Origin of the sequence: Pseudomonas sp. UM16 (assembly GCF_050312595.1) — a bacterium.
Classification (GTDB): domain Bacteria; phylum Pseudomonadota; class Gammaproteobacteria; order Pseudomonadales; family Pseudomonadaceae; genus Aquipseudomonas.
The window spans coordinates 1-56,805 of record NZ_JBNPJT010000018.1 but is presented as its reverse complement, the minus strand read 5'-3'; the positions used below and the strand labels follow the sequence as shown (position 1 = coordinate 56,805).

General features: G+C 59.6%; 53 protein-coding genes and 1 pseudogene (1 of these 54 only partly in view). 29 read left to right on the top strand and 25 right to left on the bottom strand.

Annotation, left to right across the window (positions count from 1 at the left end):
• A protein-coding gene (locus ACQRAX_RS20570; protein WP_412039600.1) for a DUF2589 domain-containing protein crosses the window boundary here: on the top strand, window positions 1-97 show its end. It extends 509 nt beyond the left edge of the window; 97 of the gene's 606 nt are visible here — the last part of the coding sequence; the start codon falls outside the window, past its left edge; it ends in the stop codon at window positions 95-97.
• Window positions 98-215: 118 nt separating this feature from the next.
• Entirely contained in the window at window positions 216-749 is a 534-nt protein-coding gene (locus ACQRAX_RS20565) for a DUF2589 domain-containing protein (RefSeq protein WP_412039654.1), read from the top strand.
• 6 nt (window positions 750-755) lie between these two features.
• Here the strand turns inward: ACQRAX_RS20565 and ACQRAX_RS20560 are convergent, their stop codons facing one another.
• The 3 genes from ACQRAX_RS20560 to ACQRAX_RS20550 are packed head-to-tail and all read right to left on the bottom strand — an operon-like array spanning window position 756 to window position 6,886.
• Window positions 756-4,430, bottom strand: coding sequence for a translocation/assembly module TamB domain-containing protein (locus ACQRAX_RS20560; RefSeq protein ID WP_412039601.1), 3,675 nt, complete (start codon window positions 4,428-4,430; stop codon window positions 756-758).
• Window positions 4,427-6,169 carry an autotransporter assembly complex protein TamA gene (locus ACQRAX_RS20555; protein WP_412039602.1) on the bottom strand — a complete coding sequence of 581 codons (1,743 nt, stop codon included), beginning with the start codon at window positions 6,167-6,169 and terminating at the stop codon, window positions 4,427-4,429. The genes ACQRAX_RS20560 and ACQRAX_RS20555 overlap by 4 nt, the downstream gene beginning before the upstream one ends.
• A gap of 57 nt (window positions 6,170-6,226) precedes the next feature.
• Entirely contained in the window at window positions 6,227-6,886 is a 660-nt protein-coding gene (locus ACQRAX_RS20550) for a GNAT family N-acetyltransferase (RefSeq protein ID WP_412039603.1), read from the bottom strand.
• 162 nt (window positions 6,887-7,048) lie between these two features.
• Here ACQRAX_RS20550 and xthA point away from each other — a divergent pair, with 162 nt between their 5' ends.
• The 3 genes from xthA to ACQRAX_RS20535 all read left to right on the top strand — a co-directional run bounded on the left by xthA (window position 7,049) and on the right by ACQRAX_RS20535 (window position 10,483).
• Window positions 7,049-7,861: an exodeoxyribonuclease III gene (xthA, locus tag ACQRAX_RS20545; protein WP_412039604.1), complete on the top strand. Its 813-nt coding sequence runs from the start codon at window positions 7,049-7,051 to the stop codon at window positions 7,859-7,861.
• A gap of 122 nt (window positions 7,862-7,983) precedes the next feature.
• Window positions 7,984-9,306: a substrate-binding domain-containing protein gene (locus tag ACQRAX_RS20540; protein ID WP_412039605.1), complete on the top strand. Its 1,323-nt coding sequence runs from the start codon at window positions 7,984-7,986 to the stop codon at window positions 9,304-9,306.
• A gap of 169 nt (window positions 9,307-9,475) precedes the next feature.
• Window positions 9,476-10,483, top strand: coding sequence for a TerC family protein (locus tag ACQRAX_RS20535; RefSeq protein ID WP_412039606.1), 1,008 nt, complete (start codon window positions 9,476-9,478; stop codon window positions 10,481-10,483).
• 42 nt (window positions 10,484-10,525) lie between these two features.
• On the opposite strand, the gene ACQRAX_RS20530 is transcribed toward ACQRAX_RS20535, so the two are convergent.
• Window positions 10,526-11,755, bottom strand: a complete 1,230-nt coding sequence (locus tag ACQRAX_RS20530; protein ID WP_412039607.1) for an acyl-CoA dehydrogenase — start codon at window positions 11,753-11,755, stop codon at window positions 10,526-10,528.
• Window positions 11,756-11,894: 139 nt separating this feature from the next.
• Between ACQRAX_RS20530 and ACQRAX_RS20525 the strand changes: the two genes are divergently transcribed.
• The 3 genes from ACQRAX_RS20525 (at window position 11,895) to ACQRAX_RS20515 (ending at window position 14,245) form a co-directional block, all read left to right on the top strand.
• Window positions 11,895-12,833 carry a LysR family transcriptional regulator gene (locus ACQRAX_RS20525; RefSeq protein ID WP_412039608.1) on the top strand — a complete coding sequence of 313 codons (939 nt, stop codon included), beginning with the start codon at window positions 11,895-11,897 and terminating at the stop codon, window positions 12,831-12,833.
• A gap of 92 nt (window positions 12,834-12,925) precedes the next feature.
• Complete coding sequence (locus ACQRAX_RS20520) at window positions 12,926-13,327, top strand: MerR family transcriptional regulator (RefSeq protein WP_412039609.1); 402 nt, start codon at window positions 12,926-12,928, stop codon at window positions 13,325-13,327.
• Window positions 13,328-13,345: 18 nt separating this feature from the next.
• Window positions 13,346-14,245 (top strand): hydroxymethylglutaryl-CoA lyase, encoded by a 900-nt coding sequence (locus tag ACQRAX_RS20515; protein WP_412039610.1) that lies wholly within the window; start codon window positions 13,346-13,348, stop codon window positions 14,243-14,245.
• A gap of 536 nt (window positions 14,246-14,781) precedes the next feature.
• Here ACQRAX_RS20515 and ACQRAX_RS20510 read toward each other — a convergent pair.
• Window positions 14,782-15,306, bottom strand: coding sequence for an MgtC/SapB family protein (locus ACQRAX_RS20510; protein ID WP_412039611.1), 525 nt, complete (start codon window positions 15,304-15,306; stop codon window positions 14,782-14,784).
• Window positions 15,307-15,451: 145 nt separating this feature from the next.
• Here ACQRAX_RS20510 and ACQRAX_RS20505 point away from each other — a divergent pair, with 145 nt between their 5' ends.
• From ACQRAX_RS20505 to mapR, 3 genes are all read left to right on the top strand, one after another.
• A complete protein-coding gene (locus tag ACQRAX_RS20505) occupies window positions 15,452-15,691 on the top strand; it encodes a DUF3203 family protein (RefSeq protein WP_412039612.1) in 240 nt (79 codons plus the stop codon).
• 121 nt (window positions 15,692-15,812) lie between these two features.
• Window positions 15,813-17,225 (top strand): cytochrome c oxidase accessory protein CcoG, encoded by a 1,413-nt coding sequence (ccoG, locus tag ACQRAX_RS20500; RefSeq protein ID WP_412039613.1) that lies wholly within the window; start codon window positions 15,813-15,815, stop codon window positions 17,223-17,225.
• A 41-nt stretch (window positions 17,226-17,266) separates the two neighbouring features.
• Entirely contained in the window at window positions 17,267-18,676 is a 1,410-nt protein-coding gene (gene mapR / locus ACQRAX_RS20495) for a GntR family transcriptional regulator MpaR (protein WP_412039614.1), read from the top strand.
• Here mapR and ACQRAX_RS20490 read toward each other — a convergent pair.
• Entirely contained in the window at window positions 18,673-19,419 is a 747-nt protein-coding gene (locus ACQRAX_RS20490; protein WP_412039615.1) for an SDR family oxidoreductase, read from the bottom strand. The two genes, mapR and ACQRAX_RS20490, sit on opposite strands and share 4 nt — an antisense overlap.
• Before the next feature lie 92 nt (window positions 19,420-19,511).
• On the bottom strand, window positions 19,512-20,165 hold the full coding sequence (locus ACQRAX_RS20485; protein WP_412039616.1) for a hypothetical protein: 654 nt from the start codon (window positions 20,163-20,165) through the stop codon (window positions 19,512-19,514).
• A 172-nt stretch (window positions 20,166-20,337) separates the two neighbouring features.
• Between ACQRAX_RS20485 and ACQRAX_RS20480 the strand changes: the two genes are divergently transcribed.
• Genes ACQRAX_RS20480 through ACQRAX_RS20460 form a run of 5 tightly spaced genes read left to right on the top strand, consistent with a single transcriptional unit; the run spans window position 20,338 to window position 24,929 of the window.
• Entirely contained in the window at window positions 20,338-22,047 is a 1,710-nt protein-coding gene (locus ACQRAX_RS20480) for a copper resistance system multicopper oxidase (RefSeq protein WP_412039617.1), read from the top strand.
• Complete coding sequence (locus ACQRAX_RS20475; RefSeq protein WP_412039618.1) at window positions 22,040-22,981, top strand: copper resistance protein B; 942 nt, start codon at window positions 22,040-22,042, stop codon at window positions 22,979-22,981. The genes ACQRAX_RS20480 and ACQRAX_RS20475 overlap by 8 nt, the downstream gene beginning before the upstream one ends.
• A 14-nt stretch (window positions 22,982-22,995) precedes the next feature.
• Window positions 22,996-23,424 carry a DUF411 domain-containing protein gene (locus tag ACQRAX_RS20470; protein ID WP_038612884.1) on the top strand — a complete coding sequence of 143 codons (429 nt, stop codon included), beginning with the start codon at window positions 22,996-22,998 and terminating at the stop codon, window positions 23,422-23,424.
• Window positions 23,425-23,434: 10 nt separating this feature from the next.
• Window positions 23,435-23,869: a YqaA family protein gene (locus ACQRAX_RS20465; protein ID WP_412039619.1), complete on the top strand. Its 435-nt coding sequence runs from the start codon at window positions 23,435-23,437 to the stop codon at window positions 23,867-23,869.
• Window positions 23,870-23,927: 58 nt separating this feature from the next.
• Window positions 23,928-24,929, top strand: a complete 1,002-nt coding sequence (locus ACQRAX_RS20460; RefSeq protein WP_412039620.1) for an alpha/beta fold hydrolase — start codon at window positions 23,928-23,930, stop codon at window positions 24,927-24,929.
• On the opposite strand, the gene ACQRAX_RS20455 is transcribed toward ACQRAX_RS20460, so the two are convergent.
• The 6 genes from ACQRAX_RS20455 to ACQRAX_RS20430 form a co-directional block, all read right to left on the bottom strand.
• Window positions 24,926-25,507, bottom strand: a complete 582-nt coding sequence (locus tag ACQRAX_RS20455; protein ID WP_412039621.1) for a DinB family protein — start codon at window positions 25,505-25,507, stop codon at window positions 24,926-24,928. The genes ACQRAX_RS20460 and ACQRAX_RS20455 overlap by 4 nt on opposite strands.
• 11 nt (window positions 25,508-25,518) lie before the next feature.
• Window positions 25,519-26,637: a cell division protein ZapE gene (gene zapE / locus ACQRAX_RS20450; RefSeq protein WP_412039622.1), complete on the bottom strand. Its 1,119-nt coding sequence runs from the start codon at window positions 26,635-26,637 to the stop codon at window positions 25,519-25,521.
• Between the two features lie 59 nt (window positions 26,638-26,696).
• Entirely contained in the window at window positions 26,697-27,845 is a 1,149-nt protein-coding gene (locus ACQRAX_RS20445) for a PQQ-dependent sugar dehydrogenase (protein ID WP_412039623.1), read from the bottom strand.
• 31 nt (window positions 27,846-27,876) lie between these two features.
• Window positions 27,877-28,191: a hypothetical protein gene (locus tag ACQRAX_RS20440; protein ID WP_412039624.1), complete on the bottom strand. Its 315-nt coding sequence runs from the start codon at window positions 28,189-28,191 to the stop codon at window positions 27,877-27,879.
• Between the two features lie 110 nt (window positions 28,192-28,301).
• Window positions 28,302-29,264: an agmatinase gene (gene speB, locus ACQRAX_RS20435; RefSeq protein ID WP_412039625.1), complete on the bottom strand. Its 963-nt coding sequence runs from the start codon at window positions 29,262-29,264 to the stop codon at window positions 28,302-28,304.
• A gap of 21 nt (window positions 29,265-29,285) precedes the next feature.
• Window positions 29,286-30,365, bottom strand: a complete 1,080-nt coding sequence (locus ACQRAX_RS20430) for an extracellular solute-binding protein (protein ID WP_412039626.1) — start codon at window positions 30,363-30,365, stop codon at window positions 29,286-29,288.
• A 100-nt stretch (window positions 30,366-30,465) separates the two neighbouring features.
• Here ACQRAX_RS20430 and ACQRAX_RS20425 point away from each other — a divergent pair, with 100 nt between their 5' ends.
• The gene (locus ACQRAX_RS20425) at window positions 30,466-31,353 is read left to right on the top strand and encodes a LysR family transcriptional regulator (protein WP_412039627.1); all 888 of its coding nucleotides are present in this window, start codon (window positions 30,466-30,468) and stop codon (window positions 31,351-31,353) included.
• A gap of 1 nt (window position 31,354) precedes the next feature.
• Here ACQRAX_RS20425 and ACQRAX_RS20420 read toward each other — a convergent pair whose 3' ends face one another.
• From ACQRAX_RS20420 to ACQRAX_RS20405, 4 genes and pseudogenes are all read right to left on the bottom strand, one after another.
• A complete protein-coding gene (locus tag ACQRAX_RS20420; protein WP_412039655.1) occupies window positions 31,355-33,775 on the bottom strand; it encodes a TonB-dependent siderophore receptor in 2,421 nt (806 codons plus the stop codon).
• Between the two features lie 158 nt (window positions 33,776-33,933).
• A complete protein-coding gene (locus ACQRAX_RS20415) occupies window positions 33,934-34,812 on the bottom strand; it encodes a FecR family protein (RefSeq protein WP_412039628.1) in 879 nt (292 codons plus the stop codon).
• 7 nt (window positions 34,813-34,819) lie between these two features.
• Window positions 34,820-35,323: pseudogene (locus tag ACQRAX_RS20410) on the bottom strand (RNA polymerase sigma factor); the annotation flags it as partial.
• 141 nt (window positions 35,324-35,464) lie between these two features.
• Entirely contained in the window at window positions 35,465-35,719 is a 255-nt protein-coding gene (locus ACQRAX_RS20405; RefSeq protein ID WP_412039629.1) for a hypothetical protein, read from the bottom strand.
• Between the two features lie 131 nt (window positions 35,720-35,850).
• Between ACQRAX_RS20405 and ACQRAX_RS20400 the strand changes: the two genes are divergently transcribed.
• Window positions 35,851-36,171, top strand: a complete 321-nt coding sequence (locus ACQRAX_RS20400) for a DUF883 family protein (RefSeq protein WP_412039630.1) — start codon at window positions 35,851-35,853, stop codon at window positions 36,169-36,171.
• 68 nt (window positions 36,172-36,239) lie between these two features.
• On the opposite strand, the gene ACQRAX_RS20395 is transcribed toward ACQRAX_RS20400, so the two are convergent.
• Window positions 36,240-36,869 (bottom strand): response regulator transcription factor, encoded by a 630-nt coding sequence (locus tag ACQRAX_RS20395; RefSeq protein WP_412039631.1) that lies wholly within the window; start codon window positions 36,867-36,869, stop codon window positions 36,240-36,242.
• The gene (locus tag ACQRAX_RS20390; RefSeq protein WP_412039632.1) at window positions 36,869-38,668 is read right to left on the bottom strand and encodes a PAS domain-containing sensor histidine kinase; all 1,800 of its coding nucleotides are present in this window, start codon (window positions 38,666-38,668) and stop codon (window positions 36,869-36,871) included. The genes ACQRAX_RS20395 and ACQRAX_RS20390 overlap by 1 nt, the downstream gene beginning before the upstream one ends.
• 204 nt (window positions 38,669-38,872) lie before the next feature.
• On the opposite strand from ACQRAX_RS20390, the gene ACQRAX_RS20385 reads away from it, so the two are divergent.
• From ACQRAX_RS20385 to ACQRAX_RS20375, 3 genes are all read left to right on the top strand, one after another.
• On the top strand, window positions 38,873-40,495 hold the full coding sequence (locus tag ACQRAX_RS20385; RefSeq protein WP_412039633.1) for an acyl-CoA synthetase: 1,623 nt from the start codon (window positions 38,873-38,875) through the stop codon (window positions 40,493-40,495).
• 23 nt (window positions 40,496-40,518) lie between these two features.
• Window positions 40,519-42,288, top strand: coding sequence for an acyl-CoA dehydrogenase C-terminal domain-containing protein (locus ACQRAX_RS20380; protein WP_412039634.1), 1,770 nt, complete (start codon window positions 40,519-40,521; stop codon window positions 42,286-42,288).
• Window positions 42,289-42,476: 188 nt separating this feature from the next.
• Window positions 42,477-43,484, top strand: a complete 1,008-nt coding sequence (locus ACQRAX_RS20375) for a FecR family protein (RefSeq protein ID WP_412039635.1) — start codon at window positions 42,477-42,479, stop codon at window positions 43,482-43,484.
• 20 nt (window positions 43,485-43,504) lie between these two features.
• Here ACQRAX_RS20375 and ACQRAX_RS20370 read toward each other — a convergent pair whose 3' ends face one another.
• A complete protein-coding gene (locus tag ACQRAX_RS20370; RefSeq protein ID WP_412039636.1) occupies window positions 43,505-44,824 on the bottom strand; it encodes a Na+/H+ antiporter family protein in 1,320 nt (439 codons plus the stop codon).
• A 260-nt stretch (window positions 44,825-45,084) separates the two neighbouring features.
• Here ACQRAX_RS20370 and ACQRAX_RS20365 point away from each other — a divergent pair, with 260 nt between their 5' ends.
• The 5 genes from ACQRAX_RS20365 (at window position 45,085) to ACQRAX_RS20345 (ending at window position 51,149) form a co-directional block, all read left to right on the top strand.
• Complete coding sequence (locus tag ACQRAX_RS20365) at window positions 45,085-47,232, top strand: methyl-accepting chemotaxis protein (RefSeq protein ID WP_412039637.1); 2,148 nt, start codon at window positions 45,085-45,087, stop codon at window positions 47,230-47,232.
• Window positions 47,233-47,340: 108 nt separating this feature from the next.
• A complete protein-coding gene (locus ACQRAX_RS20360; protein WP_412039638.1) occupies window positions 47,341-48,351 on the top strand; it encodes an ABC transporter substrate-binding protein in 1,011 nt (336 codons plus the stop codon).
• On the top strand, window positions 48,348-49,214 hold the full coding sequence (locus ACQRAX_RS20355) for an ABC transporter permease (protein WP_412039639.1): 867 nt from the start codon (window positions 48,348-48,350) through the stop codon (window positions 49,212-49,214). The genes ACQRAX_RS20360 and ACQRAX_RS20355 overlap by 4 nt, the downstream gene beginning before the upstream one ends.
• A 42-nt stretch (window positions 49,215-49,256) precedes the next feature.
• Window positions 49,257-50,123, top strand: coding sequence for a LysR family transcriptional regulator (locus ACQRAX_RS20350; protein ID WP_412039656.1), 867 nt, complete (start codon window positions 49,257-49,259; stop codon window positions 50,121-50,123).
• A 108-nt stretch (window positions 50,124-50,231) separates the two neighbouring features.
• Entirely contained in the window at window positions 50,232-51,149 is a 918-nt protein-coding gene (locus tag ACQRAX_RS20345; RefSeq protein WP_412039640.1) for an AEC family transporter, read from the top strand.
• Window positions 51,150-51,186: 37 nt separating this feature from the next.
• Here the strand turns inward: ACQRAX_RS20345 and ACQRAX_RS20340 are convergent, their stop codons facing one another.
• The 5 genes from ACQRAX_RS20340 to ACQRAX_RS20320 form a co-directional block, all read right to left on the bottom strand.
• Window positions 51,187-52,287 (bottom strand): polyamine ABC transporter substrate-binding protein, encoded by a 1,101-nt coding sequence (locus ACQRAX_RS20340; RefSeq protein WP_412039641.1) that lies wholly within the window; start codon window positions 52,285-52,287, stop codon window positions 51,187-51,189.
• 108 nt (window positions 52,288-52,395) lie between these two features.
• A complete protein-coding gene (locus ACQRAX_RS20335) occupies window positions 52,396-53,712 on the bottom strand; it encodes a sensor histidine kinase (protein WP_412039642.1) in 1,317 nt (438 codons plus the stop codon).
• Complete coding sequence (locus ACQRAX_RS20330) at window positions 53,709-54,377, bottom strand: response regulator transcription factor (RefSeq protein ID WP_412039643.1); 669 nt, start codon at window positions 54,375-54,377, stop codon at window positions 53,709-53,711. Before ACQRAX_RS20330 ends, ACQRAX_RS20335 begins: the two co-directional genes overlap by 4 nt.
• Entirely contained in the window at window positions 54,377-54,691 is a 315-nt protein-coding gene (locus ACQRAX_RS20325) for a PepSY domain-containing protein (protein ID WP_412039644.1), read from the bottom strand. The genes ACQRAX_RS20330 and ACQRAX_RS20325 overlap by 1 nt, the downstream gene beginning before the upstream one ends.
• A complete protein-coding gene (locus ACQRAX_RS20320) occupies window positions 54,691-54,999 on the bottom strand; it encodes a PepSY domain-containing protein (RefSeq protein WP_412039645.1) in 309 nt (102 codons plus the stop codon). Before ACQRAX_RS20320 ends, ACQRAX_RS20325 begins: the two co-directional genes overlap by 1 nt.
• Before the next feature lie 159 nt (window positions 55,000-55,158).
• Between ACQRAX_RS20320 and ACQRAX_RS20315 the strand changes: the two genes are divergently transcribed.
• From ACQRAX_RS20315 to ACQRAX_RS20305, 3 genes are all read left to right on the top strand, one after another.
• Window positions 55,159-56,238 carry a patatin-like phospholipase family protein gene (locus ACQRAX_RS20315; protein WP_412039646.1) on the top strand — a complete coding sequence of 360 codons (1,080 nt, stop codon included), beginning with the start codon at window positions 55,159-55,161 and terminating at the stop codon, window positions 56,236-56,238.
• 52 nt (window positions 56,239-56,290) lie between these two features.
• On the top strand, window positions 56,291-56,647 hold the full coding sequence (queD, locus tag ACQRAX_RS20310) for a 6-carboxytetrahydropterin synthase QueD (protein WP_010226613.1): 357 nt from the start codon (window positions 56,291-56,293) through the stop codon (window positions 56,645-56,647).
• The coding region (locus ACQRAX_RS20305) for a hypothetical protein (RefSeq protein ID WP_427867754.1) at window positions 56,607-56,805 on the top strand (199 nt) is incomplete at its 3' end. The genes queD and ACQRAX_RS20305, both read left to right, overlap by 41 nt.

Here is a 56,805-nt window from a genome sequence, read left to right as displayed (position 1 = left end):
CAAGCCCGTGGTCATGGCCGATGCCAGCGCCCAGAACCTTGATGCTATACCTGCATCGGCATTGCCAATGCCTGACCAGCCAGCAGCACAACCTTAAATATCAGCTTGTTTGAACCTCGCTGTTAACGACCTTGGCCTCTCCTTCGCGGGAGGCCACTTGCTAGACATACCAGGAGTGCGAACGTTTGGATGATCTCTCCTCGAAAAACCCCCCCATTACCGCCAGCGATCTTTGTGACATTACCCGTGGGCTGCAAGAAGCCGCTGCCGCGACCAACAATCTAATTGCCCAGCAGTACATCAAACTCTTCGATCAATTCTTCGACTATGACGCCGAAGCGCTGGGCACGCCGATGAAAGCCAAGATGGTTGAAGTGGCGATGGACGATCAACACAAAATGCATGTGCCGCTGATTGCCCTGGTTTCGCCGAGGGGGCTGGCACTGGAGCGCATGCAGGTTGACCTGTCAGTGCGGATCCAGAATACCGAGACCACTGACGCCAGCGAGAATCTCCAGCGCGAGCGTTTCTTTGTCACAGTAGGGGGCCAGACCAAGCGTAATGGCGACGCTCGTGATCCCGATGAAGTGCAGATCCGCATGCAATTCCAAGCGTGCGAGCCGCCCGAAGCGCTTAACCGTCTGATTGAGGAGTACACCAACCTGATCAGCCCACAACGCCTGCGAAAACCCGTCAAACCCACGGACGACAGCAACGAATTCATCGATGCTGCGACCGTGCGCCTATAGCGACTATCAGAAATCGCGCTTGTAGAAAATATCCAGGGAGCTGGCCAGGCCACTGGCCGCTTCCAGGTAAACCTTCTTGCTCAACTTGTAACGCAACGCAACGGTATTGACCGGCTCGAATACGCCTACACCGTAACGCAAGCTCAAGCGCTCAGTGAGATTGCCGCTGGCCACCACACTGGTATCGTTGCCACTGCCTTGGGTATCCAGCTGGAAGTCATCAATCCCCAAGCTTGAGGCCAGACTGCCGGTAACTCCGGCACTACTCGCCAGACCCAGGCCAAGGGCCGCTTGGGCAAGCATGTTGTTGTCTTCACCGGTCGTGCCCAAAGGCCGTCCCAATACCAGGTAAGAGAGCGCCTGCTCCTGACTCATGGCCGGTTCCGAAAACACCTGCGTGGTGGGCTGTTCGGCACTGCCACTGAGGCGGATACCGGCAATCACGTCGTCGGTCTGACGAATCGCTTCGATATCCAGGTAAGGCTGGTCAATTGGCCCGGCGAACAACAGGCGCGCACGCCGGATAGTCAGGCGCTGGCCGTAAGCACGGTAACGGCCATCGGCCAGGCTCAACTCACCACGGGTGTCGAGATTGTCACCAATGTGTACATGGCCAAGCAGGTTGGCCGTCAGACCGAAGCCACTGAACGAAAGCCTGTCCTGACCGACCTCAACGTCGATGTCCATGGCTACTGCCATGGGGGGCTTACCCTCTTCGGTTTGGTGACCGACGATCACGGTGTCATCTGACACTTTGACCGTCGAAGGTGGCAACTCACGCACGATGATCTTGCCTTTGGGCACCAACACCTTACCCGCTACCGCCAGCTTGTCACCGGCCAGGCTGATCTTCAGATTCGGCGCCACCTCCAGGTCCGCATAGGGTTCAACGGTGACGGGCAAACGTTGCCCCTGCAACTGCAAGTCAACCGCCAATGCCTGACCCCAGCCGATCTGCCCATGCAGGCTGCCCTGACCGGCTTCACCACTTTTCCAGGCTCCGTTGACCTGCACCTGCTCACCGGCAATCAACGCCTGGAGATTCAGATCTTTCAGGCTGATCGGTAATTCTGCGCCAGCGACTTCTGCACCGCTCAGGTTCAAGCTGCCGCTGACCTGCGGCGCCAACAAAGTGCCCGACAACTGCCCGCTGCCGTTAAGTTGCCCCGCCAGACGCTCGACCATTGGCGCAAAGGGACGGGCGATAGCGATATCCAGCCCGGTCAGACGGAAACTACCGCTCAGTGGCTTGTTATTGGCGACCGGATCGAGCCGGGTGACCAGCACCAGTTCGCCCAGGCGTTGGCCACGGAAATCCAGCCGGGTATCGACCCGGCGTGGCGCCAGGGTGCTTTCCAGGCGTAGGGTCTGGTAAGGGAAATCCAGCCACTGGTCTTTCTCACGCAAGCGCAGGGTGCCTGCGCTGGCATCGACAACGATGGTGCCTTTGGGGCCACTGGCAGGTAGATCCAGATTGATGTCCGCATTGAGCAAGCCCTGCCAGGCGAAGTCTTTGGGTAACCACTGGGCCAGACTTTGCAGCGGGAATTGCTTGAGGTGATAGCGCAAGCGCGGTTCTGGTGCCAGGCGCTGATCTTCACCGCACAGGCTGGCTTGCCCCGAGCGCCAGCAATGGGCACCGAAATCCACCTGCCCAGAGACCAGCCGTTGCAGTTTCGCCGGCGCTTGTAACCGCCAGTCCTGACCGCCTGCCTGGATCTGGCCGCTGGCCAGGCGGCCACGCCAGTTACCTTTGTCCAACTGGCCATCCAAACCCAGATCGAGCTTGAGCTTCGGTCCATCCAGTCCTAGCTCCAGCTGCTGCTGGCGGATATCGCCACGGCCCTTGGCGCTGAGTACGCCCAGGCTGGTATCGCCCAGGCGAATGCCGCCGGCCTGCAGCTCGATGACTGCACGCTGGGCACTGTCCAGCTTGGCGTCCAACGTCAGACGTTGGAGGTGGTTGTCCGCTTGAGCCAGTTGCTGACCTTGCAGGATCAAAGCGCCTTGGGGTGCCTGTAAGGTGCCAGCAACCTCTAGTTTGCCCTTGAGTTGCCCCTGCAATTGCGGCCACAGCTGACCAAGACGTGGCAGGTTAATGTCCAGTTGCCCGGCCAAACGTTGCTGCAGACTGCCGCTGCCGTTGATGTGGTTGTCGCCCAGGCGGATATCCAGGGTACCAAGGGTCCAGTTCTGTCCAGCGCCTTGCGCGACAGCCTTGAGCACCGCGGTCTGCCCGCGCAAGCGCCCTTTCAGGTCAAGATCGGCGTCCAGGCTCAGTTCGCCATTTTTCATCTGGCCCTTGCTACGCAGTGGGCCGGCCAGCGTACCGGGCAACTCGGCTAGCCAGTACGCCGGGTTCAGCGCCGACAGCTCCAGCGCCGCATCCCAGGCCAGTGCGTCGGCAAACTGCACACTGACGTTACCGGCGAGCTTGCCTTGTCCGGCAGTCAGCGCCAATTGTGCCAAGGAGATCTGTTGCAGGTCGCCCTTGAACGGGCTACTCAGGCTGAATGCACCCGCTGGCCCATCAAGGTCGCCCTTGAACTCGCCTTGATAACTGCCATCGAGGTACTGCACCTGGCCGTTGAATCGACGCAAAGTCACCTGCGGTGCTTGCTCCAGCGGATACAGGCGCAGCCAGGGAAAGTCCAACCAGTCGATGGTCGCCACAGCGCTCAGGCCGTTTTGCCAGTCTGCGCTAGCGGTAAGTTTAAGGTGCTGATCCGCGCTGGCAGTGAGGTCCAGGGTGCTCAGTTGAGCGCCCTTGGCATCGACTTTACCCTGCAGGCTCAACGCCACAGGCCCTTGTTCAGCCGGTAGACTGGCGGAACCGAGCAACTGGTAGCCGTTTTGCAGATTGCCCTTGGCGCTCAGTTCAAGGGTGTTCAACTGCACGGTGTCGGGCAGCGCGGAACCGGGCTTGAACGACGCGGCACTGATCTGCAGGGTGGCTGGAAACTGCTCGGCCAGCGCTTGCAGTTCACCATTGAGCCTGGCATTCAGGTAGCCGCTGCTGTCAGCGCTGAGTGTCAGGGTTTTCTGTAGTTCACCGTTGACCTGCAATGCCACCTGCCAGTCTTGTCCATCGACCTTGGGCAACTGCAACTGGCCTTGAACCTTCAGCGGCCAGTCGCCCTCGGGCTGCAGCAATCCTTGCAAGCTCAAGTGCAGGTCATCACGCTGCAGCTGCAGGCTGTCGATCTGCAAACCCGCAACGCTCCAATGGGCTTTCAGGTGCAACTGACTCAATTGTTCATTGCCATCCAAGCGCAGGTGAGCAATACGTACTTCACCCAATTCAATCGTCAGCGGCAATTTCAGCGCCGGCAACTGCAGCGGCCCACTGTCGGGCTTCGGCTCGCCTGGCGCGAAGGCCAGATTGACCTGATCAGCCTCCAGGCGATCGATGCACAGGGTCATGCGCAACAGGCAATGCGGCGACCAATCGAACACCGGTGCGACCAGTTCGACCCGATCGGCACCCTGTTCCCACCGCACACGTTCAGCCTGCCACCGACCGGCCAGGCGCCCTTGAAAGCCATCAAGTTGCAAACCTGGCACCAGCCCCAGCGCCCAGCGACTGCCCGCCTGGGTGCCGAGCAGCAGGCCCAGTGCAAGCACCAGCAACAACAGCAGGGCGAGCGCCGCGAGGAGGATATTTCTGAACACGCGACTCACAGTTCCGGCCCCATGGAGAAGTGCAGACGAAAGCCACCGTCGTCATCCAGCGCATGGGCCAGATCCAGACGCAACGGCCCGACCGGAGAGACCCAGCGCACACCGATACCGACACCGGTCTTGAGGCTGGGAAACTCCAGATTGTTGAATGAATTACCCTGGTCGACAAAGGTCGCCACGCGCCACTTGTCCATCACCTCGTACTGGTATTCGGCACTGCCGGCCACCAGGTAGCGGCCACCGATACGATCGCCATCTGAGTTTTCCGGCGACAGGCTCTGGTAGTCGTACCCGCGCACGCTCTGGTCGCCACCGGCAAAGAAACGCAGCGACGGTGGTATCGAACTCTGGTAGTCGTTGGTGGCACTGCCACCAACCTGCACCCGGCCGAGAAAACGGTGTTTCTGGCCCAGGGTGGTCAAGCCCTTGAGCACCACATTGGCATGCAACAGGTTAGTGTCGGACACCAGCCCTTCCTTGGCTGCCTGTACATCGAACTGGAGGCGATAGCCGTTGTGTGGATCGATGCGGTTGTCGCTGCGCAGATAGGAATAGCTGACGCCAGGCATCAGCAGATTGCTCAGGCCCGAGTCATCACCCAGGCGATACTCTTCGCGCTGGTACTTGAGCGACAGCACACGCTGCCAGCCACTGGGCAGCTTGCTGTGCCATTCCGGACCGACGGTGAGTAGTTTACTCAAGGTGTCGGTACCGGCAATTTCTTCGTTCTGGTAGCCACCGGCAAAGCGAAATTTGTCGGTCAGAGGAGGATCAAGGGGAATGTCGTAAAACAGCCCGACGTTCTGTCGGGGTGCCGACAACTCAGTTTCCCAACCATAACTATGGCCTTGCGGATTGACCCAGTGACGGGTCCAGTTGGCCTTGCCACGCGGCCCGACGTCAGTCGAAAAGCCCAAGCCCAGGCCCATGGTTCGTGGCTTGCGAGTCTGCAGTTGGACCGCCACCGGAATGCTCTGCTCGACCGCAGCGGTGGGCGCAGCATCAACGCGCACGCCCTCGAAGTAGCCACTCGATTGCAGGGCATTATTGAGCTCGGCAATCAGTTCTGAGTCATACGGCGTGTCGGCCTTGAATGGCACCATTCGCTGCAGCAACGTCTCATCGAACGGTGTGTCGCCGGCAAAATTGACTTTACCCAGACGATAGCGCGGGCCACTTTCATAGATCAGTTCGATATCGGCCACGCCTGCCTGGGGGTCGACGGCCAGGCGCTGACGAATGAAACGCCCGCTGAAGAACCCGTAGCGCGCAGCCTGGTTCTGAATCAGGCGTTTGGCGTCTTCGTACTCGCCATGATTGAGTACTTCACCGGAGCGCAGGGCCTTACTGTTGGGCAGGCGAAACGCCTTGAGCTCACTGGCCGGGCCCTCGATGCGAAGGGTGACATCACGCAGGTGCACGGGCTCGCCCGGTTCGATAGTGAGAATCAGCTGTGGCTCTTTGTCGGCTTTGGCCGGTGCTTTAACCTCAGTGTCGATCTGCGCCTGGTAGTAACCCAGCGCCTGGGCAGCTTTGCGCGCCTGCTCGACAGCGCCGCGGCTGAAGCGCAGCAGCGCCTCTTCATCGCGTTTACCAAGGCTGCCGATATAGCCTTCGACATTGGCCTTGAGTTCGTTATTGGCAGGTTTGATCCGTACCACCAGCTCGCTCTGCGCAAACACGCCAACGCTGGTAAAACACAGAATCAAACCGCAGGTGAATCGTCCTGAATACGTCATAGGCGCGGATGCTACCAGAGCTTGGCGCCAGCATGGAGCCCGAGGCGCTCCTGCCTGCTACGCAGGCAGGGCCGATGCAGGTTGCGATGACTGGGGATTAGGATGAAAGAACACGTGCTCGCGAACTGTTCCTACAGCAATTTCTCCAATTTCCTGGTAGCCCTGGCGCTGATAAAACGCCAGATAGTGCTCGTTTCCAGTGTCCAGCACCACGCCTTGAGAATGTTCGTCTTCGGCGCACCAGTCATGCACCGCTTGCAACAGCAGCTCACCATAATGTTTGCCCTGGAACTGCGGATGAATTCCCAGCAACGGCAATACATGCACAGCATCACCCGGCAGGCAAGCCATCAGCGCCGCCTGGTAATCCAGATAACGTCGGGTGCAGCGAAAACCGGTGCTCAGTACCATGCGCATGCGCCAGGCCCAACTCTCGGTGATTCCCAGGCGTCGCTGCGGGGGTGCAATCAGGGCAATGCCGACCAGGCGGTCGTCGACCAGCAAACCCAACGCCGGCAACTCCTGGAGAAAGTGTTGTTTGACCAGCTCGCGTACCGTGGCGCGAATGCGTTGGTCATACCCAGGACGCTGGGCCTCGAACAAAAACGCATAGGTCGGGTCATGGCGATAGGCGTGATACAACAGCGAACGCGCCTCACGGCTATAACCACCATCAAGCAGGCGGATCTGAGCCGGGACAGCAGTCGATTCGGTCATGCTGACAAACCTCCACAAATGGGCATTCATTGCCTTTGAAGCGGACGTTGCCCCGATGTTCACTTCGAGCACCACGTTAGCAGCCTATGCAGTGGCGCGCCACGCTGGCCGCTGGCGTCGATGTCGGCTAGGATCCTTGGTTTTACCAGGATTGTGTTTGCCATGAAGATCGTCTCGTTCAACATTAATGGCCTGCGCGCCCGGCCCCATCAGTTGGCGGCGTTGATCGACAAGCACCAGCCGGACGTCATCGGCCTGCAGGAAACCAAGGTCAGCGACGAGCAGTTTCCATTGGCCGAGGTTCAGGCACTGGGTTATCACGTAAACTTTCATGGCCAGAAGGGTCACTACGGCGTCGCCCTGCTCTCGCGCCAGGCACCGCAAAGCCTGCACAAAGGTTTTGCCAGCGATGAAGAAGATGCCCAGCGTCGCTTTATCTGGGGTACCTTCGCCGATGCTGACGGCACCCCGATCACCATCATGAACGGCTACTTCCCTCAGGGTGAAAGCCGCGATCACCCCACCAAGTTTCCGGCCAAGCAGCGCTTCTACAGTGACCTGCAGGCCCTGCTGGAAACCCAGTTCAAAAACGATCACCCAATGGTAGTGATGGGCGATGTGAACATTTCGCCCGAAGACTGTGACATTGGCATCGGCGCTGACAATGCCAAGCGTTGGCTCAAAACCGGTAAGTGCAGCTTCTTGCCCGAAGAGCGTGAGTGGATGGCACGCCTGAAAAACTGGGGCCTGGTCGACAGTTTCCGCCACCTGCATCCTGAAGTCGCCGACCGCTTCAGCTGGTTCGACTACCGCAGTCGCGGTTTCGAGGACGAGCCCAAGCGTGGTCTGCGCATTGACCTGATCATGACCTCCCAAGGCTTACTGCCGCGGATCAAGGCTGCGGGCGTCGATTATGACCTGCGCGCGATGGAAAAGCCTTCGGACCATGCACCGATCTGGCTGGAACTGGCTTAAGGGCTGGGTGGGTTGTAGCCGCTGCCGCCAGGCTGCGGCTACACGCGATCACGCTGTCATCCTACGGTCATTCAACCGTCTTAATCTGCGGCACATCCTTTGCCTGAAGAGTGCCTGTCGGCATGTTCCGCCACCTCAGCCTGCTCCTGCTTTGCCTACTCCCCCTCCTCGCGCCTGCCGCCACGCAAGCACCGGCGCAGTTGCGTATTCAGGGCTCCAATACCATTGGTGCCGCCTTGGCGCCAGCGCTGGTCAAAGGCCTGCTGGAAGCACAAGGTGCCCGCGAGATACGGATTGAAGCGCAGGCAACCACCAACGAAGTTCAGGTCCGTGCACTTGATCAGCAAGGCAAGTCGATCCGCATCGACATCGCCGCCCATGGTTCCAGCACCGGCTTCACCGCCCTCAAGAACGGCCAGACGGACCTGGCGGCAGCGTCAAGGCCGATCAAAGCAAGTGAATTGGCCGAACTACAGCCTTTGGGTGACCTCAACAGTGCCGCAGCCGAACAGATCATCGGCCTGGATGGCGTGGCCGTGATTGTTCATCCCGACAACCCGCTGCCCCAATTGAGCACCGCGCAACTGGCGCAGATCTTTGCCGGACAAATCACCACCTGGGAGGGGTTGGGCCTCGGCAATGGGCCTATCCATCTGTACGCTCGAGACGACCGCTCGGGTACATTCGAAATCTTCAAGGCACTGGTGCTCGATGGCAGCGGTCAGACACTGGCCGGCAGCGCGAAACGCTTCGAATCCGGCGAACAGTTGGCCAAAGAAGTACTGAATGATCGCCAGGCCATCGGCTTCAGCAGCTTGGCCTCGGTGCATGGCGCCAAGGTGCTGGCGATTGCCGACGGTGATTCTCGCCCTATGCCGCCGAGCCCAGCCCTGGTGGCCAGTGAAGACTACCCGCTGTCGCGGCGCCTGTACTTGTATCTGTCGCCCACTCAAGCCACACCCTGGGCTCGAGCACTGGTGGAGTTTGCCCAAAGCGCAAAAGGTCAGACCATCGTCACCGCCAACGGTTTTGTCGGTCAGCAAGTACATGCCATCAAAATACCCCCGGCCGAAGACATGCCTCAGCCGTATCGGACACTGGTGCGCAACGCGCAACGCTTATCAGTGAATTTCCGGTTCCAGGAAGGTAGTGCCAACCTGGACAGCAAAGCCTTACGCGATGTACAGCGAGTGGTCGACTACCTGCGCCAGCACAACAAGCTGCACCAGCAAGTCGTGCTGGTGGGATTCGGCGATGCTAAGCACGATTCCGAGCGAGCCGCTTTGCTTTCACGCCTGCGCGCCATGGCCGTGCGCCGGGAGCTGATCAAAGAAGGCGTCACCTTGCGTGAAGTGATTGGCCTAGGCGACGAACTGCCCGTAGCGACCAACACCGCCGAAGAAGGCCGCATCCGCAATCGACGGGTGGAAGTCTGGGTCTACTAGTCCCTGGGCGGAGGCTTACGCAACCATTTGTTACACCCCCAATTGGGCTACCGCCACCATCGGGTCTAGGCTTTTAGGTGTGACGCCGGGCCCCTCTGACGGCTGCCAAGCCGCCATGTCGGAGTCACTGTTGCCGCTGTTGGCAACGACGACAATCAAGGAGGGGCGCATGGCGGCTCTACAGGCATTTCTCAACAATGACGTTCTCGGCACCAGCACCTGGTTCTGGCTGGCATTCATTGGCATTGTCCTGACTCTGCTGGTACTGGACCTGGGTGTACTGCACCGCAAGGCCCATGAGATCGAAATGCGCGAAAGCCTCCTGCTGTACGCAGGCTATTTCAGTGTTGGCGTGCTATTTGGCGGCTGGGTCTGGCTGGAGTTAGGCGCACAACCTGCCTTGGAGTTCTACACCGGCTTTCTGGTCGAACAGTCGTTGTCGATGGATAACGTGTTCGTCATGGCGATGATCTTCAGTTACTTCGCCATCCCTCGTCTGTACCAGCATCGTGTACTGTTTTGGGGCATCCTCGGCGTCGTGGTGTTGCGCGCGATCATGATCGGCGTGGGCAGCGCACTGGTTCAGGAGTTTGCCTGGATTCTCTATGTGTTCGGCGCCTTCTTGCTGATCACCGGGGTGAAAATGCTGTTTTCCCGCGAAGAAGCCCATCCGGACCTGGCCAACAATCGGGTACTGAAGTTTGTGCGCAGCCATTTGCGCGTCACCGATGACCTGCATGGGCCGCGCTTTTTTGTCCGGCTCAAAGCTGCCGGGCAACACAAGGCGGTGCTTTATGCGACGCCACTGTTCCTGGCCCTGGTGCTGATTGAACTGGCCGATCTGGTGTTTGCCGTCGACAGCGTGCCGGCCATCTTCGCCATTACCCAGGATCCGTTCATTGTCTACACCTCGAACATCTTCGCGATCCTTGGCCTGCGCGCACTGTATTTCGCCCTGGCGGCGCTGATGCACCGTTTTGTCTACCTCAAGTACGCGTTGGCGCTGGTGCTGATCTTCATCGGCGGCAAAATCTTCTATCACGGTTTCATCGGCGCGGTACCGGCGCTGCTGTCGCTGGCGGTGACAGTGGGACTGTTGAGTGGTGGCGTGCTGTTGTCACTGTTGAAGACCCGTGACCAGCCCCGGCATCCGGCCAATTCCGGCAGCCACAAATGAAACAGGTCCGCTACCGCGGGCCTGTAATCAATACCGCGCAGATCAATGCTCGCTGCGCAGCATCTCTTTGGGCACGTACTTGCCAATCTCATACTTGCCGATGGCCGCACGGTGCACTTCATCCGGACCATCGGCCAGGCGCAAGGTACGCTGCATGGCGTACATGTAGGCCAGCGGGAAATCACCACTGACGCCGGCACCGCCATGGATCTGAATAGCCCGGTCAATGACCTTCAACGCCACATTCGGCGCTACTACCTTGATCTGCGCGATCTCACTGCGCGCCACCTTGTTGCCTACGGTGTCCATCATGTAAGCCGCTTTGAGCGTCAGCAATCGCGCCATATCGATTTCCATGCGCGAGTCGGCAATCTTGTCGACGTTTCCACCCAGGCGCGCCAGCGGCCGGCCAAACGCGGTGCGCTCCACCGAACGTTTGCACATCAGTTCCAGGGCCCGTTCGGCCATGCCGATCGAGCGCATGCAGTGGTGGATACGCCCAGGGCCCAGTCGCCCCTGAGCAATTTCAAAACCACGGCCCTCGCCCAGCAACACGTTTTCGTAAGGCACCCGTACATTCTCGAACAGCACTTCGGCATGGCCATGGGGAGCATCGTCGTAGCCAAAGACCGGTAGAGGGCGGAGGATTTTTACCCCCGGGGTATCGGTCGGCACCAGAATCATCGAATGCTGCTGATGCCGTGGACCTTCCGGATTGCTCAAGCCCATGAAGATCATGATCTTGCAACGCGGATCACAAGCCCCGGAAGTCCACCACTTGCGGCCATTGATCACCCACTCGTCGCCCACGCGCTCCGCACGCGCGGCCATGTTGGTGGCGTCGGAAGAGGCTACATCAGGCTCGGTCATGGCAAAGGCCGAACGGATTTCACCGCGCAACAGCGGCTCCAACCACTGGCGTTTCTGCGCCTCGCTGCCATAGCGCACCAGTACTTCCATGTTGCCGGTGTCCGGTGCCGAGCAGTTGAACGGCTCCGGCCCGAGCAGCGAACGGCCCATGATCTCTGCCAACGGCGCATATTCCAGGTTGGTCAGCCCTGCGCCGAGCTCCGACTCTGGCAGGAACAGGTTCCACAGTCCTTCGGCCTTGGCCTTGGCCTTGAGTTCTTCCATGATCGCCGTCGGCTGCCAACGGTCACCTTCAGCGACCTGACGTTCGAACACCGCTTCGGCGGGATAGACATACGCATCCATGAACGCGGTGACACGTTCACGCAGTGCCTGGACCTTAGGTGAATAGGCGAAATCCATGAGCAGTACCTTCAGTGGAAAGGGGATCTGATGAAGAGCCTAGATCAGCGAGCAAAATCCACCTAGTCTATTCTCGGCGTGTATAAACATTCATAACCAATATATGATTCACCGATAACACCAACAAAGAGCAGCGCCCATGAACCTGAGCAAGGTCGACCTGAATCTGTTCATCGTCTTCGATGCGATCTACACCGAAGCCAACCTGACCCGTGCCGGGCAGATCGTCGGTATTACCCAGCCTGCGGTATCCAACGCCCTGGCTCGGCTGCGCGAAACCTTCAACGACCCACTGTTCGTTCGCACCGCACAAGGCATGGTGCCCACGCCCATGGCGCAGAACATCATCGGCCCGGTACGCAACGCTCTGTCGCTGTTGCGTGTGTCGGTGCAGGAAAGCCGGATCTTCAACCCGCTGCAGGCGAACAAGACGTTTCGCATCAGCATGACCGACCTCACCGAAGCGGTGATCCTGCCGCCGTTGTTCCAACACCTGCGCCGCCTGGCCCCGGCGGTGATCATCGAAAGTTTTTTGTGCAAGCGCCGTGAAACCACCAAGGAACTGGCTGCCGGGCGCCTGGACTTTGCTGTCGATGCGCCCCTCAATACCGATCCGCAGGTGCGCCACGTCAAGCTGATCCAGGATCAATACGTCTGCGCCCTACGCCAGGGTCACCCGATGGCGAAAGACAAACTAAGCCTGGACGACTACCTGAGCCTGACCCACATCCATATTTCCAGCCGCCGCAACGGCTTGGGTTATGTTGACCTAGCTCTGGGCAAGATGGGGTTGCAGCGCAAGATCGCGCTGCGCTCACAGCATTACCTGATGGCCTCACAGGTGCTGCAGCAGACCGACATGGTCATGACCGTGCCGGAGCGCTTCGCCCGTCGCCATCAGCTCAACTACCTGAAACTGCCGGTCAACGACGTACCGCCGCTGGAAACCCACCTGTACTGGCACGAAAGCACCGACCAGGATCCGGCAAACCGCTGGATGCGTGAACAGATCATTGAGTTGTGCCAGGCGGTGGTGGCGCAGGATGAGCGGGCCAGCAAGGCGCAGGAACTGACTTGATCAGCAACTCCCAACGGGTTCGGCTATTCCTTGCTTGACGTATACGTCAACCTGCCTTTAGGTTAGCTCATGCCCTTTTCCCGAGCCTGACCATGAGTAGCCAGACCTACAGTATTTCCGACCTGTCCCGCGAGCTGGACATCACCACCCGGGCCATCCGCTTCTACGAAGAACAGGGTTTGCTGAGCCCGGAGCGCCGAGGCCTGGAACGTATCTACACGGCCCGTGACAAAGTCAGCCTGAAGCTGATTCTGCGCGGCAAGCGCATAGGCTTTTCCCTGGCCGAATGCCGTGAGTTGATCGAACTGTACGATCCGTCCAGCGGTAACTTGAAGCAGTTGCACAGCATGTTGGCCAAAATTGTCGAACGTCGTGCCCAGCTCGAACAGCAATTGCTCGACATCCAGCAGATGCAGTTGGAGCTGGACACCGCTCAAGAGCGCTGCGAGCAAGCGCTGGCCGCCACCTTGAACAATCAGAAAAACAGCTATTGAGCCCTGAGGAACCGCGCCATGTCATTGCCTGAAAAAGTTCGCCTGGTCGAAGTCGGCCCGCGCGACGGCCTGCAGAATGAAGCCCAGCCTATCAGCGTGGCGGATAAGGTCAAACTGGTCGATGACCTGACGGCGGCAGGCCTGTCCTATATAGAAGTAGGCAGCTTCGTCTCACCCAAGTGGGTCCCGCAGATGGCTGGATCAGCTGAGGTGTTTGCCAGCATCCGTCAGCACAGCGGCGTCACCTACGCCGCCCTGGCGCCGAACCTGCGTGGTTTCGAGGACGCGCTGGCGGCCGGGGTGAAGGAGGTGGCGGTATTCGCCGCTGCCACCGAAGCTTTCTCCCAGCGCAACATCAACTGTTCAATCAGCGACAGCCTGCAGCGCTTTGTGCCGATCATGGAGGCCGCCCGCGAACACGGTGTGCGGGTGCGCGGTTATGTGTCCTGCGTATTGGGCTGCCCTTATGACGGGGTTGTCAGCGCCGAACAAGTCGCGCCTGTAGCCCGCGAGCTGTATGACATGGGCTGCTATGAAGTGTCGCTGGGCGACACCATCGGCACCGGTACGCCAGGCGCAACCCGTCGGCTGTTCGACGTGGTCGCAGCGCAGATACCACGCGCACAGCTGGCCGGTCACTTCCACGACACCTACGGCCAGGCGTTGGCCAACGTCTATGCCAGCCTGCTCGAAGGCATCAATGTTTTCGACAGCTCGGTCGCAGGCTTGGGTGGCTGCCCCTATGCCAAAGGTGCCAGCGGCAATGTCGCCAGCGAAGACGTGTTGTACATGCTACAGGGCCTGGGCATCGAGACTGGCATCGACCTTGATCAGTTGATCCTCGCCGGGCAGCGAATCAGCGCCGTGCTGGGCCGCGCCAGTGGCTCACGGGTAGCGCGCGCGCGTAACGCGCAATAAACACAGGCGGTAACAGTCAGGCCACAGCCGGGGTGTTACCGCCCCCGCACTTTCCAGCGAAAACCCGGGTAACACGGAAACAAATCGACAGCCCTTTCCTTCCCTGCTGCTCAGCAAAAAAACTAAATCATTGATTTTATTGAGTTTTTAAAAGTTGGCACGGCATCTGCTATATCTTTGGTACAAGAACAATAAAAACTACGACACACCCAATAAGAATAAGACGTAACGACTCTGACATAACAAGAACAACACGACAGAGACGCAGCTAACAGATTTTTTTGGAGAGGATGTGCGTTCCAGGGGCCTGCCCCGCAACCTGACACAGAACAATAAAACTACCCCAAGGTAGCGCCTGTCACGGTTGGATCAGCAATGATGAAAGTAGATCAGCGCTCAAAAAAATACGTTTGCTCTTGATCCCGGATGGGGATCGCCAGTGACAAGAGGCAACGGTTGCCAAAAACAACAATAGACCGCCCTCCAATAACAAAAAAAGAGCACGCAACAATCTTTGAGGGGAGCTTAGGCTCCCCTCAGTGCTTCCTGCCCTCCTCGTTTTGCTCATCGTCATCCTTCTCGAACTTGTCCACCACCCAAGGCATCACGCCTAGCACCAGCAATGCCAGCAGCGTGCTGATCACAGCCGTAGCCTCGCGCCCCATGCCGGCAGCCACGCCGATGGCGGCAGTCATCCACAACCCGGCCGCAGTGGTCAGGCCTTTGACGTGGTCGAGCTGCTGATGGTGCCCTTTGAGAATGGTACCGGCACCGAGAAAACCGATACCGGCGACGATGCCCTGAATCACCCGACTCAAGCCGGCATCGTCGACCCCGGCCATACGCGGTACCAATACGAACAAGGCGGCCCCCATCGCCACCAGCATGTGTGTGCGCACCCCGGCGGCCTTACCCTTGAGCTCGCGCTCGAAGCCCAAAATGCCGCCCAACAAAGCGGCCATCAGCATGCGTATTGTTACCTGCGTCAGTTGCTTGGCATCGTTCAGATCAGCGAACTCGGCAACCAGGGTCAACCAGACTTGATGCCACCAGGCGTCCATTGACGTGCTCCGCAACAGGGGTATTACAGGATGGACTGCACAGCGCTACACAAGTGCGGTGGTTACCGCTGATCGGTTGACTACAACACTAAGCTACGCGCCGGAGTCTCAAGCTATAAGTCCCACCAGCCAGGAGAATGCCAGCATGCCCATTGAAATCGATGAAGCCAGCCAACGCTGTACGCTGATCAGTGACGACATGCATATCCAAGGTGCCGCCGCCGATGTCACCGTAGTCACCGATGAGAACCTGCGCATGTCTGTAGCAGAGCTCGGTGGCCAACGCGTTCCGATCACCGAAGCTGAAGCCGACGCCTTAACTGTAGCGGGTGCGGTGGATGGTCGCAGGCACCTCAAGACTACGGAGCCGGGCTCAGTAATTTAAGGGTTTCGGGCTGACTGATGAAAATCTGATACGGTTTTTATCGAAATATCTGAGCCTGTTATGCAAACAGATGGGGCGCCATAGTGCTCTGGCCTGATCGAGGCCTGATGAGCGACGAACCATGAGCGATAGAATCCCCGTCCAGATCGTTGAAATTGCCGAGCCTTCCACTTTCAAGAAGAAGACCGTCAGCAGCGACGCAAAGATCCACACCCGCAGCTTTACCGGATTGTTTCGTAACCTGCGCCTGACCGGCGCGGGTTTTCTGTTTTTGCTGTTTTTTGGCACTGTCTGGTTGAACTGGAACGGCCGTCAGGCTGTGCTCTGGGACCTGGCCGAGAGCAAATTCCATATTTTCGGTGCGACCTTCTGGCCTCAGGACTTTATCCTCTTGTCGGCCCTACTGATCATCTGCGCCTTCGGTTTATTCGCCATCACCGTGTTTGCCGGGCGCGTGTGGTGCGGTTACACCTGCCCGCAAAGTTCCTGGACCTGGATCTTCATGTGGTGCGAAAAGGTCACCGAAGGTGATCGCAATCAGCGGATCAAGCTCGATGCCGCGCCGTGGGGCCTGAGCAAACTGGCGCGGCGCTCAGCCAAGCACACGTTGTGGTTAGCCATCAGCCTGCTCACCGGTCTGACCTTCGTCGGGTACTTCACGCCAATCCGGCCATTGACCGAAGAGCTGTTCACCTTGCAGTTAGGCGGGGTCAGCCTGTTCTGGATTCTGTTCTTCACCGGTGCCACCTACATCAATGCCGGCTGGTTGCGAGAAGCGGTGTGCATGCACATGTGCCCCTACGCACGATTCCAGAGTGTGATGTTCGACAAAGACACCCTGGCCATCGCCTACGACCCGTCACGCGGCGAATCCCGTGGTCCGCGCAAGAAAGATAGCGACTACAAGGCCAAAGGCCTGGGCGACTGCATTGATTGCCAGATGTGCGTGCAGGTCTGCCCGACCGGTATCGATATCCGCGATGGCCTGCAGATGGAATGCATTGGCTGTGCGGCGTGCATCGACGCCTGTGATTCGATCATGGACAAGATGGGCTACGCCCGTGGCCTGGTCGGTTACAAGTCCGAGCACAACCTGCAAGGTGGCAAGACCAACTGGCTGCGGCCACGCTTGCTCGGCTATATCACTGCGCTGGTGGTGATGATCGGTGCACTGGTCATCGCTCTGCAACAACGCCCGATGGTCTCGATGGACGTGATCAAGGATCGCGGGCTGTTCCGTGAGAACAACCTGGGCCAGATCGAAAATATTTACACCCTCAAGGTCATCAACAAAACCCAGCAAGCGCAGCACTATCGCTTGCGCCTGGTTGATGCCGAAGGCTTCGAGTTGCATGGCAAGACCGAATTCACCCTGGACGCTGGCGAGATGAGCGAGTTGCCGGTATCGGTGGCGATGCTTGCCGAACGGGCACAAAGTAGCTCCCGGGAAATCGGCTTCGAAATCAGTGACAGCGACGAGCCTGGAGTCTCCAGTGTGGCCCACAGCCGTTTTGTCGCGCCATTGAACCGTTGATCACATACACTTCGCAGCAGTCAGAACTGACCTGAGCCATGATGAAACGCTACGAAAAATTCGCCGACGACATTGCCGAACTGATTCGCTCCGGGGTCCTGGGCCCCGGCCAGCGTGTGCCGTCGGTGCGCTATGCCAGCCAGACCCACGGGGTCAGCCCCTCTACGGTGTTCCAGGCGTACTACCTGCTGGAACGCCGAGGACTGATTCGGGCGCGGCCGCGCTCGGGCTATTTCGTCAATGCCCATGCACCGCGTCAGTTCAGCGAACCGCAAATCATCGAACAAGCGAGCGAGTCTACCGAGGTGGACGTCAGTGAGCTGGTGTTCTCGATTCTCGACTCGATCAAGGACCCGCAGACCGTCGCCTTCGGTTCGGCCTTCCCCAGCCCCAACCTGTTCCCGCTGCCGCGCCTGGCCCGCTCCATGGCCTGTGCCAGCCGCGAGATGGACCCACGCATGGTGGTTACCGACCTGTCGCCGGGCAACCCACAGTTACGGCGCCAGATTGCCCTGCGTTACATGGTCGGCGGCTTGATGCTGCCGATGGAAGAACTGCTGATCACCAACGGTGCCCTGGAGGCGCTGAACTTGTGCCTGCAGGCCGTGACCGAACCGGGTGACCTGGTAGCCATCGAGGCGCCCGCCTTCTACGCCTGCCTGCAAGTGCTCGAACGGCTCAAGCTCAAGGCCGTGGAGATCCCGGTGCACCCACGCGAAGGTATCGACCTTGGGGTGTTGGCGCAGACTCTGGCCAAGCACCCGGTCAAAGCGGTCTGGTGCATGACCAACTTCCAGAACCCGGTGGGCGCGAGCATGCCGGAGGAGAAAAAGCAGCAACTGGTCGAATTGCTGCGTGAGCATCAGGTGCCGTTGATCGAAGACGATGTGTATGCCGAGTTGTACTACGCCCAACAAGCGCCGAAACCGGCCAAGGCCTTCGACACCGATGGTCTGGTGATGCACTGTGGCTCATTTTCCAAGAGCCTGGCGCCGGGGTACCGGATTGGCTGGGTCGCCGCAGGCCGCTATGCGCAGAAAATCGAACGACTCAAACTGATGACCTCGCTGTGTGCCTCGATGCCGGCCCAGGCGGCGATCGCCGATTACTTGCAGCACGGGGGCTACGACCGGCACCTGCGCAAATTGCGCTATGCCCTGGAGGAGCAACAGAGCGCCATGCTTGCAGCCATTGCCCGGCACTTTCCGGCGCAAACCCGGGTTAGTCATCCGTCCGGTGGTTACTTCCTCTGGCTGGAGTTACCAGAGCAGATGGATTCGCTCAAACTGTTCCAGATGGCCCTGGCCCAGGGCATCAGCATCGCACCGGGGCCAATCTTTTCCCCGACCCAGCGCTTTCGCAACTGCATCCGCCTGAACTATGGCAGCCCCTGGAGTGAGCAATCGGAAAAGGCCATGGAGACCCTGGGGCGGATCGTGCGCTCGTTCTAGCGCCCGCCACCCAGGTCGATAAAGCTACCGGTAGAGTACGAAGCTTTGTCCGAAAGCAACCACATAATTGCTTCGGCCACTTCCTCGGCCTGACCACCACGGCCCATCGGAATGCTCGACTCAAGTTTGCTGACCCGTTGCGGATCGCCGCTCAAGGCATGAAAGTTGGTAAAGATATAGCCGGGGCGGACCGCATTGACCCGCACGCCTTCGCTGGCCACTTCCTTGGAAAGGCCAATGGTAAAGGTGTCCAGCGCTCCTTTGGAGGCTGCGTAATCGACATACTCGTTTGGCGACCCAAGCCGGGCTGCGACCGATGACACATTGACGATGCTGCCGCCCTGGCCGCCATGGCGCGTAGACATACGCAGCAACGCATGCTTGCTACAGAGGATTGGCCCGACCACATTGGTTTTCATGACCTTGAGCAGGCGAAACTCGGACATTTCTTCGATTCGGCTCTTCTGGCCGATGGTTCCGGCGTTATTGACCAACGCGGTCACCGGGCCAAGCTCAGCATCCACACGATGAAACAGGTGAATGATCTCGTCTTCAATACTGACGTCCGCCTTGACTGCGATCGCTTCGGCGCCCAGTTCGCGGACTTCCGTCAGCACTCGCTGGGCCGCTTCGTCGTCCGTCAGATAATTGATGCAGATGCGATACCTTTCACGGGCTGCCAGGCGCGCAACGGCGGCGCCAATGCCACGGCTGGCACCGGTGATCACGATGACGTTATCCATGAATACTCCTTCCCCCTCTGGCATGTACTGCTCAAGGCTAACGCACGGAGGGGCCTGGCGTGAAGGTCAGAGAAGCGCCAACGCCTGATGGTTCAGAGCTGAAATGCCTTCACATGAGCTAGGGTCATCGACTTTAGTGACTGACTAATTGACTCCCGGTGGTTTGCATAGACACCTCGATCAAATCGATACAGTCCCCCGACCACCCTCAACACCATGTCACGTTGAGTCTGCGTCCAGAAATCAAAATCACGGGTCTCGACTGACAAACTGATATTCATCCCGAATACCAGCAGTAAAAGTTCCCCCGAGCGTTCTTTTTCCCAGGGCACAGCGAGAAAATCAGACAGTCCTCCGCCGCTTTTCCCGTTGCTGAAAAAACGATCGGCATACTGGCTTTTTCTGACTCTGCCGATGGCAGTAGTCACCCTATTTGCCAACGCAACGGTACCTACATCCCCCACCACGGTGGCAGCAATGCTTTGCAACTCTTTGGCCGAAGTGATCACTCGAGGTTGCTCGGTGATCAGACTCAACTGCTGACAACCGTGTTTTTCGAGCCTATTGCGGTAGTGGTCCATCCAGCTCTTCCAATGAACCCTGGAATCATAGGATTTGCTGGCGAAACCATGCGCGTGCATCAGCATGTCGAGCGCATCTTGCCGTTCTGCCTGGGCCAATCCGGGGTCAAAAGTGACAAGAGCGTTGGCGGCCAGGTACGCCTCCAGTTGTGCGTTCATGTTCATCAGCGTTTCTCTGTGGGTTGTCTGAGGTAACCACACAATGTGTCTTGCCGCGTCGGCAGAACAGCGGGAACAGGTACCTTTGGCAGCTGACAAATCTGTAACTTTCGACTCAGTCTGCTGACAGCTACAGCTGTATATGTTCCTGGCATCTCCGTTACTGGACTGCCTCACAATGTTTGCAAATCCGACCCGCCGTACGTTCGTCAAAGGCTTCGCCGCCGGCAGTGCCCTGGCAGGCCTAGGTCTTTGGCGCCTACCCGCCTTCGCCGCCCCTCAATCACTGGACAACGCATTGACTGGCCGCCACTTCGAGTTGTTTATTGGTCAGACGCCGGTAAACATCACCGGTCGCCTGCGCACCGCATTGACCATCAACAACAGCTTGCCCGGCCCGGTGCTGCGCTGGCGCGAAGGCGACACAGTGACCTTGCGTGTGCGCAATCGCCTGGCTGAGCCAACGTCACTGCACTGGCACGGCATCATCCTGCCGGCGAACATGGACGGCGTGCCGGGCCTGAGTTTTGCCGGCATTGAGCCCGGTGGCGAGTACCTCTACCAGTTCACCCTGCAGCAGAGTGGCACCTACTGGTATCACAGCCATTCCGGGCTGCAGGAGCAGGCAGGGGTGTACGGGGCAATCGTCATCGAGCCGAAAGAACCTGAACCTCATCATTACCAACGCGACTATGTACTGCTGCTCAGTGACTGGAGTGACCACACGCCCGAAGCGTTGATGGCAACCCTAAAAAAGCAATCGGACGCCTTCAACTACCACAAGCGCACGGTCGGCGACTTCATTGATGATGTCGCTGCGCACGGCTGGTCGAAGACCGTGGCCGAGCGTAAAGGCTGGGCGCAGATGCGCATGAGCCCGACAGATCTGGCCGACATCAGCGCGGCAACCTATACCTATCTGCTCAACGGCCAGCCGCCGGATGGCAATTTCACCTGCCTGTTCCAGCCCGGTGAAACTGTGCGCCTGCGCCTGATCAACGGCTCAGCGATGAGCTACTTCGACTTTCGCATCCCCGGTTTGAAACTGACGGTAATCGCTGCCGACGGCCAGCCGGTGCAGCCGGTTGAAGTCGATGAACTGCGCATCGCCGTGGCCGAGACCTACGATGTGCTGGTTCGGGTCGGCGATCTGCCTGCCTACACCTTGTATGCCCAGAGCATGGACCGTAGCGGTTATGCCCGCGGCACCCTGTCCCGCAGCCCCGGCTTGAGTGCGGAGGTTCCCGCGCCTGACCCACGGCCAATCCTGACCATGGCCGACATGGGCCACGGCGGCATGGATGCGATGGCGGGCATGGACCATAGCCAGATGGGCAGCATGGACCATTCAGCCATGGGCGGCATGCAAACCCACCCCGCCAGCGAAACCGACAATCCACTGGTCGACATGCAGACCATGAGCCCCAAGCCCAACCTCAGCGACCCCGGCATTGGCCTGCGCAACAATGGTCGACGGGTGCTGACCTACGCCGATCTGAAGAGCACCTTCGCCGACCCCGATGGCCGCGAGCCGTCGCGCGACATCGAATTGCACCTGACCGGACACATGGAGCGCTTTGCCTGGTCGTTCAACGGCATCAAGTTTTCCGACGCCGAACCATTGCGCTTGCGCTATGGCGAGCGCCTGCGCATCACCCTGGTCAACGACACCATGATGGCCCACCCGATTCACCTGCATGGCCTATGGAGCGACCTGGAGGATGAGCACGGGCGCTTCCAGGTGCGTAAGCACACCCTCGACATACCGCCAGGCAGTCGCCGCAGCTACCGAGTCAGTGCTGATGCTCTGGGGCGCTGGGCCTACCACTGCCACCTGCTTTACCACATGGAGATGGGCATGTTCCGCGAGGTACGCGTCGATGAATGAACTATTCAGCCGTCCACTGTTGGGCAGCCTGGCGCTGCTTACCTTGCTGGTCAGTGAAGACGTCCGCGCCCAGAGCATGGACCATGGCGCTATGAATCACGACAAGATGAATCACACCAGCATACCCCTGGCGCCGATGGACCACGCGGGCATGGACCACAGCAGCATGGGCCACGCGGGCATGGACCACAGCAGCATGGGCCACGGCCAGGCAGTGGACACACCGCGCACACCGCTACGGCCGATCACCAATGCTGACCGCCGTGCCGCCTTCCCACCCTTGCCCGGGCATCAGGTACATGACCGCCAGACCAATTGGGCAGTGGTGGTCGAGCAACTCGAATACCAGAACTTCGAAAGCAGTAGCGCACTTAAATGGGACGCCAACGCCTGGATCGGTGGTGATATCGACCGCCTATGGCTACGCAGCGAAGGCGAACGTGAAGAAGGCGTTACCCATAAAGCGGAGCTACAGGCACTCTGGGGTCATGCCATCAGCCCCTGGTGGGAACTGGTGGGTGGCCTGCGCCAGGATTTCAAACCGTCCAGCGGGCAGACCTGGGCCGCGTTCGGTATCCAAGGCATGCCCTTGTATGGGCTGGAGCTGGAGGCCACCGCCTATGTCGGTGAGCGGCAACAAACCGCGCTGCGCATAGAGAGCAGTTACGCTATCCTGCTGACCAATCGGTGGATACTTGAACCTTCGCTGGAGGCCAACTTCTATGGCCGCAACGATGCCAGCCGCGATCAAGGCAGTGGCCTTGCCGACAGCGAGATCGGCCTGCGTCTGCGTTATGAGATCACCCGCGGCTTTGCCCCTTACCTGGGGGTCAGTTTCAACCGCAGCTACGGCAATGCCGCCGAACAGATCCGCGATGACGCTGGCGATATCGGCCAGACCCGCCTGGTCGCGGGTGTCCGCCTACGCTTCTAGCAGTGGAGAATCATATGTTGAGCAAAAAAATAGTCGCTTTCGGCCTGCTGGCCCTAAGCACCCTGGCCCAGGCTGGACAAACCATTGATGTTTACCGCGACCCTAACTGCGGTTGCTGCAAGGAGTGGATCAGCCACCTGCGCGACAATGGTTTTACCGTCAATGACCATGTCGAACCAAACATGAGCGCGGTCAAACAACGCTTGGGCGTGGCTCCGCGCCTGGCGTCGTGCCATACCGGCGTGATCGACGGCAAGTTCGTCGAAGGTCACGTACCAGCCGAGCAGGTCAAGCTGCTGGCCAAGCGTTCCGACTTGCGCGGTCTGGCCGTGCCTGGCATGCCGATGGGCTCGCCGGGCATGGAAATGGGCGATCACAAAGACGCCTACCAGGTCATCGGCCTGACACAGGATGGCCGCGACGAAGTGGTCGCCAACTACTGATCCTGTTCCGATGTTGAGTGAATGGGCGCTGTTTTTCAGCGCCTTTGGTGCCGCAACGCTATTACCGCTGCAGTCGGAAGCAGTGCTAGTGGGGTTGCTCCTGCACGACCGGCAGGCACTTTACAGCTTGTTGCTGATTGCCACAGCGGGCAATGTGCTGGGTTCGATCGTCAATTGGCTGCTCGGGCGCGGCATCGAGCACCTGCGTGACCGGCGCTGGTTTCCGTTCAAGCCCGCCCAGCTTGAGAAAGCCCAGCAACGTTACCAGCGCTACGGCCAATGGTCGCTGCTACTGAGCTGGATGCCGGTGATCGGCGACCCATTGACCTTGATTGCCGGGATCATGCGCGAGCCGTTCTGGCGTTTCGTCCTGCTGGTAACCCTGGCCAAGGCCGGGCGCTATGCCGTACTGGCACTGTTGACCCTGGGCTGGATGCAATACTGAATCCTCGCAAGCGGATACAGTCTGAGCTTGAACCCAAGGCTCAACACGGAGTGTCCCTATGCTGCGCTTACCCGCTGCCCTGGCCCTGAGCGCCCTGCTCGCCAGCACCGCCTTCGCCGATCAAGCGCCGACCTACGGCGAGCAACTTGAAGGGTTCAGCTACCCCTTCCCGCTCAAGCATTTCAATTTCCACTCCCAGGGCCAGCCCCTACAGATGGGCTACATGGACGTTGCCGCCAGCGGCATCGCCAATGGTCGGACCCTGGTGCTGATGCACGGCAAGAATTTCTGTGCCGCTACCTGGGAAACCACAATCAAGGCCCTGAGTCAGGCCGGATACCGAGTGATCGCTCCTGATCAGATCGGTTTTTGCAGCTCAAGCAAACCGGCGCACTACCAATACAGCTTCCAGCAACTGGCAGATAACACCCAGGCACTGCTCAAACAACTGGGCGTCGACAAAGCCAGCCTGCTCGGCCATTCCACCGGCGGCATGCTCGCCACCCGCTACGCTCTGCTCTACCCGCAACAGGTCGAGCGCCTGGCGCTGGTCAACCCCATCGGTCTGGAAGACTGGAAAGCCCTCGGCGTGCCTTACCGTACCGTCGATCAATGGCACCAGCGCGAACTCAAGCTCGATGCCGAAGGCGTGCGCAACTATGAGCGCAAGACCTACTACGACGGGCGCTGGAAGCCCGAGTACGAACGCTGGGTGCAGATGCTGGTGGGCCTCAATCAAGGTCCTGGGCATCAGGCCGTGGCGTGGAACTCGGCGTTGATCTACGACATGATCTTCACCCAGCCGGTGGTCTATGAATTCAACAACCTGCAAATGCCGACCTTGCTGCTGATCGGTGACGCCGATACCACCGCCATTGGCAGCGACATCGCCGCACCCGAGGTCAAGGCCAAGCTCGGCCACTACAAAACCTTGGGCCCACAAGCAGCAAAAACCATTCCCCAGGGCGAACTGGTGGTGTTCCCTGGCCTGGGCCACGCGCCGCAGATCGAGGAGCCCGAACGCTTTCACCAGGCCCTGCTCGATTGGCTTAAGCGCTAACGCCCCCAAACCTGCGCTTCGGTCCAGCCCAGTTCTGCAAAGTCCTGGGCGCGCAGGTGCGCTTCGTCCTCGCAGAAAAATTCATCCAGCTGCGGTGGACGCACCGAGGTATCACTGAGCATGGCGTGCACCTGGCCACGGTGATGGATCTGGTGCTCGAACAGATGGGACAACAACCGCAGTCGCTGTTCACGCTGGACCCAATCGGGGCGCACGATACTCACGTAACGCTGCAATTGTTCGTCGCGCAGCTGGCTGCAATAGGCAATCAGACGGTGATCGGCCTGAGCTTGTTCGGCATTGAGCGCCTCGCAGTCAGCAAACGGTTCTTCGGGCTCAAAAAAGCGCTCGCTGTCAGGTTCCGGTGCCTGGCCTCGTTGCTCTGATTCAAGGGCATTGAGGTAGAACCAGTCCACCGTGAGAATATGATTGAGGGTCGCCTTGATCGACCCAAAAAAACTGCAGCGAGGCGCCAGGAACTCGTCCTGGCTCAGCTGCAGGCAGGCCTTGTAGAGCCTGTGGTTAGCCCAACCGTTGTGGTAGGCCATGGTCAGCAGATGGTGCGATAGCGGCTGCATGATCGACTCCTTCAACAGAAGCGTTGCAGTTGCATCTCCCGCAAGCGGCTCAGGGTGCGCCGGAACGGGAACTCCAGATACCCTTGAGTGTAGAGTGCTTCCAGGGGCACCTCGGCTTCCAGGTACAGGGCGATCCGACGGTCGTAGCATTCATCGACCAAGGCGATGAAGCGCCGCACGCTGTCATCGTGAATCGACAATTGCGGCAGCTCACGGTCACCGGCCACTACCCGCTGGGCACCATCTTCGGTGCCGCGGGCAATCTTCGCCGGGCGCTGGCGAGCACCGAGGGCAGGTACATCACCGAGCAAAATGGCCTGAAAACTGTCACACAGGTCCATGAAATCCATGGCAGCGAACGGTTGTTCGCAAAGATCAGCGTAACGGCACCAGAGGACGCTGTCGCAGCGTTGCACCACCGTCAGCCGACGCGAACCAATACTCAGCGTCTGATCTGTAGCCGATTGCTCGCCGCGCAGTTGTTCGAACACCTGCTCAAGTGTCGTGGGCTGTCCGCTGTCGCGCACCCAGTAGCGTTGTTGCCCGGCACCCGGGTGCAGGCGGTGATCCTGCTCACCAGCCACGGCAATCACCTGCATATGCTGCTCGATTGCGGCAATTGCTGGCACAAAGCGCTCACGGTTGAAACCATCGCTGTAAAGCTGATCAGGCGGTTGGTTGGAGGTGGCGACAATCACCACACCGGCCTCGAACAACACCTGGAACAAGCCGCCGAGGATGATTGCATCGCCGATATCGTTGACGAACAACTCGTCGAAACAGAGCACACGAATTTCTTCAGCCAATGACCGCGCCAGGGCCTGCAACGGCTCGGCGGTGCCGTTTAGCTGGAATAGACGTTGATGTACCCAACGCATGAAGTGATGAAAATGCTGACGCCGTGCTGGCACCTGCAGGCAGGCGTGAAATTGGTCCATCAACCAGGTTTTGCCGCGGCCGACCGGCCCCCAGAGGTAGACACCTTGTGGGCTTGCGCCGCGCTGCAGAGCCTCGAAACAGGCCTGCAGCTCAGTGGCAGCCTGCAGTTGAGCCGCGTCGCTGACAAAGCCCTTGGTAGCGATAGCTTGCTGGTACAGCTGCAATGGTGACGGCTCGATGAGGCATGACATGGACAAAGCCTATGGCAAAAGGCCCATTCTAGCCCGCTTGCGGTGTTATGCGGGCAGCGCTACAAATCCAGGCCTACCTTCAACAACGCGCCATCCTCAGCATCTGTCAGCAGATACAGATAGCCATCGGGCCCCACCCGCACGTCGCGGATCCGCGCATTGAGTTCGCCGAGCAGGCGCTCTTCATGCACTACTTTGTCACCGTCCAGTTGCAAGCGGATCAGCTCCTGGCTCAACAGTGCGCCAATGAACAGGCTGTGGTCCCAAGGTTTGAAACGCGGGTTGTCATAAAAGGCCATACCGCTGATAGCCGGTGACTTTTCCCAGACATGATGAGGGTCAACCATACCGTCGACATGCTCGCCCTGAGCTTCTGGAATCGGTAGCAGCGTGTAGTTGATGCCGTGAGTCGCGATCGGCCAACCGTAATTCTTGCCGGGCTTGGGCAAATTGATCTCATCGCCACCACGTGGGCCGTGCTCGTTGGTCCACAACTCGCCCGTCCAGGGATTAAGCGCTGCGCCCTGCTGATTACGGTGGCCAAAGGACCAGATTTCCGGGCGCACATTGTCTTGGCCGATAAAGGGGTTGTCTTTAGGCACCGAGCCATCGGGGAGAATGCGCACGACCTTGCCTTGCAGCTTGTCCAGGTCCTGGGCGGTGGGGCGTTGGTTGTTTTCACCCAAGGCAATGAACAAATAACCCTCACGGTCGAACACCAAACGTGAGCCAAAGTGGTTGTTTGTCGACAGCTTGGGCTGCTGACGGAAAATCACGTTAAAGTCTTCAAGCTTGGCCAGGTCTGCAGACAAGCGCCCACGCCCCACCGCAGTACCGGCTTTGCCATCTTCGCCACCGCCCTCGGCATAGCTCAGATAGACCATGCGGTCCTGCTTGAAGGTCGGCGACAGCAGCACATCGAGCAATCCACCCTGGCCCTTGGCCCAGACCTCCGGCACCCCACCCAGCGGCGCACCGACTTTGCCCTCAGGGCTGACAATGCGCAAGTTGCCGGGCCGTTCAGAGACCAGGATGCCCTTACCGTCCGGCAAAAAGGCCAGGGCCCAGGGATTGCGCAGGCCTTCGGCCAGGGTGCTGACCGTGACACTGCCCGCTTCGCTTTTAAAACTGCGCTCAGGCGCGGCATCGGCCAGCAGTGGCAACAACGCCGCGGTCAACAGCGTCGGAATCCAGGTGCGTACGGGCATCAGCATTTCCTTCCAGGGAGGGTTAACCGCTTCAAGGCGTGCGAGGCGACTCGCGTGGCGGCCGAGTAGGGTCCAGGTGCGGTGTGGTTTGTTCGCGGCGCATATTTTCGCCATTACCGATGCCACGATTCTCAACAGTCGGAATACGGGGATTAGGCTGGGTCGATGGGCCGCGTACCGGTGGCGTGGCAGGCACGCTGCCTTGTCGACTGTTGGGGTTGGCCCGCATGATCGGGCTGTTATAAGGGTTGTTCGGCGAGGCGGCCACGTGTATCGGCGCCGGCCCCGCCTGCACCGGTACGTTCAACAGCAAGCCCAGGGCCAGGCCCAGCAGTGATCTGTTCACGGTTCACCTCCTGCGCGAAATGACGCGCCCAAGCATTGGATAGCCTAAGGCGCGCCCGGTTCGTCAGCAAACCGCTATTTCTCCTACAGGTAATTCATTTTGTTTCCAGCTCAGCCGTCGACCTTGTGCCGGGCGGCGTACAGGCAGAGCATTTCCATCGCCAGCGTCGCCCCGGCCAAGGCGGTAATATCAGCATGATCATAGGCTGGCGCGACCTCCACCAGGTCCATCCCCACCAGATTGATACCGCGCAGCCCGCCAATGATCTCCAGTGCCTGCAACGTACACAGCCCACCACACACCGGGGTGCCGGTGCCCGGCGCGTACGCTGGGTCAAGGCAATCGATGTCGAAGGTCAGGTACACCGGGTGGTCACCCACCCGCGCGCGAATCGCCTCGATAATCGCCGCACATCCCCGCTGGTGTACCTGCCGCGCATCGAGCACGGCAAAACCCTGGGAATCGTCATTAGTGGTACGCAAACCGATCTGCACCGAGCGCGACGGATCCACCAGGCCTTCACGCGCGGCGTGCCAGAACATCGTGCCGTGGTCGACACGCCCGCCCCCCTCCTCGTCCGGCCAGGTGTCGCTGTGGGCGTCGAAATGAATCAGCGACAACGGCCCATGTTTGCGCGCATGCGCTTTGAGCAGTGGGTAGCTGATGAAATGATCGCCACCCAGGGTGAGCATGGCGCAGCCCGCTTCAAGGATCTGCTCGGCATGCGCCTGGATGCTTTGGGGAATGGTCTGCGGGCTGCCGTAATCGAAATCACAGTCACCGTAGTCGATCACCGCCAGATGATCGAACGGATCGAATTGCCATGGCCAGTGCCGGGCCCAGGCCTGCTGCACCGAGGCGGCACGAATGGCCCGCGGACCAAAGCGCGCACCGGGACGGTTGCTGGTGGCGGTGTCGAACGGCACGCCGCTGACCACCACATCAACACCGCGCAGGTCGCGGCTGTAGCGGCGCCTGGAAAAACTGGTGATGCCGGCAAAGGTATTTTCCGCGACCGTGCCATACAGGCTTTCACGGGTCATGGCCTGGTCGTTGTGGGGGGCGAGATCCATCATCGGGCTCCTGGTTTGTTGTTATTGGCGACTACGAAAAGCGGTCCACAACCGGGTGCGTTGGCGCATGTCGGCCAAGCTCATACTGCGGTCGGCAAACAGCCGCGCGCGCACTTCATCCGAGGGGTAGATATCCGGGTCGCCGCGCACCGCCTCATCCACCAAGACGGTGGCGGCCTGGTTGGCGTTGGCGAAAAACAGGGTGTTGGTCAGCGGCGCAACCGAATCGGGGCGCAGCATGAAGGCAATGAATGCCCTGGCAGCCTCTGGATGCGGGGCGTCTTTAGGGATGGCCAGATTGTCTTGCCAGATGATCGTGCCTTCGCGGGGAATCCGGTACACCACCTGGTAGGGCTTGTTGGCTTGCCGGGCCTGATCGGCGGCCATGGTCGCATCACCGTTATAGGTCAGCGCCAAACACACGCTACCGTTGGCCAGGTCGTTGATCTGCCTGCCATTGGCAACATAGCTGATCGACGGTTGTAGTTGCTGAAGCAGTGCCTGGGCGGCGGCCAGGTCATCTTTGTTACGGCTGTACGGGTCTTTGCCCAGGTAGTGCAAAGCCACGCCGATCACCTCCTGCGGCGAGTCGGACATGGCAATCCCGCAGTCCTTGAGCTTGCTCGCATACTCGGGCTTGAACAACAGATCAAGGCTATCGAGCGGCACATCGCCGACTCGCTGGCGCACCGCCTCCAGGTTCATCCCCAAGCCCAGAGTGCCCCAGGTATAAGGCACCGCGTACTGGTTGCCGGGGTCCACTTCGGCCAGCTTGGCCAACAGGTCTTTGTCCAGATTGCTGTAGCCGGGCATTTTCTGGGCTTGCAGCGGTTGCAGCGCGCCAGCCGCCAGCGCGCGTGCCAGCAGGCTGGAGGACGGCACGACCACGTCGTAGCCACTGCCGCCGGTGAGCAACTTGGTTTCCAGCACCTCCGTGGTGTCGAAGGTGTCGTAGCGCACCTTGTAGCCGCTTTCCTTTTCAAAGCGCTGCAATACTTCGGGCGCCACGTAATCGGCCCAACTGTAGAGATTGAGGACTTTTTCTTCGGCCTGAATCGGCAAGGCCAGTATCAGCGGGAACAACCACAGGTATCTACGCATGTCGGGCACCTTTATCAGTGGATGCCGCCAGCATGCACGCCGGGTTACATTACAAAAATGGCAACTTACTTAAGCTGACATTCATCAGGAGCAATGTTTGATGCTCGGACAACTGCACGACCTCGACCTGCACCTGCTGCGGCTGTTCGTCACTGTAGTCGAGGCCGGTGGCTTCAGCGCCGCTCAGGGCGTACTCGGACTGAGCCAGCCGAGTATCAGCCAGCAGATGGCGCGCCTGGAAACACGTCTTGGCTATCGCCTGTGCAGCCGTGGTAAAGGCGGCTTTGGCTTGACCGCCAAAGGCGAGGTGCTGCTCAAGGCAACCCGGGAGCTGCTGGTACAGATCGAAGCTTTCCGCCATCAAGCCAACGGCGTCGCTGGTCGTTTGCTCGGTGAGGTGCGCGTGGGCATTTCTGAAGCCCAGGACAGTAGCGTGACCCTGCGCCTGGCTAAGGCCATCGAGCGCTTTCGCCAACGCGACGAATCCGTGCGTCTGGAACTGGTCAGTGCCATGCCGGCGGATCTTGAACGTCTGCTGTTGCAGCAGCGTCTGGACTTGGCCATCGGGTACTTCTCCGGCAAGCAGTCGGCGTTCGACTACACCCCACTGTTCGAAGAGACCCAGCGCCTGTATTGCGCCAGCCACCACCCGCTGGCCAACCAGGCTGCGAGCCTGGATGTACTGTTGCAGGCCGACCAGGTCGAGCACCCCTACAGCTTTCTGGAAAGCCCCGACCCGCTCAGCGGCGGTCACGCTTCAGCACGCTCCGAACAGGTCGAGGGTGCCTTGGCGTTCATTCTTTCCGGGCGCCACATCGGCTATCTACCCTGCCACTTCGCCGCCCCCTGGGTCGAGCGTGGGTTGTTGCAGGGGTTGGATCCGGCATTGAACTTTGAGGTGCCCTTCGTCCTCGCCCGTCATCGCGCGCAAGTGCCCAGCGACGCCCAGCAGGCCTTTGAAGCGGACCTGCTGACAAGCTTTGCCTGACTCAATACGCCATCGACCAGGTCAAGGTGTAGGTACGACCGCGCCCTTGGTAGTCATACAGGTACTCCGGGCCATAGGTCGGTGAATAGAACAGCGTCGCACGCTGGCCCCAGACCGTGCTGTATTGCTTGTCCAGCAGGTTCTGGATGCCGGCGCTGAAAGTGCCGAAGCCCGTCTCTTGGCTGCCTAGCAAGTCAAAGGTGGTGTAGCCCTTGATCTCGTGATCGGCATCGTCCTTGAGGGTGAAGGCATGGTTGGCCTGCAGGCGCGCGCTACGCGCTTCGTCCTTCCAGCCGACAAAGGCCGTGGACTTGGACAACGAAGCATAACGGGCATCACGCTTGATCCAGTCGCCGTTTTTGTCTTCTTCCTCTGAGCGCACCAGGTGCAGGGTGCTACCCGCTTCCCAGCCGCTTTCGAAATGACGGGTCAGTGCCCCTTCAAAACCGAAGTCACGGCTTTTTTGGTCCTCGACATTGATGGTCAGGGTGGCCATGTCGGTGGTGATGATCTTGTCCGACCAAATGTAGTACACCGCCGCCTGCGCATCCCAGTCGAGGTCGGCGTAACGCCAACCCATTTCCACCTGGCGGCTCTTGATCCCGGCCAGCGGGTTGTCTTCGACACTCAGGCCCGGCTTGCCGTAAAACTTGGCGGGGTCTGGCAGGTCGAACCCCTCACCGTAGTTGGTCCAGACTTGATGACCGTTCTTGAAGTCATAGATGGCGCCGAGGTTGAACAGATTGACCTGATAGTCGTTGCTGCCGCCGGGCACACCCTTGAAATCGCCGACATCTACATCCATCTGCTGGCGTCGGGCGCCGCCGGAGACCGTCAGGTTATCCGTCGCATGCCAGTCCATCTGGGCGTAGTACGACAGACCATCGACCCGGTAACTGGGATAGCGCGGGGCCTTGCTTTCCTTTTCCAGGTCCAGCCCGCCACTTTCGGAGGAAGTCAGCGAATCGAAAGTAGTCTGCTCGGCATTGAAACGCTCACGGTCCAGGTCCACGCCATACGTCAATTTGAGGGTGTCCCACTGCTTGGCAAACAATGCCTTGAGGCTGCTGACCTCAAAGTTCTGCTGCGAGGCGGCAAAGTACACCCCTTTGGAACCGGCCGGTTTACCGTTGTAGTACGGGAACGGGTAGAAGTTGTCGTCTTCCTTGCGGTAGGACGCCTGCAAGTAGAAGTCCTGGCCAAATACATCACTGTGGTGATAGTTGGCATTGAGCAGCACACGCTTGGTTCGTGGCTCAAGGTCGGTGGAGTATCCACCGCGCAGCTCGGCGTCTTCCAGGTCCGACGGAGCGTTATGCTTGAGATTGGGAAAATAGATCCCGGTGCTGCCGTGATTGCCGGAGTCGTAGTACTGGGCCAGCAGGTCAAGGCTTTGCTCATCGTTGAACGTCATACCCAGACTGCCGAGCACGTCGATGGTGCGGTTGTACTGCAGATCAGTCTGGGTGTTGTCGATGAAGATCTGGTCGCCAGCGCCATCGTAGAAAGCTTCGTTCTGCTCACCTGAAATACCCAGGCGTGCATTGATCCGCTCGTTGCCACCACTGACCGACTGGGCGATGCGGGTCGACAGGTCATCGCTGTTGTTAAAACCGCTGCTGGCCCCCAACTGGGTCTCGAAGCGGGCCGGACCGGGCTCACCTTTCTTGGTCACGATATTGATGATGCCGCCGGTGGCGCCGCCACCGTAGATGGCGCTGGCACCAGAAAGCACTTCAACACGCTCGACGTTGAACGGCGAGATACTGTCGAACTGGCGCGACAAGCCACGGGAGCTGTTCTGGCTGACGCCGTCGATCATCACCAGCACATTGCGCCCGCGCATGTTTTGGCCGTAGTTGGTGCGCCCTTCCGGGGCCAGGTCCAGGCCAGGTACCAGTTTGCCAATGGCTTCTTTGAGGCTGACACCGCTGTTGATCTGCTCCTTGAGCTGCTGCTGGTCAACCACCCAGACGGTGCCCGGAATTTCACTGATCGCGGTGCTGGTGCGCGAAGCCACGCTGACCTCAGTCGGCTTGAGGCTGACACTCGCCGGAGTAGCCTGGACCTTGCGCAGGATTACCGTGCGCGAATCGCTGAACTGCCAGCTCATACCGCTGCCGGCCAGCAGGCTCTGCAAGGCCTGGGCAATGCTGTAGCGACCATTGAGGGCCGGGCTGTGCAAGCCGGCGACATCGGCACTGGTAAACAATAGGTGCAGCCCAGCCTGGTCGGCGAACGCTGTCAAGGCCTGATCAAGTTCCTGAGCCGGTAGTTCCAGGCTGACCTCGCGGTCTTGCTGGGCGCTCGCTTGCCCAGCATTGGCGACCTCGGCTGCCACTGCCCAGACGGGACCAAGCAGTGCGGCGACGGCGGTTGAAGCCAGCAAAGCGTGTTTGAAACGAGCAGTGGAGCAAGCGATTGGCTTAAGCGGACCCTTCACAATGTTCTTCCAGGCAAATGGTGTAAATGAGAATGAATTGCTGATCAGTCTCACTACGACGATTGGGCGAAGAAGAACTTGCAGTGGATAATTGAAATTATTTTTCGGCAGCTATTCGCACGTGGCCTGCGCCGCAGTCAATACACCACGGCCAGCCAAGGCAAATAGGTAACCTTCAGTGCATAGCGCTGCTCCAGGGTACGCAACAGCCCTTGCGGATCATCCAGGTCAAATACCCCGCTGACCTGCATCGCCCCCAGCGTTTGATCGGACAGCACGATGCGCCCGTGCTGGTATCGCTCAAGCTCGGCCAGTACTTCGCGCAGGGGCTTGCCATTGAAGATCAGCTTGCCGCGTTGCCAGGCAGTCTGAGCCCGTGCATCCGGTGTGCTGGTGAGCACGCGTTCACCGATTTGTGCCTGCCCCTGGGCAATCACCACACGGTTGTGGCTGCCATCACGGCGCACACTGAACACCGCCCCGCTACCTTGCACCGCTTCGCCACCCGCTTCGACAACGAACGGACGCGGGTCATCAGCCGGTTCGAACAGCGCCTCACCCACTTTGAGCGTCACTCGACGCTGACCACTGCTGAAATCCACCGACAAAGCACTGCCACTGTTGAGCAACACCTGCGAGCCATCAGCCAAGGTAATCCGCTGCTGTTGGCCAACGCGGGTGTGATAGTCAGCAAGCAAGGCCGGGGCTTGCTGCCAACCGCCATAACCAATCAGCGCCAACACCAGCGAAGCGGCCAAGGCACTGCCCCAGCGGCGCTGGCGCGGCACAGCGGCCGTCAGTTCGCTCGCCGCACGAGTCTGGCCTAGATCGCCCCACAAGGCTTCGGCTTCCTGGGCTGCTTGAGTATGAGCGGGACTGAGTGCACGCCAACGCTGATAACGGACACGTTCGGCCTCCGTGGCGTTGCCGGAGTGCAGCAGCACCTGCCAGTCGAGAGCATCGTCGGACAAATCACTAAGCGGCTGCGGTGCAGACATGGCAAGGGCATCAATCATGGTTGTGTTTAAGCCAGTCGCGGCAGTGGCGCAACGCTTGGCCGATGTATTTTGCCACCATGCTCTCGGAAACACCCAACTGTTGTGCAATCTGCGCCTGGGTCAGGCCTTCGACGCGGTTGAGCAACAACGCCTGACGAGCGTTAGGCGGCAGCTGTAGTAAGGCTTCGTCGAGCTGCTCAAGGCGCTCACGAGCCAGCAACGCCGCCTCCGGTGCTGGCGCCGGACACGGCACCTGGTGCGCCGCTTGAGCGTCGTCGAGGTTGCCGGCCATCCGTTGTTCGCGACGCAAGGTATCGATGGCCAAGTTGCCGGCCACGCGGAAGATGAAGCTGCGTGCATGCAGCACCGGTAGGTCCTGCTGCTCGATTTTGACCAACTTGAGGTAGGTTTCCTGGGCCACATCAGCCGCACGCTGACGGTCGCTCATGCGCCGGGTCAAGAACTGCAGCAGGTCATCGTAATGTTCCTGGAAACTGGCCAGCAGCCCGGACACGGGAGACGTCAACATGGAGGGATTCGATGGGCCTTGGGAACAAGAAATACACGCTAATGAGAAACAGTATCGTTCATCTTGGTCGTGCTTTTCAACGCCCCTGTGCAGTGGCCGCACCGGGCTGGCCCAGCAGTGCTGAGAATGCCTGCAATTGCCTTACTTGGCCGCGGCCATCAGCTTGTTGACCTCACTGCGGACCATATTGGCGAACTCGGGCGGCGACATGCCATCCAGTTCAGAGCGCACCCATTCAGCCCACTTGCCTTTACGCCGGGGTTTTTCTGCGATCAGCCGAGCGGCTTCGCCCTTGGCCTTGCCCAGGTTGCTCTGCCAGAGCTCGAACAGCCGGGCTTTTTCGTCCTCGATCTGCGCCCGTTCGGCGAAGCTCTTGTTGGCCAGATTGAAACTCATGAGGGTGTCCTGCCGCTTGAAAATAGGCGCTATCTTACACTGTAGCCAGCAACGGACGGCAAAGTCGCTGCAACTTTCCGCACCCAGCGGTATCCACTGTTCAATGCCCATCAACTAACGAGGAAGCGCCCATGGCCAGAAAAACCACCGTGCAAGCCGAAGCCGAGCAAATCAAGGACCAGGCTTTCAGTGAACTGCAGAGCTTGATTGAAGAATCGGAAAAGCTGCTACGCGACAGCGCCGCGCTGGTGGGCGAAGACGCCGAAACCTTGCGCGCCCAGGTCGGCCTCAAACTCAAGCAAGCGCGCGAAGCGGTCGGCAATGTACGGAGCAAGGCCCAACCGGTGGTTGAAGCCACTCAAGACTATATCGGTGGCCATCCATGGCAGACGGTGGCGATTTCGGCAGGGTTTGGCTTGGTGGTGGGGCTACTGCTGGGGCGGCGTTCTTAAATCACCGCAGCGAACGGTGGGAGCCAGCCGTGCTGGAAAGGCCAGCTCCCACAACGATCTGTGTCAGATCAGGGCTGTGCACCCAGCGCCTCGACCACGCCACAGGCAATCGCCATCCCCACCAATGCAGGCAAGGTGTCAGCCTCCATGCGCTTCATCACCCGCGAACGGTATAGGTCGACGGTCTTCACGCTGACCTCAAGCTGTTCGGCAATTTCACGGTTACTAAAACCTTGCACCAGTGGCACGAAAATATCCCGCTCACGTGGTGTCAGGCTGTCGATTCGCGCTTGCACCTCCGCCCGTGGCCCGCTGTCGGCAAGAGCTCGACGTGAGCGGTCGAGCGCGGCCTGGACAGCATCCAGCAGCAACTGATCGTTGTAGGGCTTTTCAATGAAGTCGCAGGCGCCAGCCTTGAACGCTCGCACCACGATCGGTACATCGGCATGGCCACTGAGAAAGATCACCGGCAGCTCGATACCGCGCTCGTTCAAGGCTTGCTGGACACTCAGCCCGCCCATACCGGGCATGCGCACATCAAGCAGCACACACGCTGGCAAGTACTCGCCACAGGTCTGTAGAAACGCCTGACCACTGGTAAACGGCATCGCTTGAATACCGACTGACTCCAACAGCCAGACCGTTGAGTCGAGCATGCCCTGGTCATCGTCGACTACATAGACTTTCGCTTGCTGCATCACATGCCCTCAGTTCCGACACTGGCCACCGCCGCCAGCCGACAACACAAGATCAATCCACCCTCCACACCCGGTAACGCCTGCAAGGTCCCGCCAAAACCCTCAATAATACTGCGGCTCATGCTCAAGCCAAGGCCCAGCCCCTCCGGCTTGCTGGTGTTGAAGGGGGTAAAAATACCGTCCAGCCGCTCTGCCGCCACGCCAGGCCCCTGGTCGCTGACTTCTACCTGCACTTGCCCGGCGACAAATGCAGCGCTGAGCACGATACGCGAAGGCTGCCCTTGATGCTGCTCGCGGTTGGCATCAATGGCATTGCGCAAGAGGTTGAGCAACACCTGTTCGAGCAACACCCGATCGGCATAGACCGCCAGCAGCGGGTCGCTCACTTGCAACTCGATACTCACCTGGTCTCGGCTCGCCTCCCAGTCACACAGGCGCACCGCTTCAATGGCGACATCGGCGATTGACAAAGCCTGCAGGCGCCGCGGCTCCTTGCGCAAGAACGCACGCAGGCGCTTGATCACCTCAGCCGCGTGGGTTGCCTGTTCAGTGATTCGCGCCAAACCCTGAGCAACCCGCGCCGCCGCCTGCGGATCACGGTCCAGGGTTTGTAGGTAACGTTGACTGGCGCCCGCGTAGTTGACCACCGCCGCCAGCGGCTGGTTGATCTCGTGGGCAATGCCTGACGCCAGTTCGCCGAGGGTGACCAGCCGCGCACTGTGGGCCAGTTCATCCTGATGCCGACGTTGTTGGCTTTCGCGCAATTCGCGCTCAGTCATGTCGCGGGCGACCAACGAGTAGTAACGTTGGCCACCGCTGGCGCGATGGGCGATCAACACCAGCGAAACCGGAAACGCCGGCGCTCCCTGCCATGGGATCAAACGTGTCTCGGCGTGCCAAACGCCGGTTTGCTCGGCGCGCTGCCAACCTTCACGCTGCAACTGTTGCGATAGCCCAGGGTCGAGCAACCGCTGCAACGTAGGCAACGTCTGTACGTCCTGCAACCCCAGGGCGCGGCGCGCCGAACCGTTGAGATAACTCAGATGACCTTCACGGTCGGTGAACAGCACCAGGTCGGTGTTTGCCTCCACCACCTCGGCGAGCCGTCGACGGTTTTCCTGGGCCTCGACGCGCACGCTGATATCCCGAGAGACACTGACAATCTCTACCACCGCCCCAGTATAGGTTTCACGAATCGCCCGGCTGGCGATCTCAAACCACAGGTAGTGACCGTGGCGATGGCGCACCCTACACGTCATGGTCTGATAGCCGTCCTGCTCCAAGGCCTGGGCCGCTTGCAGCAGCGATTGCTGACGGTCCTGAGGGTGAAACAACGACTGCACGGCGACGCCACGCAATGCTTCAGGCCAATAGCCGAGCAACCGATAGGAGGCCGGCGAAGCATCGAGAAAGCAACCATCGGGACTGTGCCGCGAAATCAGGTCGGTGGTGTTTTCGGTGATCAATCGATACAGGCGCCGCGCCTGGTTGGCCTCACGTTCAGCAACGCGTTCGGCGCTGGCGTCACGACAACGCGCCAACACCTGATCAGCAGCGACCGGGATAAAGGTCCAAAGCAGAATTTGCCCGGCAACCTGCGCTTCGACATCGCTGATCGCCCGGGCCTGGCGCTGGCAGGCATTGACCAGCGCCTGGAAATTACCCGGCAACCAGTATTCGGCTGAGCGCTGTGGCCAAGGTCCGAGCATGGCCTGCAAGGCCGGGTTGACCGCCAGCACCGTTGCCGAGGCATCGAATAGCAGGCTGGGTTGTGGATCGCTGGCGAGCAAAGCGGTCATGGGTGTGCTCAATCGAATGGGTCAGGTTACGAATATAGTACTTCTACTATATTGCTATAGTCTATCTTCCAAGTACCATAGCGATTCACGTAAAAGTGTGTCACACCTGAAGGGCCCGCCCTTCACGCCACCTGATCAGAGCTAACAATCAGCCACCGGGGGTTGCAGTACGCCATACAGGCGCCCCCTGCACAGGAACCTTTCATGTCGATTTTCTCTCAGGGCCTGGCGCCCTCTCCTGTCAATCACCAAGCATTGAGCCCCTTGAGCTTCATCGAACGCACTGCGGCGGTCTATGGCCAGTACCCGGCGGTGATTCATGGTGCCATCCGGCGCAACTGGCAACAGACCTACGAACGCTCCCGGCGTCTGGCCAGTGCCCTGGCCGGACGCGGGATTGGCCAAGGCGACACGGTAGCGGTGATGTTGCCGAACATCCCCGCGATGCTGGAGGCGCATTTTGGCGTGCCAATGATTGGCGCCGTGCTCAATGCCCTGAACGTTCGCCTGGACGCCGAAGCCATTGCGTTCATGCTCGAACACGGTGAGGCCAAGGTGCTGATCACCGACCGGGAATTTCACAAGGTCATTGCTGGCGCCCTGGCATTGATAGAGTACCCGCCGTTGGTGGTCGATGTTGACGATCCAGAATACGCTGAAGGCCAGGCGATCAGCGATCTGGACTACGAAGCTTTTCTTGCCGAAGGCGATCCACAGTTCGCCTGGCAATGGCCAGAGGACGAGTGGCAGGCGATCTCGCTGAACTACACCTCTGGCACGACAGGCAACCCCAAAGGCGTGGTCTATCACCACCGTGGCGCCTACCTCAACGCCCTGGGTAACCAGATGACCTGGGCCATGGGCAATCACCCGGTGTACTTGTGGACCCTGCCGATGTTCCACTGCAACGGTTGGTGCTACCCCTGGACCGTCACGGCGCTGGCCGGTACCCATGTGTTCCTGCGTCGGGTCGATCCACAGAAGATCCTCACCCTGATCCGCGAGCATCAGGTCACCCACCTGTGCGGCGCGCCAATTGTGCTCAACGCCTTGATCAACATGCCCGAGTCAGCCAAAGCGGCCATCAATCATCCGGTCAACGCCATGGTCGCCGGTGCCGCACCCCCGGCCAAGGTCATCGGTGCGGTGGAAGAAATGGGTATCAAGGTCACCCATGTCTATGGCCTGACCGAAGTCTACGGGCCGGTAACCGTTTGCGCCTGGCACGCCGAATGGGACGAACAGCCCCTGGCCGAACGGGCGCGGATCAAGTCGCGCCAAGGCGTGCGTTACCCCACCCTTGAAGGCCTGATGGTCGCGGATTCGCAAACCCTGGAACCGGTACAGCGCGATGGCAACACCCTGGGGGAAATCTTCATGCGCGGCAACACGGTAATGAAGGGTTACCTGAAAAACCCCGAAGCCACTGCCGAAGCCTTCCGCGGCGGCTGGTTCCATACCGGCGACCTGGCGGTATGGCATGCCGACGGCTATGTCGAGATCAAGGACCGGCTCAAGGACATCATCATCTCCGGCGGCGAGAACATTTCCACCATCGAAGTCGAGGACACCCTGTATAAGCACCCTGCCGTGCTTGAGGCTGCGGTGGTCGCCCGCCCGGACGAGAAATGGGGCGAAACCCCCTGCGCGTTCATCACCCTCAAAGTCGGTTGTGAGCAGACCAGCGAGGCGCAGATCATCAGCTTCTGCCGCGAGCACCTGGCTGGATTCAAGCTGCCCAAGACCGTGGTCTTCAGTGAGCTGCCGAAAACGTCCACCGGCAAGATCCAGAAGTATCTGTTGCGCGACTGGGCCAAGGCGCTCTGACCCCATTAAACAGCGAGATTCCCATGCCAGAATTCAATGCTCCGCTGCGCGATATGCGCTTCGTCCTTCATGAGGTGTTCCACGGCCCTGACCTCTGGGCGCGTCTGCCGCTGCTGGCCGAACGGGTTGACAGCGACACCGCCGACGCCATTCTCGAAGAGGCAGCGAAGATCACCGGCCAACTGATTGCTCCGCTCAACCGCAGCGGTGACGAACAGGGCGTGTTGTTCGATAACGGTCAGGTGCGTACCCCAGACGGCTTCGCCCACGCCTGGCAGACTTATCGCGAAGGTGGCTGGGTGGGGCTGGCCGGTAACCCCGAGCACGGCGGCCTGGGGATGCCGAAAATGCTCGCGGTGCAGTTCGAAGAAATGCTCTATGCCGCCAACTGCAGCTTCAGCCTCTACTCGGCGTTGAGTGCCGGTTGCTGTCTGGCCCTCGACGCCCATGCCAGTGATGACCTCAAGGCCACTTACCTGCCGCCACTGTACAGTGGCGAGTGGACGGGCACCATGTGCCTGACCGAAGCGCATGCCGGTACTGACCTTGGGATCATCCGCACCAAAGCCGAACCCTGTGCCGATGGCAGTTACCGCATCAGCGGCAGCAAGATCTTCATTACCGGCGGCGAGCAGGACCTCACCGAGAATATCATCCACCTGGTCTTGGCCAAGTTGCCCGACGCGCCAGCCGGGCCCAAGGGTATCTCGCTGTTTCTGGTGCCCAAATTCCTGGTCAATGGCGATGGCAGCCTCGGCCCGCGCAATTCGGCGTATTGCGGCTCCCTTGAGCACAAGATGGGCATCAAGGCCTCGGCCACTTGTGTAATGAACTTCGACGCAGCCAGCGGTTTTCTGATTGGCGAAGCCAACCGCGGGCTGGCGGCGATGTTCACGATGATGAACTACGAGCGCCTGTCGATTGGCATCCAGGGCATCGGTTGCGCCGAAGCCTCCTACCAGAATGCTGCGCGCTATGCCCAAGACCGCCTGCAAAGCCGGGCGGCGACTGGCGCTCAAGCACGCGACAACGTTGCCGACCCGATCATCGTGCATCCGGATGTACGCCGCATGCTCTTGACCATGCGGGCCCTGACTGAAGGTGGGCGGGCATTTGCCACCTATGTCGGCCAGCAACTGGATATCGCCAAATATGCCGAAAATGTTGAAGAGCGCGAGCTCGCCCAGCGTCAGGTAGCGCTGCTGACCCCTGTGGCCAAAGCATTCTTTACCGACAATGGCCTGGAAAGCTGCGTGCTTGGCCAGCAGGTGTTTGGCGGTCACGGTTATATCCGCGAATGGGGTCAGGAACAGTTGGTGCGCGATGTACGTATCGCCCAGATCTATGAAGGTACCAACGGCATTCAGGCCCTCGACCTGCTGGGCCGCAAGGTGGTGGCCGATGGCGGCAGAGCACTGGCCGAGTTCACGGCGCAGATTCACCACTTCTGTGAAGGCGATACGCCCTATCGCGCATCACTGCTGAAGGCGACAACGACGCTGGAAAGTCTCAGTCAGTGGCTCTGCAGCCAAGCCAGCGAGGACGCCAACGCTGTGGGCGCCGCCTCGGTCGAGTACTTGCAGCTGTTCGGTTATGTGGCCTACGCCTACATGTGGGCACGCATGGATGCCGTAGCCGAGACAAAACTGACACAGGATCCGGCTTTTTATGGCGCCAAACGTGCCACCGCCGCGTTCTTCTTTGCCCGCCTACTTCCCCGCACCTTGTCCCTGGAGGCCAATATTCGGGCGGGCAGTACTTCACTGTTCAACCTCGCAGCTGAACAGTTCTAAGTAGTTTCGACCGTCAGTCGGCCAAGGTTAAACAGCTATACCTCGTCACCAGGCGGGGTATAGCTGCGAACTCAGTGCATTTGCAGAGTTTTACCCGACAAAAACCTTACAACTGATAGTCATTCGCCATTATCTCGGGTTCTCCCACCTACGCTGCAAGGGTAGAATAGGCAAAACCGGGAGTCTTGATGAACCAAACCAGCCGCAGCGCCGACCAATCTGATGCCATCACTGATGCCGCTGCACATTGGTGCCTGCGTCTGCAAGCTGAAGACTGCTCAGCAGCCGAACGCCAGGCCTTTGAGCTGTGGCTCGCCGCCGATCCTGTGCATGCCGAGGAATACCAGGCCATGCTGGACATCTGGCAGACCGCTGACCATCTGCCACGCAGTAACACACCTGGCAAAGTCATTGCCCTTCCCCGCCGTCGTCGCAGCGCTTGGCGCCACTATGCTTCAGCCGCCGCCATTGCCCTGCTGGCCCTGCCGACAGGCGCTTGGATCGGTTGGGATCAAGGCTGGTTGCCGAATCAATATCAGTATCTGGAAAGCACCAGTTCCATCAGCCATGTCTTACTCAAAGACGGTAGCCAGGTCGAGTTGAACCTGGGCAGCGCGTTGCGCTTCACTAACTACAAGGACGAACGCCGGGTCACCCTGGTCAAGGGCGAGGCGTTCTTCAAGGTCAAGCACGATAGCCAGCATCCGTTTGTGGTGCATGCCGCCCAAGGGCAGACGCGGGTGACCGGCACTCAGTTCAACGTCTGGAAATATGAAGATCAGGTCAAAGTGACCCTGGTCGAAGGATCGGTGCTGGTCAGCAGCGACGCGCACGACACCGATGGTGGCTATCGCCTGGGCCCGGGCATGCAGGCCAGCTACCAGTCCGGTGACTTCGAGCCACGCCTGAGCCAAACCTACAGCCACGACACCAGCCTGGCCTGGCGTGATGGCAAGTTGATCCTCGATAACCTGAGCCTGGCTCAAGCCCTGCCGCAGATCAACCGCTACCTGGACAAACCCCTGCAACTGGCCGACGAAAGCACCGGTAACATCCGCATCAGTGGCATCTACGACACCAGCCAGATCAAGCGCCTGGTTGGCAACTTGCCCAAGGTTTTGCCGGTTTACCTGACCCGGGGCAAAGACGGCAGCATGCTACTCAACCGCATCTCGCCTCCCCCTGCACGCGGTTGAGCCTTGCGCTTGACCAAGCGCTACAGCATCATTGCCGCCAACCAACCGAACGCCAGCAAGGGCAAGTTGTAGTGGAGGAAGGTCGGCACCACGGTGTCCCAGATATGGTGATGCTGGCCATCGACGTTAAGCCCTGAGGTCGGACCGAGGGTCGAGTCCGAGGCCGGTGAACCAGCATCGCCCAGCGCACCGGCGGTACCGACAATGCACACGGTGGCCACCGGGTCGAAGCCCAGTTGCACGCACAGCGGCACGAAAATCGCGGCAAGAATCGGCACAGTGGAAAACGATGAGCCGATCCCCATGGTGACCAGCAAGCCCACCAGCAGCATCAGCAACGCGCCGACACCTTTGCTGTGGTCAATCCACGCCGCCGAGGTTTCCACCAGGCTTTTGACCTCGCCAGTGGCTTTCATGACTTCAGCAAAACCGGACGCGGCGATCATGATGAAGCCGATCATGGCCATCATTTTCATGCCTTCGGTAAACAGGTCATCCGTTTCCTTCCAGCGCACGATGCCTGAGACCGAGAAAATCAAAAATCCGGCCATGGCGCCAATGATCATTGAGTCCAGCCACAACTGAATGATGAACGCTGCGGCGATGGCAATACCGGCCACCAGCAGGGTCAGCGGGTTGTAGCGCACCGCCACCTGCTCGACCTGCTCGATTTTTTCCAGATCATAGACGCGCTTTTTGCGGTAGCTGAACAGCACTGCCAACAGCAGGCCAAAGAGCATCCCCGCCGCCGGAATGGCCATCGCGTGCGTAACATTGACCGCACTGACATCCACGCCACTGCGGCTGACGTTGGCCAGCAGTATCTCGTTAAGGAAGATGTTGCCAAAACCCACCGGCAGGAACATGTACGGTGTGATCAGGCCGAATGTCATCACGCAGGCTACCAGGCGTCGATCGATCTGCAGCTTGGTCAGAACATAGAGCAGCGGTGGCACCAGCAACGGAATAAAGGCGATGTGAATCGGCAGGATATTCTGCGAGGAGATCGCCACCACCAGGAGCAAGCCAATCAATAGCCATTTGACCTTGCCAACATTGCCGTGGCCTTGCTGACCGACCATAGCCAGGACACGGTCGGCCAGGGCATGGGCCATGCCGGACTTGGCAATCGCCACAGCAAAGGCGCCGAGCAAAGCATAGGACAAAGCGACCGTAGCACCACCGCCCAGACCACTGTTGAACGCCTTGAGCGTTCCGTCGATGCCCAGCCCACCCACCAGGCCGCCAGCCAGGGCGCCGACGATCAGGGCGATCACCACATGCACGCGGGACAGACTCAAGATCAGCATGATGCCGACCGCGGCAATTACTGCATTCATTCCTGTGACCTCTAGGAAGCGGACAAAAAGCGACCGATTCGGCGACAAACTGCCCGGGAGCAGTGGCCGAACGACGGTATTTTTATGGAGGGCGCACACTCTGAAGCAGGCTTTCACGCTTGTCAAAGTTCACAACGCGATTGGTGTCGTAGGAATGAACGAAAAAGACGCATCTCAATTGATCGTTTGAATAAAGAAAACGGCGAAACTGCCGATAACGTCGGCAGCCTCAATCTTTTTTTGGATCAAAGGACTTCGCCATGTCGTTCAGACAACTTTCCATTCAGTGGAAAATCACCCTGCTGGCCGGCTTGTGCTTGGCCAGCATCGTAACCCTGCTGGTGGGCCTTTCGTTGTACCGCATGGAACAGAGCTCAGCGCTGGTCAAAGCCAGCAGCATGCAGATGCTCACTGAAGCGGCTCAGGGACGCATTGAATCGCAGGGCGAAGTCCAGGCCTTGAACATTCGCCGTCAGTTCATGGATGCCTACCAGTACGGCGCTGGTTTCGCCCGCCAGGTTCTGTTCTTGCGGGAGCAGTCGGAAAAGCGTTTCCTCGATGCTTTCGATCTGCGTGAGGACCTGACTCGCCAGGTGCGTGCCGCCTTGCAGGCCAACCCCGACTTGCTCGGTCTGTCGCTGGTGTTCGAGCCCAATGCGCTGGACAACAAGGACGAACTGTTCGTCAACCAGGAGCAATTGGGCAGCAACGAAAAAGGCCGCTTTGCCCTGTATTGGTCGCAACCGACCCCAGGCAAACTGACCTCCATGGCCCTGCCGGAACGTGACATGGCCGATACCAGCATTGGCCCCAGCGGCGAGCCCGCCAATACCTGGTCCGTATGCCCGCGCACGACCGGCAAGACCTGCGTGATCGAACCCTACTTCTATGAGATCGACGGCCAACGGGTGCTGATGACCAGCATCGTGTTCCCGCTGATGGTCGCCGACAAGGTTGTCGCTACCCTGTCCATCGATATCAACCTCAACAGCCTGCAGGCGCTGAGCCAGCAAGCCAGCAACAATCTTTACCAGGGCCAGACCCAGGTGAGCATTCTCAGCCCCGTGGGCCTGCTGGCCGGCTACAGCCCGGACGCTGGCAAACTAGCCCAACGCCTTGATCAGGTCGACCCGGAGAAAGGCGCCGAGCTGATCCGTCTGCTGGCCGACAGCACACCACTGCACAGCATCCACCATGAACAGCGTCTGAAAGTCCTGGCCTCCTTTGCACCAATCCCCGGCGGCAAAGCCTGGGGCGTGCTGCTCGACGTACCGCAAAGCGCCCTGACCGGTCCCGCCGAGGCCCTCAAACAGGAACTCGACCGCAGCAACACCAGCGGCACCCTGGCCGAGCTTGGCCTGGGTGGACTGGCAGCGATCATCGGCCTGTTGCTGATCTGGCTGCTAGCCCGCGGCGTCACCCGACCGATCCTCGGTGTAGCGACCATGCTCAAAGACATCGCCAGCGGCGAAGGCGACCTGACCCGACGCCTCAACTACGACAAGCGCGATGAGCTGGGTGAACTGGCTGGCTGGTTCAACCGTTTCCTGGACAAGCTGCAGCCAACCATTGCCGAGGTCAAGCGCTCGGTCCAGGCAGCCCGCGACACCGCCGATCAGTCATCGGCCATTGCCAGCCAGACCAGCGCCGGCATGGAACAGCAATACCGCCAGGTTGACCAGGTAGCCACCGCCTCGCATGAAATGAGTGCCACTGCCCAGGACGTTGCCCGCAGCGCCGCCCAGGCCGCCCAGGCTGCCCGCGACGCCGACCAGGCCACACGCCGGGGCCTGGCGGTAATCGACCGCACCACCACCAGCATCGATACCCTGGCGGCGGACATGAGCACCGCCATGGCTCAGGTCGAAGGGCTGGCCGAGAACAGCGACAAGATCGGTTCTGTATTGGAAGTGATCCGGTCCATCGCTGAGCAAACCAACCTGCTGGCCCTCAATGCGGCCATCGAAGCCGCGCGCGCCGGCGAAGCGGGTCGCGGTTTCGCCGTAGTCGCCGATGAGGTGCGCAACCTGGCTCGGCGTACGCAGGAGTCGGTGGAAGAAACCCGGCAGGTGATTGAACAACTGCAGGCCGGTACCCGCGAAGTAGTCGGTGCCATGGACAGTAGCCATCGCCAGGCACAGGGCAGCGTCGAGCAGGTCAGCCAGGCGGTTACCGCGCTGCAGCAGATCGGTGATGCGGTCACCGTGATCAGCGACATGAACCTGCAAATCGCCAGCGCCGCCGAAGAGCAAAGTGCGGTGGCCGAAGAGATCAACAATAACGTCGCAACCATCCGCGATGTGACCGAATCACTCTCCGGTCAAGCCAATGAATCGGCGCGGGTCAGCCAGTCGCTCAACAGCCTGGCCAACCAGCAGCAGGGGTTGATGGATCAGTTCCGGGTGTGACCGTGTCGCGGGGCAATCCCGCTCCTGCAGCACAGCAGGAGCGAGATTGCCCCGCGAAGGCGCCCGCCGACTACACTTGCCAGACTCCCTTTCTGAGAGCGAGGCACCATGAACCGACTCATCACCCTGCTCAGCAGCGCCCTGCTGACGTTGAGCCTGGTTACCCAAGGTCTTGCCACCGAAAATCGCAGTCCTATCCTTTTCGGCGACATCACTTGGGAAAGCGGCAGCCTGACCACGGAAATCCTGCGCCTGATCGTTGAGAAAGGTTACGGCTACCCCACCGACACCCTCCCCGGCAGCACCGTCAGCATGGAAGTGGCCCTGGCGCGTAACGACATCCAGGTGATCGCCGAAGAATGGGCCGGTCGCAGCCCGGCCTGGGTGAAGGCCGAACAGGCCGGCCAGGTGTTCGCCATTGGCGACACGGTGAAAAATGCCGATGAAGGCTGGTATGTGCCCGAGTATGTGATCAAGGGTGATGCTGCGCGTGGCATCCAGGCCCAGGCGCCGCAGCTGCGATCGGTGGATGATCTCAAACACTATGCCAACGTGTTCAGCGACCCGGAATCACCCGATAAAGGCCGCTTCCTCAATAGCCCCAGCGGCTGGACCTCAGAAACCGTCAACAGCCAGAAGCTCAAGGCTTATGGCCTGAACCACCTGTATGTGAACTTTCGCACTGGCTCCGGCGCCGCTCTAGATGCGGAAATCACCTCGGCGATACGCCGCGGCAAACCAGTGCTGTTCTACTACTGGTCGCCAACACCACTGATGGGCCGCTTCGCTCTGGTGCGCCTGGAAGAACCGGCGTTCAACGACGCAGCCTGGCAGACCCTGACTGATGCCAACAACCCCAACCCTCAAGGCACTCGCTCACTGCCAGCAAAACTGTCCATCGGTATCTCTGCCCCGTTTCGCCAGGACTACCCAGAATTGGTCGAGTTCTTCGCCAAGGTCGATCTGCCTATCGACACCTTGAACACGTCTCTGGCGCACATGAACGAAAAGCGCCAATCGCCCAAAGAAGCGGCACTAACCTTCATGCGTGAACACCCGAACATCTGGAAAGCCTGGCTACCGGCCACTGTCGCCAGCAATGTTGAGGGTGGCCTGTGAGTGATGGTTTTCCGCAAGCGCTGCATTTCTCTTTCGCCGATAGCGTCAATCGCTTCGTCGACTGGCTGGTGCTGGCCTACGGGGACCACTTGCGCAGCGTTTCGCAAAGCCTGCTGGACCTGCTGGTCGGCCTGGAAAATCTGCTGCGGGCAACACCTTGGTGGTTATTGCTGGTGGTGGTTGCGCTACTCACCTGGCATGCCAGTCGTAGCATCTTTCGGGCGCTGCTGCTGACGGGACTGCTGTTTCTGATTGGCGTCGTCGGCCTATGGGACAAGCTCCTGCAAACCTGCGCCCTGGTGCTGGTGAGCACTGGCCTGTGCATCCTCATCGGAGTACCTGTCGGCGTATTGCTGGCCAGCCGCCCGCGGGCACGCCGCTGGATGATGCCAGTCCTCGACGTTATGCAGACCCTACCCAGTTTCGTCTACCTGATTCCTGTGCTGATGTTGTTTGGCCTGGGCAAGGTTCCGGCGATTTTCGCCACTCTGATCTACGCGCTGCCACCGCTGATTCGCCTGACCGAGCTGGGCTTGTCGCAGATCGACCCGACGCTGACTCAAGCCGCCCAAGGGTTGGGGGCCGGGCGCTGGCAGCGCCTGCGGCGGGTCATGCTTCCGCTTGCCATGCCGAGCATCATGGCCGGGCTCAATCAGTCCGTGATGATGGCCTTGTCTATGGTGGTGGTCGCCTCAATGATCGGCGCACGGGGCTTGGGTGAAGATGTGCTGGCCGGGATTCAGACGTTGAATGTCGGCAAGGGCGTTGAAGCAGGCTTGGCAATTGTGGCGTTGGCAATGGTGATTGACCGAATAACCCAGGCCTATGGAAAGCCCAAAGCTGGCGCTTTCAATCAGCGTTGATCGACGCCATGATAAATGCCCAGCCCCCCACCGGAGTCCGAGTTGTCGCTCAAAGCCCTGCGCACCCTGGTCACCATCGCCCGCCACGGCACCTTTGCCCGTGCGGCCGACATCCTCAGCCTGACACCTTCGGCAGTCAGCCTGCATATTCGTAGCCTGGAGCAAGCGCTAAATGTCAGTCTGTTTGACCGCAGTCGGCGCCAGGTCAGTCTGACCGAGGCCGGGCACCTTGTCGTTGAACGCGCCGAGGGGATCCTCGCCGCTTACGACGAGATGGCCGATGCGCTGGTCAGTGGCCCCGGGTTACACGGTCGCCTGAAGATCGGTGCGATCCAGACGGCTCTGGCCGGGCGTCTGCCCGCGGCGCTGGTGCGGATCAAGGCCGAGCATCCACACTTGCACATCAGTGTACTTTCGGGAATGTCCGCAGAACTTGCACGGCGCGTCGAAGACGGTGAACTGGATGCCGCGATTACTACTGAACCCGTTCCTCCCTACCCGCCCAACCTGGACTTCACCCCGCTGTACCGCAACCGATTCTGGGCTGTCGCCGGCCTGGAATTTGCTGGTGTAAGTTTGAGGGAGCTGCTGGCCACCCAGCCGTTCCTGCGCTTTGATAAACGTGCCTGGGCCGGGCGCATCATTGAGCAGGAATTACGCAAGCTGCAGCTACCGGTGAGCGAGCAGATGGAGCTGGACAGCCAGCAAGCACTGACGCATATGGCCTCGATGGGCCTGGGCGTAGCGATCGTACCGCTGGCCGATGAAGACTTGCCGCGCCTGCCCGAGGTGACCTTACTGCCGTTTGGCGAACCGCAGCGCGTGCGTCACGTTGGCCTGCTCGAGCATGCCAACAGCCGTCGCCGCCACCTGACCGCTGCATTGAAAACAGCGTTAAGTGAACCATGAAGTTTTCCTCAACAGTCGATTGAGAATTCCACGTTTTTTTCTTTCAATGCTACAGGCTAGCCTGATGTCGACTCCCGACTGGGAGCGCATTACTACGGAAAACGCCTGATGCTGAACCTGATCCTCACCACCATCGTCCCGATTGCCTTGCTGATTGCCTTGGGCCGCTGGTTGCGGGGCAATGGCTTTCTTGGCGAGCACTTCTGGCCGGCGGCAGAGCGCCTGAGTTACTTCGTGTTGCTACCCGCGCTGTTCATGCATGGCCTTGCCACCGCTGACCTGAACGGCCCGCCGGTGTTCGACATGGTTGCTGTGCTGCTGCTTTCGACGCTGATCGGCGCCACCTTGCTGGTGCTGTGCAAGGGCGCCGTAGCAGCCGACGGCGCCAGTTTCACTTCGGTGTTTCAGGGTGGTGTGCGTTTTAACAACTACATTGGCGCGACACTGGCAGCCGGTATCTATGGCTCAGGGGGCATTGCGTTGGCGGCCGTAGCCAATGCCGCCATCGTGCCCACGGTGAATGTGCTGTGCGTCATGGTTTTTGCGCGTTACAGCGGTACACGCAGTTCACCTGGCACGGTGCTCAAGGCGATCATCAGCAACCCACTGATCGTCGGCTGCGCTGCCGGCATCCTGCTGCGCCTGACTGGCATAGGCTTGCCGCCAGGTATCGAACCAACCATCAGGGCCCTTGGGCAAGCGGCACTGCCATTGGGCCTGCTATGCGTCGGCGCAGCACTGGGTAGCAGCGCTCAGGGCCTGGGCCCGCGCCCGCTGATAGCGGCGTCGATATTTAAGTTCGTGGTGCTGCCACTGACCACCTATGGCGTCTGCCGAGTGCTCGGGCTCAGTGGCCAGGCGGCGATTGTCGCCATTCTATTTCAAGCACTGCCGACCGCTTCGTCTTCGTATGTAATGGCCCGGCAAATGGGCGGCAATGCACCGCTGATGGCCAACATCATTGCCTTGCAGACCGTGCTGGCAGCGCTGACGTTACCGCTGATGCTCAGCCTGACCCTGGTGTGAGGGTTGGGGCTGCGCGCAGCCCCATTGCACAACAGGTTTACTTGTCCGACTTGATGCTGGTCCAGACCCTGGTACGAACGCGCTCCATTTTCTGCGGCAGGGGCTGCACGACATAGAGCTTGGCCAGTGCGTCCTGGGTCGGGGTCAGATTCGGATTACCGGTGATTTCTGGGTTGATGAGCGCCATCGAATCTTTGTTGGCATTGGGATAGCCGAGAAAATCACTGATCGGCGCGATGACTTTCGGGTCCAGGAGGTTGTTGAGAAACTCATGGGCCTCAGCGACATTTTTCGCGCTCTTGGGAATGGCAAAGGTGTCAAACCAGATCGGTGCCCCCTCTTTTGGCAGTCGCCAATCAACCACCACGCCATTGCCCGCCTCCTTGGCGCGGTTACCGAACTGATAAAAACTGCCGGAATAACCAATGGCGACACAGATGTCACCGTTGGCGATGTCGGTCATGTATTTGGCCGAATTGAAGTAGGTAACATAGGGACGAACCTTGAGCATCAAGGCCTTGGCTTTTTCGTAGTCATCAGGGTTCTGGCTGTTGGGGTCCAGGCCAAGGTAGTGCAAGACCAGCGGCAATATTTCCGAAGGGGAGTCGAGCATGGCCACGCCGCAGGATTTAAGCTTTTCCATGTTTTCCGGCTTGAACACCAGGTCCCAGCTGTCCACCGGCGCCTGCTCACCCAGCGCGGCCTTGACCTTGGCCGGATTGAAGCCGATCAGCACGGTGCCATACATGTAAGGCACGCCATACTGGTTCCCTGGGTCGTTGCTGTTCAGGAGTTTGAGCAGCACCGGGTCCTGATGACGCCAGTTGGGCAATTTGCTCTTGTCCAGCTTCTGAAACACTCCCGCCTTGATTTGGGTATCGAGAAACTGGTTCGACGGCACCACCAGGTCATAGCCAGAGTTGCCGGTCAGCAACTTGGCCTCCAGGGACTCGTTGGTATCGAAGGTATCCCAGGTCACTTTGATGCCCGATTTCGCGGCAAAGTCCTTGGGCACTGAGGGCAGTATGTAGTCTGCCCAGTTGTACACCCGCAACTCTTGCACTTGCGCCTGCACAGTGCCGACCAGCAACGTCAGTGCCCCCGCGCCGACAACAAGCTTACGTTTCAATGTGGCCATGGATTGTCCCCCCGAGTTTGGCGTTCTGATTCTTGCTGAGGGGTTTGGCGAATCACAGTGTGTGGTTGGCCAAAAAGAGATCGTAATGGCCAATTTTCGTGAGCCGTGTTAACCCCTGCGCGGCAACTCAATACTGACCCGTAACCCGCCAAGGGGGCTGTCTTGAAGTGTCATCTGCCCACCCCAGACATCGACGATGTCCCGCACAATGCCCAATCCCAGGCCATGCCCATCAATCTGCTCATCCAGCCGGGTACCGCGTTCGAGCACTTGCTCGCGATCAGATTCAGGAATACCCGGCCCATCGTCGTCAATAACCAGTTGATAGCGTTCGGGCTGATCTTCGATAGTCAACTGCACTTCGCTGTCAGCCCATTTGCAGGCGTTATCAAGCAGATTGCCGAGCAGCTCGAGCAGATCTTCACGATCCCAGGGTAGCAACAGACCAGGCGGCACACGCTGACTGAGTTCCAAACCCTCGCCATGGATCATGCCGAGGGTCGAAAGCAGCCCAGGCAGCTCGGCATCACAATCGAATTGCGCACCGGGCAAGGCATCGCCAGCCAGCCGGGCACGGTTGAGCTCACGACTTAAACGCTGCTGGATCTGTTGCAGTTGCTCACGCAATTGTACGCGGACCTGCGGGGCATCTTTGAGTTGATCGCTGGACGCCAGGCTCAGCAGCACCGCCATCGGTGTTTTCAGCGCGTGGCCCAGATTGCCCAGGGCATTTCGCGAACGACGCAAGCTGTCTTCGGTATGGGCCAGCAGGTGGTTGATTTGTGCGACCAGAGGCTCGAGCTCGCTCGGCACCTGAGTGTCGAGCTGGGAGCGTTTGCCCTGTTGCAGCTGGGCGATCTGTTCGCGGACACGCTCAAGCGGACGCAACGAACGGGTGACGGTGATGCGCTGCAGTATCAACACCAGCACCAACGCAAGCAGGCCCAGGCCCAGGCCGATCTGCTGCATGCGCTGGAACTGTTCGCGCACCGGGGTGTAATCTTGGGCAACACTGATTGAAATTGCCTGACCAAAGCGCCGATAGTCACTGCGCAACAGCAGCAACTGCTGGTTTTCAGGGCCCAGCTCCTGGTCGGTATGCAGACCGCTGGTAGCCGGAGCTGGCATCTCCAGGTCCCAGAGCGAACGGGAACGCCAGGTGCCACCATCGAAATCAATGCGGAAGTAGTAACCGGAGAACGGTCGCTGGTAGGCGGAAGAAATGCGCCGCTCATCCAGTTCGAGGCCGGACTGCCCGCGCACCAAGGCAATTAGCAGGTTTTCACTTTCCTTGCGCAGACCGGTCTCGAGGTAGCGCTGCAACCCCACCTCGAACAACCACAGACTCAATTGCGCAAGGGCCAGGCCAACCAGCACCAGCACCGCGATCAGACCGAGGCTCAAACGTGCCTGGATCGACTTCACTCGGTACTCCCGGCATAACGATAACCCTGGCCGCGGCGGGTCTCTATGACACTGCGTCCGAGCTTGCGCCGCAGGTGATTGACGTGCACTTCCAAGACGTTGGAGTCACGCTCAGTCTCGCCGTCATAAAGGTGTTCGGCCAAGTGGCTTTTGGACAGGATCTGTTGCGGGTGCAGCATGAAATAGCGCAACAGACGAAACTCTGCGGCAGTAAGCTGAATATCTTCACCGTCGCGAGTTACACATTGACGTCCTTCATCCAACTGCAGGCCGGCCGCCTCCAGCGTTGACTGATTGGCCAGGCCGCGAGCACGGCGCAGTAGCGACTGCACGCGCAGCATCAGCTCTTCCGGGTGAAAGGGTTTGCTCAGGTAATCATCGGCACCGGCCTTCAGCCCTTCGATGCGTTCAGCCCAAGAGCTGCGAGCCGTGAGGATCAGCACCGGTGTGGCCAGCCCGGCCGCACGCCATTGGCTGAGCACCTCAAGCCCCGGTAAGCCGGGTAAGCCCAGGTCGAGAATAATCAGGTCATAGGGTTCACTGCTACCCTGGTAAACCGCATCGCGACCATCGGCCAGCCAATCGACAGCGTAGCCCTGACGCTGCAGGCCTTGAGTCAGTTCATCAGCCAGCGGGACATTGTCTTCGACCAGTAGCAGGCGCATCAATCATCTTCCTCATCTTTGAGCAGCGCTCCATTGGATGCATCGAGTTTGATTTCGCGCACCACCCCAGCAGGGGTCAACAGCTCGACCTCATACTCATAGCGGTCGTGCTTCTCTTCCAGTTCCGCCTCCAGCAACGTCGCCCCGGGATAGCGTCCCAGGGCGTCTTCGAGCAGTTGCTCCAGCGGCAGGATAACGCCCTGTTGCCGTAGCTTCAGGGCTTCATCCTGATCGAGGTCGCGAGCTAATGCCAGCGAACAAAAGGCTAACAGCGCAACGAGAACCGTCTGTGCTGTTCGCAAACGTACGGTCATTAGTTATCCCGAGCGTCCTTGAGAATTTCACCGGTCTTGGCATCCATATCCACATCCCACTCGACGTTCTGAGCGTCACGCATCTCGACCTTGTAGATGTAACGGCCGTACTCGTCTTCCAGCTCGGAATCAGTGACAGTGGCACCTGGATGCTTGGCGACAGCCTTGGCCTTCAAATCGTCCAGCGACAGGATGGTCTTGGCCTGGACCAGCTTCACGACTTCATCAGGCTGTACGTCCTTGGCCATGGCAACGTTGGCGCTCAGGGCAAGAGCAGCAGTGGCGAACAGGGCAGTCAAAGTTTTCATGGTGTCTCTCCGTTGAGATCAATAATGTTTCTACGGGGCCTAGATTAACTAATCGAACTTAATTGAAGCTGAAAACAACTGGCGACATGATAGCGCACCCCTGCCCCACAACTGGACCACTGTTCTTTATAATTGCCGCCTCCAGACAGCGAGGCCCGTATGAGCGCAATCCATATCAAGTACCCGGCCCTGACTCTCAAGGCCGGCAACAGTGCCCTGCAACGCATTCGTGAACGTGGCTTGCAGGCTATTGATGTGGGCGTGCTGCCGGGCGCCGCGGGCGGCCCCAAGGCCCTCGGCATCCAGGGCCTGGACCTGGCGCTATTTGGTCACTGGCTGCCCAGTGCGCCGCGTGAGCGGGCGCTGATAGGGGCGTCGATCGGCTCCTGGCGATTTGCCAGTGCCTGCTTGCCCAACCCGGCTCAAGCACTGCTGCGTCTCGGGCAACTCTATACCGAACAAGACTTTGCCAAAGGCGTGACACAAGCTGAGGTCAGCCGCAGCTGTCAGCATATGCTTGATGAGTTGTTGCAAGGGCGCGACGCACAGGTTCTGCAAAGCCCCGACTACCGCCTTAATATCATGGTGGTCAAAAGCCACGGATTGCTGGCCGATGATCATCGCGCACGCTTAGGCATGGGCCTGTCTTCGGTAATCGCCAACAACTTGATCGGCCGCCCACGACTGGCCCGCCATTTTGAGCGCATCATCCTCCACGACGCTCGCAGCAATCCGCCGTTGCAGGCGTTGACAGATTTTCCGTCCCGCTGCTTGCCACTGGATGTCGCTAACTTGCGCCATGCTCTGCTTGCCTCAGGGTCCATTCCACTGATCATGGAAGGCGTACGCGATATTCCGGGCGTTGGCGTGGGCACCTACCGTGATGGCGGCTTGCTCGACTATCACCTGGACTTGCCATACGAGGGCGACGACCTCGTGCTTTACCCGCACTTCACCGACAAGGTCATCCCGGGCTGGTTCGACAAGGCCCTTCCCTGGCGACGTGGTGATGCCCAGCGCTTGCGCAATGTGCTGCTACTGGCACCGTCGGCGCAGTACCTTGCTAGCCTGCCCTACGGCAAGCTGCCAGATCGCAGCGACTTCAAGCGCTTCATGGGTGATGCAGCTAGCCGTCAGCGCTATTGGCACAAAGCAATGGTCGAAAGCCAGCGCCTAGGCGATGAATTGCTTGAGCTGATAGAAACCGGCGGGCTGCACGCGCAACTGCAACCGCTGTAACGACCATGCTGGTAAACTGCTCGCTAGCATTGGCTTTCAGAGTTGAGACATCGTGGAAATTTTCAAAGAGTTCACCTTCGAGTCGGCACACCGTCTGCCGCACGTTCCTGAAGGGCACAAGTGCGGCCGCCTGCACGGCCACTCGTTCAAGGTTGCCCTGCACCTGACCGGCCCACTGGACCCGCATACCGGCTGGATTCGCGATTTTTCCGAGATCAAGGCGATCTTCAAGCCTTTATACGAACAGCTGGACCACAACTACCTGAATGATATTCCTGGCCTGGAAAACCCGACCAGTGAAGTGATCGCCAAATGGATCTGGGATCAGGTCAAGCCCTTGCTGCCTGAGCTGTCCAAGGTGCGCATTCATGAGACCTGCACCAGTGGTTGTGAGTATTACGGCGACTGATTCAGCATTGGATGCGATGAAACCACCCTGCTGGGTGGTTTTTTTTGCCCGATGGTTGTTGCGCTCTGGGCTGTGGAAACCGAAAAGACAAAACCCCTACCTGCAGATGCAGATAGGGGTTTCGGAATTTAATCTTGACGATGACCTACTCTCACATG

Bases quoted from the DNA above. Each gene is read 5' to 3' on its own strand.
- ACQRAX_RS20550 (WP_412039603.1), bottom strand. From the start codon at position 6,886: ATGACCGAATCGACTGCTGTCCCGGCTCAGATCCGCCTGCTTGATGGT.
- ACQRAX_RS20390 (WP_412039632.1), bottom strand. From the start codon at position 38,668: ATGACCGCTTTGCTCGCCAGCGATCCACAACCCAGCCTGCTATTCGAT.
- mapR (WP_412039614.1), top strand. From the start codon at position 17,267: ATGAAACGCTACGAAAAATTCGCCGACGACATTGCCGAACTGATTCGC.
- ACQRAX_RS20490 (WP_412039615.1), bottom strand. From the start codon at position 19,419: ATGGATAACGTCATCGTGATCACCGGTGCCAGCCGTGGCATTGGCGCC.
- ACQRAX_RS20525 (WP_412039608.1), top strand. From the start codon at position 11,895: ATGAACCTGAGCAAGGTCGACCTGAATCTGTTCATCGTCTTCGATGCG.
- ACQRAX_RS20475 (WP_412039618.1), top strand. From the start codon at position 22,040: ATGAATGAACTATTCAGCCGTCCACTGTTGGGCAGCCTGGCGCTGCTT.
- ACQRAX_RS20365 (WP_412039637.1), top strand. From the start codon at position 45,085: ATGTCGTTCAGACAACTTTCCATTCAGTGGAAAATCACCCTGCTGGCC.
- ACQRAX_RS20465 (WP_412039619.1), top strand. From the start codon at position 23,435: ATGTTGAGTGAATGGGCGCTGTTTTTCAGCGCCTTTGGTGCCGCAACG.
- ACQRAX_RS20515 (WP_412039610.1), top strand. From the start codon at position 13,346: ATGTCATTGCCTGAAAAAGTTCGCCTGGTCGAAGTCGGCCCGCGCGAC.
- ccoG (WP_412039613.1), top strand. From the start codon at position 15,813: ATGAGCGATAGAATCCCCGTCCAGATCGTTGAAATTGCCGAGCCTTCC.
- speB (WP_412039625.1), bottom strand. From the start codon at position 29,264: ATGGATCTCGCCCCCCACAACGACCAGGCCATGACCCGTGAAAGCCTG.
- ACQRAX_RS20375 (WP_412039635.1), top strand. From the start codon at position 42,477: ATGAACCAAACCAGCCGCAGCGCCGACCAATCTGATGCCATCACTGAT.
- ACQRAX_RS20415 (WP_412039628.1), bottom strand. From the start codon at position 34,812: ATGATTGATGCCCTTGCCATGTCTGCACCGCAGCCGCTTAGTGATTTG.
- ACQRAX_RS20405 (WP_412039629.1), bottom strand. From the start codon at position 35,719: ATGAGTTTCAATCTGGCCAACAAGAGCTTCGCCGAACGGGCGCAGATC.
- ACQRAX_RS20370 (WP_412039636.1), bottom strand. From the start codon at position 44,824: ATGAATGCAGTAATTGCCGCGGTCGGCATCATGCTGATCTTGAGTCTG.
- ACQRAX_RS20340 (WP_412039641.1), bottom strand. From the start codon at position 52,287: ATGGCCACATTGAAACGTAAGCTTGTTGTCGGCGCGGGGGCACTGACG.
- ACQRAX_RS20320 (WP_412039645.1), bottom strand. From the start codon at position 54,999: ATGAAAACTTTGACTGCCCTGTTCGCCACTGCTGCTCTTGCCCTGAGC.
- ACQRAX_RS20455 (WP_412039621.1), bottom strand. From the start codon at position 25,507: ATGCAGCCGCTATCGCACCATCTGCTGACCATGGCCTACCACAACGGT.
- xthA (WP_412039604.1), top strand. From the start codon at position 7,049: ATGAAGATCGTCTCGTTCAACATTAATGGCCTGCGCGCCCGGCCCCAT.
- ACQRAX_RS20430 (WP_412039626.1), bottom strand. From the start codon at position 30,365: ATGCGTAGATACCTGTGGTTGTTCCCGCTGATACTGGCCTTGCCGATT.
- ACQRAX_RS20530 (WP_412039607.1), bottom strand. From the start codon at position 11,755: ATGGATTTCGCCTATTCACCTAAGGTCCAGGCACTGCGTGAACGTGTC.
- ACQRAX_RS20360 (WP_412039638.1), top strand. From the start codon at position 47,341: ATGAACCGACTCATCACCCTGCTCAGCAGCGCCCTGCTGACGTTGAGC.
- ACQRAX_RS20385 (WP_412039633.1), top strand. From the start codon at position 38,873: ATGTCGATTTTCTCTCAGGGCCTGGCGCCCTCTCCTGTCAATCACCAA.
- ACQRAX_RS20315 (WP_412039646.1), top strand. From the start codon at position 55,159: ATGAGCGCAATCCATATCAAGTACCCGGCCCTGACTCTCAAGGCCGGC.
- ACQRAX_RS20445 (WP_412039623.1), bottom strand. From the start codon at position 27,845: ATGCCCGTACGCACCTGGATTCCGACGCTGTTGACCGCGGCGTTGTTG.
- ACQRAX_RS20485 (WP_412039616.1), bottom strand. From the start codon at position 20,165: ATGAACATGAACGCACAACTGGAGGCGTACCTGGCCGCCAACGCTCTT.
- ACQRAX_RS20330 (WP_412039643.1), bottom strand. From the start codon at position 54,377: ATGCGCCTGCTACTGGTCGAAGACAATGTCCCGCTGGCTGATGAACTG.
- zapE (WP_412039622.1), bottom strand. From the start codon at position 26,637: ATGTCATGCCTCATCGAGCCGTCACCATTGCAGCTGTACCAGCAAGCT.
- ACQRAX_RS20540 (WP_412039605.1), top strand. From the start codon at position 7,984: ATGTTCCGCCACCTCAGCCTGCTCCTGCTTTGCCTACTCCCCCTCCTC.
- ACQRAX_RS20535 (WP_412039606.1), top strand. From the start codon at position 9,476: ATGGCGGCTCTACAGGCATTTCTCAACAATGACGTTCTCGGCACCAGC.
- ACQRAX_RS20400 (WP_412039630.1), top strand. From the start codon at position 35,851: ATGGCCAGAAAAACCACCGTGCAAGCCGAAGCCGAGCAAATCAAGGAC.
- ACQRAX_RS20520 (WP_412039609.1), top strand. From the start codon at position 12,926: ATGAGTAGCCAGACCTACAGTATTTCCGACCTGTCCCGCGAGCTGGAC.
- ACQRAX_RS20555 (WP_412039602.1), bottom strand. From the start codon at position 6,169: ATGACGTATTCAGGACGATTCACCTGCGGTTTGATTCTGTGTTTTACC.
- ACQRAX_RS20460 (WP_412039620.1), top strand. From the start codon at position 23,928: ATGCTGCGCTTACCCGCTGCCCTGGCCCTGAGCGCCCTGCTCGCCAGC.
- ACQRAX_RS20425 (WP_412039627.1), top strand. From the start codon at position 30,466: ATGCTCGGACAACTGCACGACCTCGACCTGCACCTGCTGCGGCTGTTC.
- ACQRAX_RS20395 (WP_412039631.1), bottom strand. From the start codon at position 36,869: ATGCAGCAAGCGAAAGTCTATGTAGTCGACGATGACCAGGGCATGCTC.
- ACQRAX_RS20505 (WP_412039612.1), top strand. From the start codon at position 15,452: ATGCCCATTGAAATCGATGAAGCCAGCCAACGCTGTACGCTGATCAGT.
- ACQRAX_RS20510 (WP_412039611.1), bottom strand. From the start codon at position 15,306: ATGGACGCCTGGTGGCATCAAGTCTGGTTGACCCTGGTTGCCGAGTTC.
- ACQRAX_RS20480 (WP_412039617.1), top strand. From the start codon at position 20,338: ATGTTTGCAAATCCGACCCGCCGTACGTTCGTCAAAGGCTTCGCCGCC.
- ACQRAX_RS20470 (WP_038612884.1), top strand. From the start codon at position 22,996: ATGTTGAGCAAAAAAATAGTCGCTTTCGGCCTGCTGGCCCTAAGCACC.
- ACQRAX_RS20325 (WP_412039644.1), bottom strand. From the start codon at position 54,691: ATGACCGTACGTTTGCGAACAGCACAGACGGTTCTCGTTGCGCTGTTA.
- ACQRAX_RS20345 (WP_412039640.1), top strand. From the start codon at position 50,232: ATGCTGAACCTGATCCTCACCACCATCGTCCCGATTGCCTTGCTGATT.
- ACQRAX_RS20380 (WP_412039634.1), top strand. From the start codon at position 40,519: ATGCCAGAATTCAATGCTCCGCTGCGCGATATGCGCTTCGTCCTTCAT.